At 67.4% G+C, this 53361-nt stretch carries 66 protein-coding genes and 2 tRNA genes (1 of these 68 only partly in view); 26 read left to right on the top strand and 42 right to left on the bottom strand.

Annotation, left to right across the window (positions count from 1 at the left end; all coding sequences use genetic code 11):
* Window positions 1–143: the 3' portion of a pseudaminic acid synthase gene (gene pseI / locus ABD156_RS30820; RefSeq protein ID WP_344281677.1), read on the top strand. 907 nt of this gene lie to the left of the window's left edge; the window shows 143 of its 1050 coding nt (coding positions 908–1050); the start codon falls outside the window, past its left edge; its stop codon occupies window positions 141–143.
* A gap of 10 nt (window positions 144–153) precedes the next feature.
* Window positions 154–600: a DUF4345 domain-containing protein gene (locus tag ABD156_RS30815; protein WP_344281674.1), complete on the top strand. Its 447-nt coding sequence runs from the start codon at window positions 154–156 to the stop codon at window positions 598–600.
* Window positions 601–828: 228 nt separating this feature from the next.
* Here ABD156_RS30815 and ABD156_RS30810 read toward each other — a convergent pair whose 3' ends face one another.
* On the bottom strand, window positions 829–1965 hold the full coding sequence (locus ABD156_RS30810; RefSeq protein ID WP_344281671.1) for a DegT/DnrJ/EryC1/StrS family aminotransferase: 1137 nt from the start codon (window positions 1963–1965) through the stop codon (window positions 829–831).
* Window positions 1958–2941 (bottom strand): UDP-N-acetylglucosamine 4,6-dehydratase (inverting), encoded by a 984-nt coding sequence (pseB, locus tag ABD156_RS30805; RefSeq protein WP_182893700.1) that lies wholly within the window; start codon window positions 2939–2941, stop codon window positions 1958–1960. Before pseB ends, ABD156_RS30810 begins: the two co-directional genes overlap by 8 nt.
* A 63-nt stretch (window positions 2942–3004) precedes the next feature.
* Between pseB and ABD156_RS30800 the strand changes: the two genes are divergently transcribed.
* The 4 genes from ABD156_RS30800 to ABD156_RS30785 are packed head-to-tail and all read left to right on the top strand — an operon-like array spanning window position 3005 to window position 6478.
* Window positions 3005–3742: a cytidylyltransferase domain-containing protein gene (locus ABD156_RS30800; RefSeq protein WP_344281665.1), complete on the top strand. Its 738-nt coding sequence runs from the start codon at window positions 3005–3007 to the stop codon at window positions 3740–3742.
* Window positions 3739–4704 carry a spore coat protein gene (locus ABD156_RS30795; protein ID WP_344281662.1) on the top strand — a complete coding sequence of 322 codons (966 nt, stop codon included), beginning with the start codon at window positions 3739–3741 and terminating at the stop codon, window positions 4702–4704. Before ABD156_RS30800 ends, ABD156_RS30795 begins: the two co-directional genes overlap by 4 nt.
* A 43-nt stretch (window positions 4705–4747) precedes the next feature.
* The gene (locus tag ABD156_RS30790; RefSeq protein WP_344281659.1) at window positions 4748–5899 is read left to right on the top strand and encodes an epoxide hydrolase family protein; all 1152 of its coding nucleotides are present in this window, start codon (window positions 4748–4750) and stop codon (window positions 5897–5899) included.
* A 42-nt stretch (window positions 5900–5941) separates the two neighbouring features.
* Complete coding sequence (locus ABD156_RS30785; RefSeq protein ID WP_344281656.1) at window positions 5942–6478, top strand: SMI1/KNR4 family protein; 537 nt, start codon at window positions 5942–5944, stop codon at window positions 6476–6478.
* A 57-nt stretch (window positions 6479–6535) separates the two neighbouring features.
* Here the strand turns inward: ABD156_RS30785 and ABD156_RS30780 are convergent, their stop codons facing one another.
* On the bottom strand, window positions 6536–7117 hold the full coding sequence (locus tag ABD156_RS30780) for a bacterial proteasome activator family protein (RefSeq protein WP_344281653.1): 582 nt from the start codon (window positions 7115–7117) through the stop codon (window positions 6536–6538).
* 102 nt (window positions 7118–7219) lie between these two features.
* Between ABD156_RS30780 and ABD156_RS30775 the strand changes: the two genes are divergently transcribed.
* Entirely contained in the window at window positions 7220–8419 is a 1200-nt protein-coding gene (locus ABD156_RS30775) for a cysteine desulfurase-like protein (RefSeq protein ID WP_344281650.1), read from the top strand.
* A gap of 51 nt (window positions 8420–8470) precedes the next feature.
* Here ABD156_RS30775 and ABD156_RS30770 read toward each other — a convergent pair whose 3' ends face one another.
* A complete protein-coding gene (locus ABD156_RS30770; RefSeq protein WP_344281646.1) occupies window positions 8471–9448 on the bottom strand; it encodes an NAD(P)H-quinone oxidoreductase in 978 nt (325 codons plus the stop codon).
* A gap of 20 nt (window positions 9449–9468) precedes the next feature.
* Complete coding sequence (ypfJ, locus tag ABD156_RS30765) at window positions 9469–10407, bottom strand: KPN_02809 family neutral zinc metallopeptidase (protein ID WP_344281643.1); 939 nt, start codon at window positions 10405–10407, stop codon at window positions 9469–9471.
* 516 nt (window positions 10408–10923) lie between these two features.
* Here ypfJ and ABD156_RS30760 point away from each other — a divergent pair.
* From ABD156_RS30760 to ABD156_RS30750, 3 genes are all read left to right on the top strand, one after another.
* Window positions 10924–11415, top strand: coding sequence for a MarR family winged helix-turn-helix transcriptional regulator (locus ABD156_RS30760; protein ID WP_344281640.1), 492 nt, complete (start codon window positions 10924–10926; stop codon window positions 11413–11415).
* A gap of 2 nt (window positions 11416–11417) precedes the next feature.
* A tRNA-Ser gene (locus ABD156_RS30755) sits at window positions 11418–11502 on the top strand.
* A 119-nt stretch (window positions 11503–11621) separates the two neighbouring features.
* Window positions 11622–12542: a tyrosine-type recombinase/integrase gene (locus tag ABD156_RS30750; RefSeq protein ID WP_344281637.1), complete on the top strand. Its 921-nt coding sequence runs from the start codon at window positions 11622–11624 to the stop codon at window positions 12540–12542.
* Between the two features lie 320 nt (window positions 12543–12862).
* On the opposite strand, the gene ABD156_RS30745 is transcribed toward ABD156_RS30750, so the two are convergent.
* Window positions 12863–12951 (bottom strand) — tRNA-Ser (locus tag ABD156_RS30745).
* A gap of 301 nt (window positions 12952–13252) precedes the next feature.
* Between ABD156_RS30745 and ABD156_RS30740 the strand changes: the two genes are divergently transcribed.
* From ABD156_RS30740 to tgmC, 5 genes are all read left to right on the top strand, one after another.
* On the top strand, window positions 13253–14488 hold the full coding sequence (locus ABD156_RS30740; protein ID WP_344282866.1) for a helix-turn-helix domain-containing protein: 1236 nt from the start codon (window positions 13253–13255) through the stop codon (window positions 14486–14488).
* A 423-nt stretch (window positions 14489–14911) separates the two neighbouring features.
* The gene (locus ABD156_RS30735) at window positions 14912–15265 is read left to right on the top strand and encodes a hypothetical protein (RefSeq protein ID WP_344281634.1); all 354 of its coding nucleotides are present in this window, start codon (window positions 14912–14914) and stop codon (window positions 15263–15265) included.
* Between the two features lie 524 nt (window positions 15266–15789).
* On the top strand, window positions 15790–16128 hold the full coding sequence (gene tgmA / locus ABD156_RS30730; RefSeq protein ID WP_344281631.1) for a putative ATP-grasp-modified RiPP: 339 nt from the start codon (window positions 15790–15792) through the stop codon (window positions 16126–16128).
* A gap of 3 nt (window positions 16129–16131) precedes the next feature.
* Entirely contained in the window at window positions 16132–17109 is a 978-nt protein-coding gene (gene tgmB, locus ABD156_RS30725; RefSeq protein WP_344281628.1) for an ATP-grasp ribosomal peptide maturase, read from the top strand.
* Window positions 17096–18280 carry an ATP-grasp peptide maturase system methyltransferase gene (gene tgmC / locus ABD156_RS30720; RefSeq protein ID WP_344281625.1) on the top strand — a complete coding sequence of 395 codons (1185 nt, stop codon included), beginning with the start codon at window positions 17096–17098 and terminating at the stop codon, window positions 18278–18280. The genes tgmB and tgmC overlap by 14 nt, the downstream gene beginning before the upstream one ends.
* 79 nt (window positions 18281–18359) lie before the next feature.
* On the opposite strand, the gene ABD156_RS30715 is transcribed toward tgmC, so the two are convergent.
* Genes ABD156_RS30715 through ABD156_RS30700 form a run of 4 tightly spaced genes read right to left on the bottom strand, consistent with a single transcriptional unit; the run spans window position 18360 to window position 20663 of the window.
* The gene (locus ABD156_RS30715) at window positions 18360–18977 is read right to left on the bottom strand and encodes a hypothetical protein (protein WP_344281622.1); all 618 of its coding nucleotides are present in this window, start codon (window positions 18975–18977) and stop codon (window positions 18360–18362) included.
* Entirely contained in the window at window positions 18977–20020 is a 1044-nt protein-coding gene (locus ABD156_RS30710) for a hypothetical protein (RefSeq protein WP_344281619.1), read from the bottom strand. Before ABD156_RS30710 ends, ABD156_RS30715 begins: the two co-directional genes overlap by 1 nt.
* Before the next feature lie 12 nt (window positions 20021–20032).
* The gene (locus ABD156_RS30705; RefSeq protein ID WP_344281617.1) at window positions 20033–20335 is read right to left on the bottom strand and encodes a hypothetical protein; all 303 of its coding nucleotides are present in this window, start codon (window positions 20333–20335) and stop codon (window positions 20033–20035) included.
* Window positions 20322–20663 (bottom strand): hypothetical protein, encoded by a 342-nt coding sequence (locus tag ABD156_RS30700; RefSeq protein WP_344281614.1) that lies wholly within the window; start codon window positions 20661–20663, stop codon window positions 20322–20324. Before ABD156_RS30700 ends, ABD156_RS30705 begins: the two co-directional genes overlap by 14 nt.
* A 68-nt stretch (window positions 20664–20731) precedes the next feature.
* On the opposite strand from ABD156_RS30700, the gene ABD156_RS30695 reads away from it, so the two are divergent.
* The gene (locus ABD156_RS30695; protein WP_344281612.1) at window positions 20732–21277 is read left to right on the top strand and encodes a hypothetical protein; all 546 of its coding nucleotides are present in this window, start codon (window positions 20732–20734) and stop codon (window positions 21275–21277) included.
* Window positions 21278–21353: 76 nt separating this feature from the next.
* On the opposite strand, the gene ABD156_RS30690 is transcribed toward ABD156_RS30695, so the two are convergent.
* From ABD156_RS30690 to ABD156_RS30610, 17 genes are all read right to left on the bottom strand, one after another.
* Window positions 21354–22193, bottom strand: a complete 840-nt coding sequence (locus tag ABD156_RS30690; RefSeq protein ID WP_344281609.1) for a M15 family metallopeptidase — start codon at window positions 22191–22193, stop codon at window positions 21354–21356.
* Between the two features lie 3 nt (window positions 22194–22196).
* Window positions 22197–22592 carry a hypothetical protein gene (locus ABD156_RS30685; RefSeq protein ID WP_344281607.1) on the bottom strand — a complete coding sequence of 132 codons (396 nt, stop codon included), beginning with the start codon at window positions 22590–22592 and terminating at the stop codon, window positions 22197–22199.
* A 36-nt stretch (window positions 22593–22628) separates the two neighbouring features.
* The gene (locus tag ABD156_RS30680; protein WP_344281604.1) at window positions 22629–23378 is read right to left on the bottom strand and encodes a hypothetical protein; all 750 of its coding nucleotides are present in this window, start codon (window positions 23376–23378) and stop codon (window positions 22629–22631) included.
* The gene (locus ABD156_RS30675; protein WP_344281602.1) at window positions 23378–24508 is read right to left on the bottom strand and encodes a hypothetical protein; all 1131 of its coding nucleotides are present in this window, start codon (window positions 24506–24508) and stop codon (window positions 23378–23380) included. The genes ABD156_RS30680 and ABD156_RS30675 overlap by 1 nt, the downstream gene beginning before the upstream one ends.
* Window positions 24508–25707 (bottom strand): hypothetical protein, encoded by a 1200-nt coding sequence (locus tag ABD156_RS30670; RefSeq protein WP_344281599.1) that lies wholly within the window; start codon window positions 25705–25707, stop codon window positions 24508–24510. Before ABD156_RS30670 ends, ABD156_RS30675 begins: the two co-directional genes overlap by 1 nt.
* Window positions 25708–25723: 16 nt before the next feature.
* Window positions 25724–26608, bottom strand: coding sequence for a phage tail family protein (locus tag ABD156_RS30665; RefSeq protein WP_344281596.1), 885 nt, complete (start codon window positions 26606–26608; stop codon window positions 25724–25726).
* Window positions 26608–29013, bottom strand: coding sequence for a phage tail protein (locus ABD156_RS30660; RefSeq protein ID WP_344281593.1), 2406 nt, complete (start codon window positions 29011–29013; stop codon window positions 26608–26610). The genes ABD156_RS30665 and ABD156_RS30660 overlap by 1 nt, the downstream gene beginning before the upstream one ends.
* A gap of 185 nt (window positions 29014–29198) precedes the next feature.
* Window positions 29199–29744 (bottom strand): DUF7426 family protein, encoded by a 546-nt coding sequence (locus ABD156_RS30655; protein WP_344281590.1) that lies wholly within the window; start codon window positions 29742–29744, stop codon window positions 29199–29201.
* Window positions 29744–30253, bottom strand: coding sequence for a phage tail tube protein (locus ABD156_RS30650; protein ID WP_344281587.1), 510 nt, complete (start codon window positions 30251–30253; stop codon window positions 29744–29746). The genes ABD156_RS30655 and ABD156_RS30650 overlap by 1 nt, the downstream gene beginning before the upstream one ends.
* Window positions 30254–30296: 43 nt before the next feature.
* Window positions 30297–30818 (bottom strand): hypothetical protein, encoded by a 522-nt coding sequence (locus tag ABD156_RS30645; protein ID WP_344281584.1) that lies wholly within the window; start codon window positions 30816–30818, stop codon window positions 30297–30299.
* 80 nt (window positions 30819–30898) lie between these two features.
* A complete protein-coding gene (locus tag ABD156_RS30640) occupies window positions 30899–31327 on the bottom strand; it encodes a minor capsid protein (protein ID WP_344281581.1) in 429 nt (142 codons plus the stop codon).
* The gene (locus ABD156_RS30635) at window positions 31324–31668 is read right to left on the bottom strand and encodes a hypothetical protein (protein WP_344281578.1); all 345 of its coding nucleotides are present in this window, start codon (window positions 31666–31668) and stop codon (window positions 31324–31326) included. The genes ABD156_RS30640 and ABD156_RS30635 overlap by 4 nt, the downstream gene beginning before the upstream one ends.
* 13 nt (window positions 31669–31681) lie before the next feature.
* Entirely contained in the window at window positions 31682–32011 is a 330-nt protein-coding gene (locus ABD156_RS30630; protein WP_344281575.1) for a hypothetical protein, read from the bottom strand.
* Window positions 32002–32424, bottom strand: coding sequence for a head-tail connector protein (locus ABD156_RS30625; RefSeq protein WP_344281573.1), 423 nt, complete (start codon window positions 32422–32424; stop codon window positions 32002–32004). Before ABD156_RS30625 ends, ABD156_RS30630 begins: the two co-directional genes overlap by 10 nt.
* 68 nt (window positions 32425–32492) lie before the next feature.
* Entirely contained in the window at window positions 32493–32720 is a 228-nt protein-coding gene (locus ABD156_RS30620; protein ID WP_344281571.1) for a hypothetical protein, read from the bottom strand.
* Window positions 32720–33724: a major capsid protein gene (locus ABD156_RS30615; protein WP_344281569.1), complete on the bottom strand. Its 1005-nt coding sequence runs from the start codon at window positions 33722–33724 to the stop codon at window positions 32720–32722. The genes ABD156_RS30620 and ABD156_RS30615 overlap by 1 nt, the downstream gene beginning before the upstream one ends.
* A 20-nt stretch (window positions 33725–33744) precedes the next feature.
* Window positions 33745–34419 carry a hypothetical protein gene (locus ABD156_RS30610; protein ID WP_344281567.1) on the bottom strand — a complete coding sequence of 225 codons (675 nt, stop codon included), beginning with the start codon at window positions 34417–34419 and terminating at the stop codon, window positions 33745–33747.
* A gap of 134 nt (window positions 34420–34553) precedes the next feature.
* Between ABD156_RS30610 and ABD156_RS30605 the strand changes: the two genes are divergently transcribed.
* Together ABD156_RS30605 and ABD156_RS30600 are read left to right on the top strand one after the other, a co-directional pair.
* A complete protein-coding gene (locus ABD156_RS30605; protein WP_344281565.1) occupies window positions 34554–34748 on the top strand; it encodes a hypothetical protein in 195 nt (64 codons plus the stop codon).
* The gene (locus ABD156_RS30600; protein WP_344281563.1) at window positions 34745–35155 is read left to right on the top strand and encodes a hypothetical protein; all 411 of its coding nucleotides are present in this window, start codon (window positions 34745–34747) and stop codon (window positions 35153–35155) included. Before ABD156_RS30605 ends, ABD156_RS30600 begins: the two co-directional genes overlap by 4 nt.
* A 232-nt stretch (window positions 35156–35387) precedes the next feature.
* Here the strand turns inward: ABD156_RS30600 and ABD156_RS30595 are convergent, their stop codons facing one another.
* Window positions 35388–37253, bottom strand: coding sequence for a phage minor capsid protein (locus ABD156_RS30595; protein WP_344281561.1), 1866 nt, complete (start codon window positions 37251–37253; stop codon window positions 35388–35390).
* A gap of 83 nt (window positions 37254–37336) precedes the next feature.
* Here ABD156_RS30595 and ABD156_RS47885 point away from each other — a divergent pair, with 83 nt between their 5' ends.
* On the top strand, window positions 37337–37945 hold the full coding sequence (locus ABD156_RS47885; RefSeq protein ID WP_377925993.1) for a DUF6932 family protein: 609 nt from the start codon (window positions 37337–37339) through the stop codon (window positions 37943–37945).
* A complete protein-coding gene (locus ABD156_RS30590) occupies window positions 37942–38913 on the top strand; it encodes a hypothetical protein (RefSeq protein WP_344281559.1) in 972 nt (323 codons plus the stop codon). The genes ABD156_RS47885 and ABD156_RS30590 overlap by 4 nt, the downstream gene beginning before the upstream one ends.
* Here ABD156_RS30590 and ABD156_RS30585 read toward each other — a convergent pair.
* The gene (locus ABD156_RS30585) at window positions 38879–40462 is read right to left on the bottom strand and encodes a phage portal protein (protein WP_344281557.1); all 1584 of its coding nucleotides are present in this window, start codon (window positions 40460–40462) and stop codon (window positions 38879–38881) included. The two genes, ABD156_RS30590 and ABD156_RS30585, sit on opposite strands and share 35 nt — an antisense overlap.
* A gap of 104 nt (window positions 40463–40566) precedes the next feature.
* Here ABD156_RS30585 and ABD156_RS30580 point away from each other — a divergent pair, with 104 nt between their 5' ends.
* Window positions 40567–40776 (top strand): hypothetical protein, encoded by a 210-nt coding sequence (locus ABD156_RS30580; RefSeq protein ID WP_344281554.1) that lies wholly within the window; start codon window positions 40567–40569, stop codon window positions 40774–40776.
* Here the strand turns inward: ABD156_RS30580 and ABD156_RS30575 are convergent.
* Entirely contained in the window at window positions 40733–41989 is a 1257-nt protein-coding gene (locus ABD156_RS30575; protein ID WP_344281551.1) for a PBSX family phage terminase large subunit, read from the bottom strand. The genes ABD156_RS30580 and ABD156_RS30575 overlap by 44 nt on opposite strands.
* 29 nt (window positions 41990–42018) lie before the next feature.
* Here ABD156_RS30575 and ABD156_RS30570 point away from each other — a divergent pair, with 29 nt between their 5' ends.
* Window positions 42019–42495, top strand: coding sequence for a hypothetical protein (locus tag ABD156_RS30570; RefSeq protein ID WP_344281548.1), 477 nt, complete (start codon window positions 42019–42021; stop codon window positions 42493–42495).
* Here ABD156_RS30570 and ABD156_RS30565 read toward each other — a convergent pair.
* From ABD156_RS30565 to ABD156_RS30515, 11 genes are all read right to left on the bottom strand, one after another.
* A complete protein-coding gene (locus tag ABD156_RS30565; RefSeq protein ID WP_344281545.1) occupies window positions 42492–43064 on the bottom strand; it encodes a helix-turn-helix domain-containing protein in 573 nt (190 codons plus the stop codon). The two genes, ABD156_RS30570 and ABD156_RS30565, sit on opposite strands and share 4 nt — an antisense overlap.
* Window positions 43065–43087: 23 nt before the next feature.
* The gene (locus tag ABD156_RS30560) at window positions 43088–43864 is read right to left on the bottom strand and encodes a hypothetical protein (protein WP_344281542.1); all 777 of its coding nucleotides are present in this window, start codon (window positions 43862–43864) and stop codon (window positions 43088–43090) included.
* Between the two features lie 1231 nt (window positions 43865–45095).
* Complete coding sequence (locus tag ABD156_RS30555) at window positions 45096–45605, bottom strand: WhiB family transcriptional regulator (RefSeq protein ID WP_344281540.1); 510 nt, start codon at window positions 45603–45605, stop codon at window positions 45096–45098.
* Window positions 45605–45733, bottom strand: a complete 129-nt coding sequence (locus ABD156_RS30550; RefSeq protein WP_344281537.1) for a hypothetical protein — start codon at window positions 45731–45733, stop codon at window positions 45605–45607. Before ABD156_RS30550 ends, ABD156_RS30555 begins: the two co-directional genes overlap by 1 nt.
* Window positions 45734–45750: 17 nt before the next feature.
* Window positions 45751–46266 (bottom strand): zinc finger domain-containing protein, encoded by a 516-nt coding sequence (locus ABD156_RS30545; protein WP_344281534.1) that lies wholly within the window; start codon window positions 46264–46266, stop codon window positions 45751–45753.
* On the bottom strand, window positions 46263–47147 hold the full coding sequence (locus ABD156_RS30540) for a helix-turn-helix domain-containing protein (protein WP_344281531.1): 885 nt from the start codon (window positions 47145–47147) through the stop codon (window positions 46263–46265). Before ABD156_RS30540 ends, ABD156_RS30545 begins: the two co-directional genes overlap by 4 nt.
* Entirely contained in the window at window positions 47147–47383 is a 237-nt protein-coding gene (locus ABD156_RS30535) for a hypothetical protein (protein ID WP_344281528.1), read from the bottom strand. Before ABD156_RS30535 ends, ABD156_RS30540 begins: the two co-directional genes overlap by 1 nt.
* A gap of 181 nt (window positions 47384–47564) precedes the next feature.
* Window positions 47565–47909, bottom strand: a complete 345-nt coding sequence (locus tag ABD156_RS30530) for a hypothetical protein (protein WP_344281525.1) — start codon at window positions 47907–47909, stop codon at window positions 47565–47567.
* Window positions 47910–48096: 187 nt separating this feature from the next.
* Window positions 48097–48906 carry a recombinase RecT gene (locus ABD156_RS30525; RefSeq protein WP_344281523.1) on the bottom strand — a complete coding sequence of 270 codons (810 nt, stop codon included), beginning with the start codon at window positions 48904–48906 and terminating at the stop codon, window positions 48097–48099.
* Window positions 48903–49805, bottom strand: coding sequence for a YqaJ viral recombinase family nuclease (locus ABD156_RS30520; RefSeq protein WP_344281520.1), 903 nt, complete (start codon window positions 49803–49805; stop codon window positions 48903–48905). Before ABD156_RS30520 ends, ABD156_RS30525 begins: the two co-directional genes overlap by 4 nt.
* Window positions 49802–50053 carry a helix-turn-helix domain-containing protein gene (locus ABD156_RS30515; protein WP_344281518.1) on the bottom strand — a complete coding sequence of 84 codons (252 nt, stop codon included), beginning with the start codon at window positions 50051–50053 and terminating at the stop codon, window positions 49802–49804. The genes ABD156_RS30520 and ABD156_RS30515 overlap by 4 nt, the downstream gene beginning before the upstream one ends.
* Before the next feature lie 168 nt (window positions 50054–50221).
* Between ABD156_RS30515 and ABD156_RS30510 the strand changes: the two genes are divergently transcribed.
* The 3 genes from ABD156_RS30510 to ABD156_RS30500 all read left to right on the top strand — a co-directional run bounded on the left by ABD156_RS30510 (window position 50222) and on the right by ABD156_RS30500 (window position 51765).
* Entirely contained in the window at window positions 50222–50686 is a 465-nt protein-coding gene (locus tag ABD156_RS30510; RefSeq protein ID WP_344281515.1) for a helix-turn-helix domain-containing protein, read from the top strand.
* Window positions 50687–50716: 30 nt separating this feature from the next.
* On the top strand, window positions 50717–51211 hold the full coding sequence (locus ABD156_RS30505) for an ImmA/IrrE family metallo-endopeptidase (RefSeq protein ID WP_344281512.1): 495 nt from the start codon (window positions 50717–50719) through the stop codon (window positions 51209–51211).
* Between the two features lie 341 nt (window positions 51212–51552).
* On the top strand, window positions 51553–51765 hold the full coding sequence (locus tag ABD156_RS30500) for a KTSC domain-containing protein (RefSeq protein ID WP_344281509.1): 213 nt from the start codon (window positions 51553–51555) through the stop codon (window positions 51763–51765).
* Window positions 51766–51773: 8 nt separating this feature from the next.
* Here the strand turns inward: ABD156_RS30500 and ABD156_RS30495 are convergent, their stop codons facing one another.
* Window positions 51774–52055: a DUF2277 domain-containing protein gene (locus ABD156_RS30495; protein WP_344281506.1), complete on the bottom strand. Its 282-nt coding sequence runs from the start codon at window positions 52053–52055 to the stop codon at window positions 51774–51776.
* A 92-nt stretch (window positions 52056–52147) separates the two neighbouring features.
* Here ABD156_RS30495 and ABD156_RS30490 point away from each other — a divergent pair, with 92 nt between their 5' ends.
* On the top strand, window positions 52148–53089 hold the full coding sequence (locus tag ABD156_RS30490) for an Ldh family oxidoreductase (protein ID WP_344281500.1): 942 nt from the start codon (window positions 52148–52150) through the stop codon (window positions 53087–53089).
* Window positions 53090–53361 lie beyond the last annotated feature (272 nt).

Raw genomic sequence — 53361 nt, 5'->3', positions numbered from 1 at the left:
CTGGGGATCCGGTCACGGCGCAGAACGTCCGCTCGATCCGTCCGGCCGGCGGGCTCGCTCCGGCGGAAATCGTGAACGTGCTGGGGCGGACGTTCCGAGTGGACGCCGCCAAGGGCACCGCACTGACGTGGGATTTGATCTAGGCTCGCTTGTATGGCAGGCGAGAAGTCCCGCAAGGCGTTGCTGGCCACGCTCGGAGTGCTGGGGGCGATTCCCGTCGGTTCAGGACTCACCGGCATCCTCGGCGGACCGGAACGCGCTCCGGGCGGTGCCGCGACGACGCCCAGCGTGGACAGCGAATACCGGTTCGTGAACACGTTCTGGACAGCGGCGGGCTTCGCGCTGTGGTGGTCGATTCGCCACCCGGAGAAGCGGGCGGCGACTACGCGGCTCGTGCTGGGGACGGCTGCGGTGGGAGGGCTGCCGCGACTTCTGTCGGCGCGGAGGGCCGGGGTGCCGCATCCGGTATTTCGGGCGGCGACGGTGCTGGAGTTGGCTGTGGTGCCGGGGGTGTTGTTGTGGCACGCGAAGGTGATTCGGGACGGTCGGCGCGCGGAAAGCTCGAACGCTGAGCTGGCGGCCGCGCCGGACCGGAGCTAGGCCGCTTCGGCGTTGGGCCGAACGTCACCTGCCTAAACCCGGGTACTGACCCCGAATCGGAGTCAGGCGGCGGTGTCCCGCTGGCGGCGGAGAACTGCGGCAAGCTGTGAAATATTGTGAAACAGCGCAGGGCGGCGGGGGTCATCGCGAGCTAGCGTGAACCCTGCTGACCTGCGCTTACTGTCTTCACTGGGCAAATTTTTCGGCCGCTGGCCTTCTGATCCGTAGTCAGATGCCGAAAAACCCGCGCACCCCGTCGATAACCCGGTCCACGTCAGCGTCACTCAGCGACGGGAACAGCGGCAGCGAAAGCTCCTGCTCGTAATACGCCTCGGCATTCGGGCACAACCCCCGCCGATAGCCGAGATCCTCGAACACCGGATGCCAGTAAGCCGGGATGTAATTCACCTGCACCCCGATTCCCAGCCCCCGCAAGTGCTCGAACAGCGCACGCCGACGGCCGTCCAGTACCCGCAGCGGGTACAGATGCCACACCGGATCGGCGCCCTCGCGGCGAGGCGGCGTCAGGACCCCTTCGACATCCGCGAGCGCCGCGTTGTACCGCGCGTGGATCTCAGCGCGCCGCAGCTTGAACTCCGTCAGCCGCGTGAGCTGGCTGCTTCCCAAGGCGCACAGGACATCCGGCAGCCGGTAGTTCAGGCCGAACTCGTGCACTTCCTGGTGCCAAGCGCCTTCGTCCGGGTACCGCTGGCGGGACTTGTCCCGGACCAAGCCGTGGTTGCGGAACGCTTGGGCGCGCTGCAACAACTCCTCGGACCCGGTGACGACCGCGCCGCCTTCGGCGGTGGTCAGGTTTTTGGTGGGGAAGAAGGAAAATGTGGTCAGGTCCGCGACAGAGCCGACCGGCCGACCCTGCCAGGAACCGCCGACGGAGTGGGCGGCGTCTTCCAGCAACAGAGCGTCGGCGTCGTGCGCGATCTTCGCCAGGGTGTCCAGTTCGGCTGGGTGCCCGGCGTAGTCGACGGCGGCCACCACCTTGGTGCGGCTGGTGATCGCGGCCGCGGCGGCGTCGACGGACAGGTTGCCGGTGTCCGGCTCGACGTCGGCGAACACCACCTTCGCGCCGTGCAAAGCCGCAGTCGCCGCGGTGGCGACGAAGGTCATCGGCGACGCCACGACCTCGTCACCCGCACCAATTCCGGCCGCGGCGTATGCGACGTGCAGGGCCGCGGTGCCGGACGTAACGGCCACGGCGGGCGTGCCGCCGGTGTGCTCCGCGAGGTCTGCTTCGAACTTCGCGACTGCGGGACCCGTCGTGAGCCAGTCACCGCGCAGAACCGAGACAACAGCGTCGATGTCTTCTTCGCTGACGGACTGGCGTCCGTACGGGAGGAACTCAGGCATATTGCTCGACCAGTTCGCGGAGTTCGTCGGCCTCGAGCCAGAGGTCGTTGGTGTCCGAGCGGTACGCGAAGCCTTCGGGCACCTGCTCCCCGGCGGTGGGCGATTCGTAGCCCCAGCCGGCGAGGTGCGGCTGCACGACGTAGCGGTCGGTCAGCCGGAGAGTCCGCCGCGCGTCGTCGGGGGCGATCATTTCCTCGTGCAGCTTCTCGCCCGGCCGCACGCCGACCTCGTGCATCGGCGAACCCGGCGCGATCGCCTGCGCGAGGTCGACCAGCCGCATGCTCGGGATCCGCGGCACGTACAGCTCGCCGCCGGACATCTGGTCGAACGAGTCGACCACGAACTGCACGGCCTGCGGGAGCGTGATCCAGAACCGGGTCATCTCCTTGTGCGTGATCGGCAGCGACTCGCCCTGCTCGGCGAGCTTGCGGAAGAACGGGATGACGCTGCCGCGCGAACCCATCACGTTGCCGTAGCGCACCACGGAGAACCGCGTCGGATGCGCGGCCGCGTAGTGGTTGCCGCTGATGAACATCCGGTCCGCGCACAGCTTCGTCGCGCCGTAGAGATTGATCGGGCTGGACGCCTTGTCGGTCGACAGAGCGACGACCTTCTTCACGCCGGTGTCGATCGCCGCTTCGATCACGTTCTGCGAGCCCGTGACGTTCGTCTGGACGAACTCGAACGGGTTGTACTCACCGGTGTCCACCTGCTTGAGCGCCGCGGCGTGCACCACGTAGTCGACGCCGTGCATGGCGCGCTCCAGGCGGCGTCGGTCGCGCACGTCGCCGATGAACCAGCGCAGCCGCGGGTCGTCGTTGAACAGTTGCCGGGCCTCGTACTGCTTCAGCTCGTCGCGGGAAAGCACCACGAGCCGGCTGGGGTTGAGCTCGGCCAGCGCATAGGCGATGAACGCCTTGCCGAAGGAGCCGGTCCCGCCGGTGAGCAGGATGCTGGAGCCATCCAGCTCGGACATCGATGACCTCCGCGATTGGGGTTCGTGGATCGGCGCGGGGCGCCGCAGGCCATCATGTCACCCATGCGTGCAGGCCCCGGCGTCAACGCCGTGATACAGGCCCGGTCGTCGTCCACCCGGCTGCCGGGGAAGGTGCTGCGGCCGCTCGCCGGGCGGAGCGTGCTGGGCTGGGTCGTCCGGGCCGCCGCGGCCGCTCCGGGCGTCGACCAGGTAGTCGTCGCGACCTCGGACGACGTGTCCGACGACGCGGTCGCCGCCGAAGCGGAGCGGTGTGGCGCGCACGTCGTCCGGGGGCCGCTGGACGACGTCGTCGCCCGCTTCGGGCTCGCGTTGTCGCAGCATCCGGCGGACGCGGTGATCCGTCTCACGGCGGACTGCCCGCTGCTCGATCCGGCCCTGATCGGCAGGCTGGTCGCGGTGTGGCGGGCCGAACCGTCGCTGGACTACGTCTCGACCACGCTCGTCCGCACTCTGCCGCGCGGCTTCGACGCGGAGCTGGTGCGCGCCTCGGTGCTGGCCGAGCAGGTGGCGACCGCGACCGGGGCGGACCGCGAGCACGTGACGTCGGCGATCTACCGGCAGCCCGACCGGTACTCCTGCACCGGCGTCGTGGTCAGCCCGGCGGCCGACGATCTGCGGGTCACTTTGGACACGGTGGAGGACTGGGAGCTGATCTCGGCTCTCGTGGCCGAGCTGGGCGACGCGCCGGGCTCGTGGCGTTCAGTGGTGTCGCTGCTGAGGTCGCGGCCGGAATTGGTGGCGTTGAACGCGCACGTCGAGCAGAAGAAGGTCGGCCAGTGAAGCTGCTGCTCCGGGCAGACTCTTCGCCGACCATCGGGGCTGGGCACATCTCCCGGGTAGTCGCCTACGCCGAGCGCGCGGTCGCGCGGGGCTGGGACGTGCACTTCGCCGGCTCCACGGCCAACGCGGAGTGGCTGGCCACCCGGTTCGACGAGCTGTCGGTGCCGCGGTTGCCGGTTTCTCCCTTGGCTGACTTGGTTTCTGGCTTCGACGCCGTGCTCCTGGACCACTACGGGATCGGCGACGTCCGCGCCGAGGTCAACGCCGCCGGCGCTCGTCTGTTGTCCATTGAGGACGACGTGTTCGGCCGCCGCCCGGCGGATGTGGTGGTGGATTCGGGCTTCGCGCCGGGTCCGCGGCCCGAGGACGGTTCGGGCTTGCTGCTGCGGGGAGTGGAGTACACCCCGCTTCGAGACGTCGTGCTGCGCGCGCGTTCTCGGCGGAGCACTTCGTCGCCGTTGCGGGTGACGGTGGTTTTGGGCGGCGGTGCCCAATGGGCTTCGACAGTTTCGCTGTTGCTCCAGGCGCTTGCCGACACGGGATTGCCGTTCGTGGCAGACGCTTTGGTCCGCGGCACGCCGACCTTGCCGTCCACTGTGGATGGCCAGGCAATTCGGGTCGCCGCGCCGCACGCCGGGTTGCTGGACCTGCTCGCCGGGACGGATGTCGCGATCAGCGCTTCTGGAGTGACGTTCCTGGAACTGTGCTGCCTCGGGGTGCCGACGGCCGCGGTGCGACTGGTGGACAACCAGGCAGCCGGGTACCAGGCGGCGCTGGAACGAGGTCTGGCGCGCGGCTTGGGTTCGGCGGATACCTTGGGCGAGCGGCTGCCGGAGGCGACGGAGACGCTGCGACAGCTGTTGTCGGACGCTTCGCTGCGGTCACGGCTCGCGGCGGCTGGCCGGTCTGCTGTGGACGGTCGGGGAGTGGACCGGGTGCTGGACGTTCTGGCCGGGTTCTGATCGAGGACCGGGTCTGTCCTCAATCCCCCATAGCTTTTTCCCCATGACCGAGACCCCGTTCCGGATCCACATCCCGCAATCCGACCTCGACGACCTCGCCCGTCGTCTCGCCGACACCCGCTGGCCGGACCCCTTCGAAGACCCGGCGTGGGAGCTGGGCATTCCGGTGACCGAAGTCCAGGACCTCGTCGAGTACTGGCGGCTCGGGTTCGACTGGCGCGCCCAGGAAGAACGCATCAACGGTTTCCCCCAGTTCACCACCACCATCGACGGTGCCAACGTCCACTTCCTGCACCTCAAATCCCCCGAACCGGACGCCGTCCCGCTCCTTCTCACGCACGGCTGGCCGGGCTCCATCGTCGAATTCCTTGACCTCATCGGCCCCCTCGCCGACCCCCGTTCGTACGGCGGCGACCCGGCCGTCGCGTTTCACGTCGTCGTTCCGTCCGTACCCGGGTTCGCCTTTTCCGGGCCGACGCCCGACCGCGGCTGGGGACCGGCGCGGACGGCGCGCGCGTGGGCCGAGTTGATGACCCGCCTCGGGTACGAAAGGTTCGGCACGCACGGCGGCGACTGGGGCGCGTTGATCTCCCGCGAACTCGGCCTCCAATTCCCGGACCGGATCATCGGCGCGCACGTGACGATGGTGCCGTCCGCGGTGGCGCGCGACGAGGCTGACCTCGACGGGCTCAGCGGGGACGAGCTGGCGAAAGGGCAGCGGTCGCTGGAGAAATCGCGGGCCTTCCAGCAGACGGGCATCGGCTACGCGATGATCCAGTCCACCAAGCCGCAAACGCTTGCGTACGGCCTCACCGACTCCCCGGCCGGGCAATTGGCCTGGATCGCCGAGAAGTTCCGTGCCTTTTCGAACACCGACCACGACCTGATCGACCGCGACGATCTGCTCGCCAACGTCTCGATCTACTGGTTCACCCGCACCGCCGCGTCGTCCGCGCGGATCTACGCCGACCAGGACGTCCAGTGGGGTGCGGCGCTGCCGTCGTCGACTGTGCCGACCGCGGTCGCGGTGTTTCCGGACGATATCGGGCTTCCGCTGCGGAAACTGGCCGAGCGGACTGACCGGATCGTGCGGTGGACGGAATTCCCGAGCGGTGGGCACTTCCCGGCGCTCGAAGAATCCGACCTGCTGATCGGAGATCTTCGAGCGTTCTTCTCCGCGAAGAACCAGGGTTGAGGTAGAAGTGGCTCCGTCGTAGGACGTGCGGAGTGGGGAGGGGTGGTCAGCGTGCAAGCTGCTGGTCGGCTGGCTGAATTTCTGAACTGGACGGGAAGCGTGGCCGGCGAACTGTCCTGGGCCGAGGTCGAGGAGGCGATGGGGTTTGCCTTTCCCGAAGACTTCAAAGCTGTGGCCGCCACGTTCCCGACCGGCGCCTTCGGCGGGCGCATCTACTTCATCTCGCCGATCCAGAGCGCTGACTCCCTGGGGATGTTCAAGGATCGGCTGGAGATCACGATTTCGTCCTTCCACGAAGGCAGAGAGATTCTGCCGGACTACTTTCCACACCGGTTCCACCCGGAGTACCCCGGTCTTATTCCGTGGGCGGTGGACGACGAGCACGCGTACTTCTGGAATGCCGTCAGCCCGGCTGAACCCGACGGGAAGATCTTCTTCTTGGAGAACACGGGTCCAGACTGGGGTGCTTACGAAGGAAGCATTGAAGACTTCCTCATCGATATCCTCTCCGGCTCCTTCACGCACCCGGGGCTTTACTCGAACCTCAACGAAAAACCGCGAATGTACGACGAGTACTGACGAGAAGAGACGGTCCGTCACCACCGCCAAGGCGATGGTGACGGACCGCAGTCGCCCCTAGAGGTACTGCCCAGTCCCGGTAATCCCGTGCCCGTGCCCCTCACCCGGCTGCCCAACAGACCCGGACGAGCCAGCAGGCAGCCCACGCCGCATCTGCTCCAGCTGCACCCGCGCGGCCATCTGCTGCGCGAACAGCGCGGTCTGGATGCCGTGGAAGAGGCCCTCCAGCCAGCCGACCAGCTGGGCCTGCGCGATCCGCAGTTCGGCGTCCGAAGGAGTCTGGTCCTCGGTGAACGGCCGCACGAGGCGCTCGAGTTCCTCGCGCAGTTCGGGCGCGAGGGCCTGCTCCAGTTCGCGCACCGACGTCTGGTGGATCTCGCGGACCCGGTTGCGGCTGGCGTCGTCCAGCGGCGCGGCGCGGACCTCTTCCAGCAGCTGTTTGATCATGGTGCCGATGCGCATCACCTTGGCCGGTTCCTCGACCAGGTCCCCGACGGTCTCGTTGTCCTCGCCGTCGGGGGCGATCTGCGCGGTGCCGACCGGAACCCCGTCCGGTCCGACGACCACCACGTGCGGCGCGTCCGTTCCGTCCCCGGTCGCGCCCGTTCCCCCGAAGTTCGGCTCGCTCATGTGCTCCATCCCCGTCGCTGTTGGCGGTCCTGACCCGAGCCTAGCGGCCGTTCGGGCAGTTCTGCCCAACCCCGCGGCAACCGCGAAACCGCACGTCCGTACGGTGTCCCCATGGCGTTCGACGTCGCTCGTATCCGTGGGCTGTTCCCCGCGCTTGGCGACGGCTGGATTCACTTCGACGGCGCCGCCGGAATGCTCGTGCCCGAACAGGTCGCTTCGGCCGTTTCGACGGCCATGCGGGCGCCGGTGTCCGGGCCGGGCGGAGCTTTTCCGGCCTCCCAGCGGGCGGAAAGCATCGTCACCGCGGCCCGCCGGGCCGTGGCTGATCTGGTCGGGGCCGACCCGGCCGCCGTCGTGCTCGGGCCGAGCGCGCCGGTGCTGCTGCGCAGGCTTGTCGACGCGCTGGCCGAACGCTGGACGATCGGCGACGAGGTCGTCGTCTCCCGGCTCGACGAAGAGGCCAACATCGCGCCCTGGCGGCGTGCCGCGAAGCGCGTCGGCGCGGTGGTGCGGTGGAGCGAGATCGACATCGAGACCTGCGAACTGCCCGCGTGGCAGTACGAGAACCTGGTGTCCGCGCGGACGAAAGCGGTGTCGGTGACGCTGGCGTCCGGGTCCGTCGGGACCCGGCCGGACGTGCCGACGGTGATCGAATTCGCCAAGCGCGTCGGTGCGCTCGTGGTGGTCGACGCGACCTACGCGGCTCCGTTCGTACCTCTTGACCTGCAAGAACTCGGTGCCGACGTCATGGTCGTGTCCGCTCCGTCGTGGGGCGGTCCGGCCGTCGGCGCGCTCGTGTTCCGCGATCCGGAGCTGCTGGAACGCATCTCGTCGGTGTCGCTCGACCCAACCGCCACCGGGCCCGCGCGGCTCGAACTCGGCCCGCACGCGTACCCGCTGCTGGCCGGCGTCGTCGCGTCCATCGACTACCTCGCCGGCCTCGACGACGCCGCGACCGGCTCGCGCCGCGAACGCCTGGTGACGTCGCTCGGTTCGGCCAAGTCGTACCACGCGGGGCTGCTCGCGCAGCTGTCCACGGAACTGCGCTCGCTGCGCCACATCATGGTGATCGGCGACGCGATGCGCCGGATCCCCGCGCTCGCGTTCGCCGTGGCCGGCGCGAAATCGTCGCAGGTCGCCGAATACCTGGCGTCGCAAGGCTTGTGCGCGTTCGCCGACGACGGCACCAGCGGCGTGTTCGCGTCGCTGGGCGTCGGCGAGGTCGGCGGAGCGGTGCGGATCGGGCTCGCGCACTACTCCAACGTGTTCGAGATCAACCAGCTGGTGCGGGTACTCGAAGAACTCCGCTGAAGCCTCGTGCGTGTTGATGCCGGTTAGAACCGGCATCAACACGCACGAGCGTCAGGACTTCGCGGCCAGCAGAACCTTCCCGAAGATGCTGCCCTCCTCGAGCATCCGGTGCGCGGACGCGGCCTCGGCCATCGGCACCACGTCGCCGACGATCGGCTGCACCGAACCCTGTTCCACCAACGGCCACAAGCGATTCCGGACATCCGCGACGATCGCCGCTTTCTGGTCCAGCGGCCGCGACCGCAGTCCGGCCGCGTACACGCTCGCGCGTTTGCCGAGCAGCTTGCCGATGTTCAGCTCGCCCTTGATCCCGCCCTGCATGCCGATGATGACCAGACGGCCGTCGGCGGCGAGCGCGTCGACGTTGCGGTCCAGGTACTTCGCGCCCATGTTGTCGAGGATGACGTCGGCGCCCTTCGTCTCGGCGCGCAGCACCTCGACGAAATCCTGTTCCTTGTAGTTGATCGTGAGGTCGGCGCCGAGCTGGCGGCAGCGTTCGAGCCGCTCGGGCGAACCAGCGGTGACCGCGACGGTCGCGCCGAGCGCCTTGCCCACCTGGATCGCGTGCGTGCCGATGCCGCCCGCGCCGCCGTGCACCAGCAGCACCTGGCCTTCGCCGAGACCGGCGTGCATCACGACGTTCGCCCACACCGTGCAGGCCACCTCGGGCAGCCCGGCCGCGGCGACCGTGTCGACCTCGGCGGGCACCGGCAGCAGCTGTCCGGTCGGGACCGCGACGCGTTCGGCGTACCCGCCGCCGGCGAGCAGCGCGCACACCTCGTCGCCGACCTGCCAGCCCTCGACGCCCTCGCCGAGTTCGGCGATCGTGCCGGAGCATTCCAGGCCGAGGATGTCGCTCGCCCCGGGCGGCGGCGGATAGTTTCCCTGGCGCTGCAGCAGGTCGGCGCGGTTGACCGCGCTGGCCGTGACGTCCAGCAGCACCTCGCCGGGACCGGGTTCCGGATCGGGGACCTCGGTCCATTCGAGCACGTCAGGGGCACCGGGTTCGCGGATCGTGATCGCGTGCATGCGCCTGACTGTATCCCGGGTCAGCCGAGATCGTTGGTGCTGAAGGTGTTGCAACGCGCGGGCTGGCCGGTCTGGTAGCCGGTGGTGAACCACTTCTCGCGCTGCGCCGAGGTGCCGTGCGAGAAGCTCGACTTGTCGACGTGGCCGTTGCCGAGGTTCTTCTGGATGTAGTCGTCGCCGATCCGGGACGCGGTGTCCAGCGCGCGCGAGATGTCGTCCTTCGTGACGTCCTGGACCAGCGGTTTCCCGGAACTGGTCGGCGTCGTGCTGGCGTGATTGGCCCAGACGCCCGCGTAGCAGTCGGCCTGCAGTTCCAGCCGTACCGAGCCGGACGTCGGCCCGGTGCCGGTGCCGCGTTTGGACGTGCCGGTGAGGTTCTGCACGTGGTGGCCGTATTCGTGGGCCAGCACGTACGCCTCGGTGAACAGCCCGCCCTGCGCGCCGAAGCGGGTCTTCAGCTCGTTGAAGAACGACAGGTCGATGTACACGTACGAGTCGGCCGGGCAGTAGAACGGCCCGGTGTCCGACGTCGCGCCGCCGCAGCCGGTGCGCACGCCGCCGGTGAAGAAGCGGGTGGTCGCCTTGCGGTAGGTCTGGCCGGAACGGGAGAACTCCTGCGTCCAGTAGTCCTGGATGGAGTTGACGATCGCGACGATCGAGCAGTCGTGGTCGCGGTTCGCGTCGGCTCCGGTCTTGCACTTCTTCGCGAGCGTGCCGGAATCCAGTTGCTGCCCGGACTGGACGTCGCCGAGCCCGACCCCGCCCACCGCGGGCGAGGTGCCGGTGCTGGGACCGCCGCCGAACTGGGAGAACAGGAAGTAGATGACCAGGCCGACGATGCCGAGCCCGCCGCCGCCGATGGCCACGCGGCCGCCGATGCCGCCGCCTCCGCCACCGCCGCTGCCGCGCATGTCCTGGATCTCGGAGGAGTCCAGATCCGCGTTGTCGTCGAATCGCACGCGGAAAGGGTAGCCGCAAAGCCGGGAACGAGGCTGGGTGCGGCCCCTGCGCTGGGGGCCGCACCCAGGTACTACCGAGGTTTCGTTGACAGCGGTTGGCCACCGGCCGGGCTGGCGTCCGGCGCTGCCTTCGCGGTGCCGAGGCCGCGAAGAGAAGCAGCGACATGACGACGCCGGGTGCGCGTGGCCGATGCCGGAGCGCACGGGGTGCTCGTGCTGTTCGCAATCGCGACCGAACCGGAACGGGGCCGTGCCGATCGCGGGGTCACAGCGGGCGGTCAACCGCGGGAACTACCTGCCATGCCACCACCTGGCCTTTCCCGGTGGGAAACGGGGCCCGGCGTGCCCTTCGGCGCGCTCCGCGGATCCTCGTCGTCCCTCCGCTGTCCATCGAGGATGCGCTTCTTCGCGCCGAGTCTCAACCTTTTCGTAACCCTCCATTGGGGGAAGTTCGCCCGGAAATTTCACGCCGGGCCGGAACACCAGGGGCAAAACCGGCCTTCTACGCTTCCGGACATGAGCGATGACCAGGACGTCCGCTGGCTGGACCCGGCCGAGCAGCGCGCCTGGCGGGCCTACATCGTCGCGTCGCTGCGGCTGCGCCAGCGGCTGCACCGCGAACTGACCGAAAGCCACGGCATCTCGCTCGCCGACTACGAGGTCCTGGTCTGCCTGAACCTGGCTCCGGACCGGTGCACGCGGATGACGGAACTGGCGGCGCTGCTCGGCTCGACGAAGAGCAGGCTGTCGCACCAGATCGGCAAACTGGAGGCGGCCGGGCTGGTCACGCGCCGCCCGGACCCGGAAGACAAGCGAGGCGTGCTGACCGAGCTGACCGACGCCGGCCAGCACGTACTGGACAAAGCCGCGCCGACGCACGTGCGCGGCGCCCGCGAGCACCTGATCGACCTGCTGACGCCGGACGAGCAGACCGCGGTGGCCACGGCGTTCACCCGGGTCCTCGAACACCTGGACGACGTCGAAGGACGGCGCGATACCCTGACCTAGAAGGAAGCGTGGCAGAGCGGCCGAATGCAGACGCCTTGAAAGCGAGCGTAGAGAGATCTACGTGAGCCGAGAGCCCCGCCGCTTCCGATTTGGGTCTCTGACCAGCGCAGACCTGGTCTAGAAGATCGCCAGTCAGTACGGCAAAGAGCGAGCACAGCGCTTCCAGTGCAGTCGCCTGGTGACACTTCAAGACCAGGTTGGAGCGCATGAAAGACCCGATCAAGTACGCGCCCGGGGAATGGGGCGAGCTGGCCCGGGAGTGGCGTCGGTCCCTTGAGTCGGACAACAAGTCCGAGCGCACGGTGGTGATCTACCTCGGTGTCGTCTATCAGGCCGGCACCTTTGCGATGGCGCAAGACGAGGAGTTCGGTCCGACCGAGATCCCTACGTCGGTCCTGCGCCTCTACATGAAGAAAGTCCTCGACACGACCAGCGCGGGCAACGCACACAACCACTTTCGGACGCTGCGGACCTTCTTTAACTGGCTGGTGAACGAGGAAGAGATCGACCGCTCGCCAATGGATCGGATGAAGGCACCGGAGTACGAGCCGCCGCCGGTGCCGATCTTGCACGCCGAGCAGATGGGCGAGTTGCTGGCGACGTGTTCGGGGAAAGACTTCGTTGACCGCCGAGACGAAGCGATCTTGCGTCTTCTCTGGGCGTCGGCCGGACGTCGGGCCGAGGTCGCGGCCCTCCAACTCGATTCGGTCGACCAGGACTACGACGAAGTTGAAGTGCTCGGCAAGGGACGAAGGCTGCGCACGATCCCGTACGGGGCAAAGACTGGCAGAGCGATCGGCCGCTATCTGCGTGTTCGTCGGCGGCATCCTCAAGCGGCGTTACCGGCGTTGTGGCTGGGGTCGACTGGCCAAGGCGGTCTCACCGATGAGGGCATTCGGGCGATTGTCGAGCGGAGGGCGAAGCAAGCGGGAATCGGTCACGTTCATCCGCACATGTTCCGGCACGCGTTCGCGCACTACTGGCAGTTGGAAGGCGGAAACGAGAACGACCTCATGCGCATCATGGGTTGGAAGTCGCGCGAGATGCTCGGCCGGTACGGCGCCAGTGCCGCGGTCGAGCGTGCGCACAAGTCCGCGCGAACGCTCGCGTTGGGCGACCGCGTCTAGCCGGTGACACGGGGTGCGCTGTGCTTGGTGGCATGGAATCGGAGGGGATGACGCCAGCGCAGCGCACCACGCGCGCGAAAATCGCGGCTCATACATCGTGGGCGAACACCACGGACCGTGCGGCACGGACGGCATCGGCTCGAAAGGCTGCGCAGGACCGTTTCGAGAAGCAGGTTGATCCGGATGGTGTGCTGTCGCCGCGTCAGCGGGCGATCCAGGCCGAGTCCGCTCGTAAGGCGTACTTCTCCGCACTAGCGTTGCGCAGTGCGCGCGCTCGACGGAACCGCGGGACCAGCTAGTTTCCGCTGATCGGGAAAGTTTGGCGGTAGCGGCGGGATTCGAACCCGCGGAGGGCAGAACCCTCGCATGTTTTCAAGACATGTTCCTTCGGCCGCTCGGACACGCTACCGCGTACGAGGGTAGCCGATCCCCGCTCGACGGTAAGCAACCGGCGAGCTGATGACCTCTGTCGACCACGTGCTGCACTCGACCCCGAGCCCGACAGTCCGCGGGTCTGCCGGCCAGGTGGTCAACGACCGGCCCGGCGGTGCAAACGGCGTATGAATTTCGAGTCGGCGCTACTGGGGGCTCCGTGTCGAGGCCGGTACGCTCGGCCTGTATCTCTGCGAGGTAGACGCCCTGATCTGACGACTAGGGGCGCGTGGAGGGCCTGACTCTGCCGAGAGGGTGATCACGCCGTGTCCTCACGAATGGACAAGCCTGCACCGACACCGAGTGAGATCGGGAAGCGGATGCGCACGATCCGAGAACGGCGCCGTTGGAGTCTTCAACTCGTCGCCGATCGGCTCGGTATGACCCGACAGAACCTCTCGAAAATCGAGCTTGGCGAACGTCGTATAGACCGGCGAGGCCAGCTCGACGACATCGCCGAGGCGTACGAGTGCCATGTGCTCGACCTGACGGGCGAGCCGTACGCACCTACCGACGCGCACTCTGCGGCTGCGCTGGCGACCATCCCGCAGATTCAGCTTGCGCTGATGGACTGCGACTTCGAGGACGTTCCCGACCTGGTCGCGCGCCCTCTCGACGAGTTGGCGCACGGTGTACGAGACGCAAACCTCTACCGAGACCGGACTCGATACGAGATCGCCGGCCGTGACCTTGGTCAGTTGCTGATTGAACTCCAAGTCACGGCTAAGACCGCAGACGAGGCAGGGCAGCGGCAAGCGCTGAGACTGTTCATCGAGGCGTGCCTCGTCGCGTATGAGCTGAGCAAGAACCTCGGGCATCCGACACTCGGTGTCGAGGCGGCGCGGCGCGGGCTCGAAGGTGCGCGACGTCTTGGTGAGCCTGCGCTACTCGGCTTTGCCCGTTGGTACTACGCACTGAGTTTGATGCGTGTCGGAGCGCGCCGCCGTGCCGCCCGGTCGCTCGATACAGCCTTAAACGAATTGGCCAGCTCGGCGGACCCCACGACCACCGACACGCTTAGCGCCGAAATGTACGGCTTGCTGCAACTGACAACAGCCTTGGAGGCTGCTCGATCCGGCCGAACCGAGGATGCGCATTCCCACCTCGCCGAGGCTCGACGTCTCGCCCAGCGGACAGGCGAGCGCAACGGGCTCATGCAGCACTTCGGGCCTGCCAACGTGTCAGCGTGGACGTTGGCAATCGGCGTCGAACTTGGCGAAGGCCCCGCAGTTGTCGAACGGGTTCAACGCGATTCAGTAGACCTAGGCGTTTTCGACAGTCCGAACCGTGTTGCCGCCTGGCACTACGACCTCGCTCGCGCGCTGGCGCAGGATGAAGGACCACGAGACCTCGATGCCGTCCGGCATCTGGACATCGCGGCGCGTACAGCTCCGCAACGGCTGTACCACGACCCAATTGCCCGCGAACTTGTCATGCAACTAGACGGACGTGCCCGTACGACCGTTTGGGAGCTGGGGAGCTTGAGGAACAGGTTTGGCCTGTCTGCCAACTAGCCTGAATGAGTGAATGCGCCAGTTTGTCAACAGTCAGTTGACAAATAGGTCTTGATCAAACTTAGCGTCACTTTCCGGTCTACGGGAGGTGGCGTCAGTGAGTGTGAGCCAAGCGCTGATTCTCGCGCTGCTCGGTGGCGTAGCGCTGAGCAGCGCGGTGTGGTGTGTTGTCGAGTGCGTGCATGAGGCTCGACAACGTGGGCGGCACGGCAGACGCTCGGACTCGAAGTCTGGCGCGCGCGAGCGAGACCAACTCCCGCAGCACGCCGTTGTGCGTGCTGTTGGTCCGCGTCGGTTCGTGGCGGGCGCAGGGGTGAAGCCCCTTGGTGACTCTGTGCCCGCTGCGGCCCGATCTCGCGCACTTCGGGGAATGCAGACGTCTAGCCGTATCGATCTGTCTTCCACTTTGATCGAGGTTTCGTCGTGACTGCTCTCGATGAGGTATTCGACAAGCTGGCAGGCAAATTTCGCGCGATCAGTCTTATGGACTTGCCTCATATTCCCCCGGCGATGCTCTATACCCGTGCGCTAGATGACCTGTACATGGAATCGGTTCTCGTGCGCGCCGAGGATGATTCAACGGCGTATCGAATTCGGGTGGATGAAAGCGACGCGAGTGTTTACGGCACTGGCGGGCTCGTGTGGGCAAGCGAAGGAAGTCTGGTCGACGTCTTCGGTGAACTTATGTCTTTGCCGCATCCAAGTTCTCCTAATGCGCCGCGGCTAGTAATTCCGAAACCTTCTAGTCTGTGGCTTCCGGAGAGTGCCAGGCAATGAGCTGTGATTCGGCAAGTTAATATGATTGCAGGGTGATCAGATGCTCGTTTATTTGTCCGGAACTGTTGGCGTGCTTGCACTGCTGGTTGGCGTCTTAGTTCTATATTACATAACGCCGTCAACGGGGCGTCATGCTTCAAGGCGTGGGCGAACTAGCGGTGTTGATCCGACGGTAAAGGATAGACCCGACCCCGATGACGGCGAATTTCCTGTCGCTCGAGGGGATCTTTACGAGGGTATGTCCGAGGTAGCGAGCCGACTCGGAACGCGCCCTTACGTTTTGGATGTGTGGCGCAAGGTTGCCAACGACCCTGAGCAGACAGCCGAGCTTGCGCCGTTTGATTGGGGTGATGAACCAAACGATGACGAAAAACCTTGCCCGGCCCCTGCCTTGGTGGCCGCGTGACGGTCCGTTGGGCCTACCTCGACGCGCCAAAGAGACGGCGCGCGGTGGCGGGGGCTGGACTTGTGGGCCCTGAACACGGAACGTACTTGACTGAACACAATCAGAGGAGGAGGCAGGTATGCCGACTGAGTTGCACGGCACCCGTGCTGGAGCTGTGGGAGCTTTCCCGGCGTCGGATCACTTCCCGCTCGGGCGACCGTTTGGAGCACTGGATGCGAGCGACGAGCGCCCGTCTCGTGTTCAGCCGTTCGGGCTCACCTTGGCCGTGCGCCCCCGGGTGAGCACAAGCCTTGACCCGGACCAGCTCGGCTACGACTCCGAGCGGCAGATCGGTTTGATTCGCGAGGGCGGCGGCATGGTGCCGTTGGCCAGGCACACTGACGGGACGACGAACACGCAGACGAACGCGGATGGACAGAACGGTCCGGACTCCGACACCGACGCTCGGGAGGACTGAGCCGTGACTGCTGCGCGGTCTGTGCTTGTCCTGACGCACACGTTCGATCCGACGGCGGACTACGTGGTCGCCGAGTTGAACCGTCGCGAGGTTCCGGTGTTTCGGTGCGACGTCGCGGACTTCCCCGAAAGTCTGTCGGCGGGTGCCGAGCTGTCCGGCGCGACTTGGTCGGGGCAGCTACGGACCGCGCAGCGCACGCTCGACCTCGACGACGTCGCCGGCATCTACTACCGGCGCCCGACGGCGTTCGAGCTTCACCCGGAGATGAGCGAGCCCGAGCGTATCTGGGCGGCGTCGCAGGCTCGGCTCGGCTTCGGTGGTCTGCTCGCCGCAGTCGAGCCCTGGCTCAACCACCCTCATCAGATCGGCTTAGCCGAGTACAAGCCGGTTCAACTCCGAGCCGCTGCGCGGTGCGGGCTGCACGTACCGCGAACCCTCGTCACCAACGATCCGAAGCAGGCGCGACGGTTCGTCGAAGAACTCGGCGAGGTGGTGAGTAAGCCGTTCACCAGCCGCGGAGTATCCGACGCCGAGGGGTACCGGATTCCTTACGCGCGCAAGGTCACCGCCGAACAATGCGATGACGAGAACATCGCCCGGACCATGCACATGTTCCAACAATGGGCACCGAAGCAATACGAGGTGCGCTTAACTGTCGTCGACGACGAATTTTTCGCCGCGCGAATCGACGCGGCAACGGCCGGGGCCGTCGAGGATTGGCGTACCGACTACGCTGCCTTGAGTTACTCGGTGATCGAGACGCCGAATTTCGTGCGTAGTCGCGTGCGGTCGCTGCTTGACTTGCTCGGACTGCGGTTTGGTGCACTGGATTTCGTGGTCGCACCAGACGGCGAGTGGTCTTTTTTGGAATGTAACCCAAATGGTCAATGGGCATGGATTGAAGACGAGACAGGAATGCCCATTGCTGCCGCGCTCGCGGATGCCCTGGAAGGGAAGAGGAAAACTCTTGACCGACAGTAAAGAACATCGGGTGCGCTTTGTGGAGCAACTCGTCGAGTCGGGCGCGCTCGAAGATCCGGCGTGGCGAAGCGTGTTCGCGCAGGTACCGCGACACGAGTTCGTGCCGTACTACTTCGAGGCGCGCCGAGACCGGCCAGGCTGGGCGCTGGTCGAGAAACCGGCCGACGAGTGGCTCACCGGGGTTTACAGCATCGATCACCTGGTCACGCAGGTGGGCGGCGACGACAAGAATGTCGATGCGGCCAGACGCGGCGACCGGGTCGAGGGGCCGCCTACCTCGTCGAGCAGCGCCCCCGGCCTGATGGCTCGGATGTTGCGGGCGCTCGACTTGAACGGCCGCGAGCAGGTCCTCGAGATCGGCACCGGAACGGGATACAACGCGGCGTTGCTCTGCGAGCGCTTGGGCTCGGACCGGGTAACGACAGTCGACGTCGACGAGGGCCTCGTCGACCACGCACGGGACCGGCTTTCATCTCTCGGCTACACGCCGCGGGTTGTCGCCGCCGATGGCGCGAAGGGAGTGCCCGACGGAGCGCCCTACGACCGAGTGATCGCCACCGTTGGGCTCCGCTCGGTTCCGCAAGCGTGGATCGAACAAACTCGAACCGATGGCATGATCGTCGTTCCCCTCGACCGACTCGGCCGCGGTGGGTTGCTCGCACGGCTGATCGTGCACTCGACCCACAGCGCGGAAGGCAGTTTCTTACCGAACTACGGCGGTTTCATGCCGGTTCGCGTAAACCAAACATCGCCGGTGCAGCAGGTTCTCCGTGAGGTCGGGGGGGATGAGGGCGAGAGCAGGCCGAGCCCGTTGCCGGTCGACCTGGTCACCAACTCCGCCAACCCCTTCGAGTTCTTCGGTGCACTCACGATTCCTGGTGATGGCTGGGAATCCGTCGGATTCACCCCGAACGGCGGCGGCCTGCCGGAAACGTGGCTCGCTCAGAACGATGGTTCGTGGGCCTGCCACGTGACCACCGATGACGGTGTGCACCTGGTGCGGCAAGGCGGGCCGCGGCGGTTGTGGGACGAAGTCGAAAAAGCTCACGCTGAATGGACGGATCTAGGGCAGCCGGAACGCGAACGGTTCGGCCTCACTGTCTCCCGCGGGCAGCACGTGGCGTGGCTCGACGAGCCACACGGGCCGCACAACTGGACTCTTGACACGTAAACGGCGAGCAGGGAGGCGGCCAACGCCTGTCGTCGGCCGCCTCCCGTTGGCAGGGACTCGCGGCCGCGGTGCTGCCAGCTCAGCGCAGCGAACCCCAAAACTTCTGATTCGCCCGGGTCCAGACGGCATCGTTCAGATTGAGCGTGGTCGGCAACGGCGCGGCCTGACCGGCGCGGTACACGCTGTACGGGGTTTCGTTGAGCAACGCGGACGCGCCGGCACCGGTGGCTGGCGTGGTCGAGGCGAGCCTCGGCGCGGTGCCGCTGCCCGTCGTGAGACCGGCGAACGCGACCGCGTCGCTGCGGTTGACGGTGAGCGTGCCGAGGTTGACCGACTTTATGCCGGCGGTGGCTATCCAGCTCAGCCCGGACGCCGTGATCTTGCGGTCGAGGCTGGACACGTTCGGGCCGGCGTAGATGCCGAAGTCGAACCCGGTGAGCCCGGTGTGCGCGGCGTAGACGCAGAACTTCGCCAGGGTCGCGGCGAGCGAGCGCGGCGCGATGGTCGCCCACACGGTGAGGTAGCCGGGCGAGAGGGTTTCGCCCCAGATGGCATCGGTGCGCCGGAGCGTCGAGACTTGGTCGCCGTAGAGCGTGGTGTCGGTCGCTTGCGCTTCGGCGGTGGGTAGTTGGCCCATCGTGGCGATGTCGGCCCCGTCGACCGGTGCCGGTCCGCGGTACTCGAGTGCGCCGGCCACTACCCGATCACCACCACGCGGTAGGTGCCGGCGCCGCCGAACGAAAGCGCGACGTTGTTGGTGTCGGTGAGGTCTGCACCGGTGAGAACGAGCGCCGGGGTGGTGGTGCTGATGTCGTAGACCGAGACGTCGACGAACTGATTTCCGAGCCCGTGCCGGATGGTGACCGGGCCGGCCGCGGTGGGCGTGACGTTGGCGATGACCTTGCGGGCGACGACGGCGGTGTCGACGGCGACGGCGTCCGCGGTGACCACGATGCCGGGGCCGGCGCCGACGGCGATCGTGTCCGCGCCGACGGCGAGCAGACCGGCACCAGCGAGGGTGAAGCCGTCCGAGCCGGTGCCGTAGACGGCCCACGTCTGCCCGGTTTCGCCCGGGGTGATGCTGCCGTTCGTGGTGAGCAGGTAGAGCCGGTCGCCGTTGGTGTCGCCTTCCTCGACGGCGACGACGGCGCCGCCGCGCAGGTCGCCGGGGCTGTCAGCGTCCGCGGCGCGCGTCCACGCGCCCGCCTTGGCGAGGTAGATGCCGTTCTCGACCGGGTCGGCCTGCGCCTTGACGAGCACCCGGTCGTCGGCGTTGGGGGTGATGCCGTCGACGGCGGCGAGTCCGGTGCGGGTGACGGGGCCGGTGGTGGCCAGGCGCACGGCGGCTTTGAACGAGACGCCGGCGGCCGCGGCGGCTACGGCGTCTTGGAGCTGGCCGTACGTGGCGAGGTCGCCGGCGGCCGAGCCCGGGGCGGCGTTGGTGATGCGCTGGGCACCGGCGTTGACGGGCGCGGTGGGGGCGGCGAACTCGTCGAGCCGGTAGCCGGTGACGGTCGCGCGCAGGTCGGACACGGTCGAGGCCAGCTGGCTTCCGGTGTGGTTGGCGCGCGCGGTCGGGTCGATCCAGTTGCCGGCGGCGTCGCGGATCTTCAACCGCCCGTTGTGGTAGATGACCTGCGCCTCGGCACCGGCGGGCAGGCTGGCGACCTTGTGCGCGACCAGGTTGCGGGCTTCGTTGAGCCCGTGGTCGGTGTGGGTGCCGAACTTCAAGTCGGCCATGTTCGAGGGCTCCTAGCTCAGGTAGGCCACGCCGGAGCACGGCGCGGAAAACTCGATGCGGACGTGTCCGGCGGCCGGGTAGGTGACCACGCCGAGCAGCGGCTCGCCGGTGGACTCGATGACGTGCACGCCGGCGGGGGTGAACGAGAGCGGATGGAAGACGTTCCAGACCGCGGCCGCGATGGTCTGCTCGTGGCGGTGGCCGAACTCGAGGACGTCGCCCGGCTCGCCGGGCGGTGCGGTGTCGACGGGTGCGCCGATGGCGAGCCAGTCGAGCGCGACCGGCGGGCCGGCTTCGGGCTCAAGGACTGTCACGGGTCACCCCCCGAGACACGCGCACCGTGCCCTCGACGATCCGGGCGACGCGGCCGACGGGGTCGACGAGCAGCACGTCGAAGACGCCGGCGAGCCACGGCCAGGCGCGCGAGGTCGCCGCGGTCACGGTGAGCGTGACCCGCGAGTCCGCGGTGCCGGCGTTGCCGGCCTCGGTCGACCACTCGTGCAGCACGTCGCCGGCGTCGATGCGTTCGCGGACCTGCGCGCGCACCGTCCACCCGGAAAGGTCGAGCGGCCGGCCACCGGAGGTGACCGGCCACGCTCGACCCCACTCGGCGCCCTTATTAATCACAAGATTGTCGCGCACGAGTAAAGGCTCACTCTCATTGCGGTGAGGTTGCTTTAAAAGCGTATCCATCGCTGTATGGTTGCCGGATGATTTCGGACTCCGTTCCATGGAAAGAAGAGTTGATTAAAGTTGCGGGTCGGTTGGAGAAAAAAGGGGATCAAAAGAGTTGGACTGAGCGAAGTAGTTTTTTGGTCGAACGCGACATAATGGTCAGTGCCTATGCGCTCCGAAAGCTCAAGGAATCGCGGAAGCTCTCCGATGCGATGGACGTCAAGCGGGTAACAGTGCTTCGTCATGAGTTAACCGGGCGTGTTCCGGACGTCTGGGACCGCCATCAAATATGGGAGAGCTACAACTTGGAGGGGGGTACTGAGGTTGTCATCGGGTTGTCGGAACTCTGTAATCAGATCGTGCATAGCTGGGTGTGGGTGCTATCTGCCGATGAACTAACGGGTCTATTCGATGGCGTATTTGTTTCATCGGATAGGGAGAGGAAGAAATACTTGTACTTCATTCCCTTGGGGGTGCTGATATCCCTCTTTCGAGATGCGGGAGAAGAGGATGTTCATACAATAATAATGGAGCGCGATAAAAATGGAAACATGCACTTCATTGAAAAGATAGCGGACTAGGTCGTGATGCCGTTCGAGCGAAGCTATGCACCGAATCTCTCTCCGAGCTGGTGCTGCGGGGTGGGTTCGTCTATGGTCACTTGCCCTTCTGCGGGAACGAGTAACCGATGCGGCCGTTGGTGGCCTCGCCCTTGGCGTTGCGCGCCCGGTACCGGAGCGCGATGCCCTCGAGGCCGCTCGGCACCTGCCAGAAATTCCGCTGCCGGTCGGCGAGTCGGCCGGCTGTCGGGGCAGTTCCGATCAGGCCAACGAGCTTGAGGTCGCCGCCGATGGTGACGACTTCGTACTCGACGTCACCCCAGGCAGCGAAGACGGTAAACCACGCATCGCCTACGACCGTCGAGTTTCCGTTGCTCTCGAAGGGAAGTGCGACGTAGTTCCAGTCGGCGGAGTAGGGCAGGGACAGGGGGATTGCGCTCATCTCGACCTCTTTCGGTGGTGTTGGGTTGACGGGTGCGTCGGCCGCCAGTCGGCCGGCGACGGCGGCGATGCGCGCGTAGGGCGCGTTGATCTCGAAGTGCATTTCGTCGACGCGGCCGGAGTAGTCCCCGCCCCAGCGCACGACGTTGTCGACTTCGGCGAGAATGCGGTGGATTTCGGCACGCTGGGCTGCGGAGAAGGTGTTGCGCACGCCCATCGGGTGCCGGGTGGCGTTGAAGTCGACGGCGGTCGCCGACGCGTGGTTCGAGGTGCTTGTGCTGCCTCGGATCGGGCGGTTGGCATAGCCCCAGTCGTCGAACTCGCCGAGGCTCGAGCGAAGGTCGATGTCCTCTACGCGCTTGTCGAATTGGCTCGCGACGTGCATCAGGACGTCGCCGGCGGGTCCGTCGGCGACGGTGAGCCGGACCGAACTGCCCGGGATCGTGCGTGCTCGGCGGGCCGGATCGACCGGCCAGCCGTTTTGTGAAACGGCCATGATCTACCCCGTTTTCTTCTGTGGGTTGGGTTTTGCGGTGTCGGTGCCGTCGGCGACGGCGTTCTCGACGCGGTCGATCGCGTCGCGCAGGCTCGTGCCGGAGTTGGGGCGCAGCTCGTGCTCGACCCGTTCGACGCGCTCGACGAGGTCGCGGACGTCGTCGCGGGTGGCAGCGGCGGCGGTTTCGATGGCGGCCATGCGTTCGATGACGCCGGGCCGGGCGGTGACGCCGTTGCGTTCGGGCTCGCCGAACCAGTCGTCGGCGAAGTGGCCGAGTCGGCGCAGGCCGCGGGCGGCGTTGCGTGCGGCTGTCCACACGCGACGGATGACGAGGTATGCGGCGATGGCGACACCCGCCGTCCCGGCGATGTCGAGCGCGCCGGGATCGGCGAGGTTCACGGGTTCGGTTTTCCTTGCGGGGTGGGGTGTTTCGGGCTACATGCAGTAGCAGCCGAGGATTTGGCAGGCGATCGCGCCGGCACCGGACGTCGAGGCGGTCAAGGTGACTTCGACCCAGTCGCGGCCGACGAACTCGGCCACGCTGAATCGGCCTTGCCGGCTGACAACGGGTCCGACGTTCGCTTCCCACGAACCGACTTCTTTGCCGTCGAACTTGAGCCGGTAGGTGACGTTCGGCTTGCCGAAGGACTGGCCCCAGACGCCATCGATCGTGACCCAGGGGTGCGAGACGGACGCGCGCCCTTCCCACAACGCGGTTTCACCGCTGAGCTTCCCGGTGTCGATGTCCATGTAGCCGAAGGTCTCGCCGAGCCCGGGGTCGGGACTGTAGGTGTGCGTGATGAACATCGGGTACATGACGATGGGAAGCCACGGGCGTGCGAGACCGGCGCCTACCTCGGCGTTGTCGGACACGACGATGCGGCCGGTTGAGTCGTTCATCGCCCAGAAGTCGCGGCCGTACTGCGCCGAGCCCGCCGTGTACATGAGGGTTGCGCCGCCTTCGCGGCGGAGCACAAACCGTTGCTTGCCTTGGGAATCCGGTCCTATGTAGAGGATTTCGACGCCGTCGGAATCGGTCACCTTGATGTAGCTGTCGTCGACGAGCGTCAAGCCGCCGCGGGCGATGACGGCCGAGGACAGCCCGACTTTCTTGCGCACAGAGGCCAACTCCCGTTCAAGGGCGATGACGCGGTCGATGATGTTGGACGGCTGGTTGACCTGCATTAGGCGGCATCCTCGATTAGCGGGCTCATGGTGATGGTGACGGTTTCGACGGATTCGGCGGGCGCGTACTGCGCGTCGACGATCCGCATTGCCGTGTCCAGTCCGCGGCGCATGAACTCGTCGCGGATGACGACGCGGACGTCGTCGCCGGTGTCCCACTCGCCGACGTAGGGCGCGGTGTCGCCGCGCACGGTGAGCGTCGGGAGCACGACGGGCAGCCGGGCGACGATCTGGTCGGCGTCGGCGTGGCCTTGCAGGGTGTCGACGTCGCTCACGCTCGAGTAGCCCTGTTCGGATTCGAGCAACGGCCAGTGCGCCGGGTATTTCGCGGTGTCCTCGGCGACGGCGATGGGTGTTCCCTCGGCCATGCCGTCGCCGGTGGCGAACGTGCGCGTTGCCATCCGCGTGGCGTCCGACGGCCAGACGTAGGAGAGGATGTTGCCGCCCGTCTCCCACACGTGCGCGGTGCCGGTCTGGCCGAGCTGCGGCGTGCCCACGCGCATGATGCGACGGACGCGGCCGCGGGCGCCCGGGGCGACGCCGAACATGATGTCGGGGCCGTTGATGACGCGCGAGAGCTGGCGCAGGGCCTCGCCGGTGTCGGTGAGCGCGTGCCCGAGGTATTCGCGGTCGCGGTAGATGAACGACTGCGAGTCGTCGACCTCGACCCGGATGTCGCCGCCAGCGTGCGATTGGGCGAGCTGCACCAGACGCCGCGCGATGTCGTTTTGCTCGGTGTCGTTGTAGCGGGTGGCGAGCTTCGCGACGCGGTCGACGGCGACCGGGCCGGGCAGCAGCGGCAACACCTTGCGGTGGTCGAAGTAGCTCCACCAGTCCGCGCCCTGGATCTCGACGGCGCCGGTGCTGCTGTCGTATTTGCGGGTCCAGATGAGCCCGCCCCACATCGGCCGGTCATCGCGCAGGACGTAGAGCGCGCGCCGGGCCGGCATGGTCAGCTCGTACGGGTCGCGCCGGCGCGTCGACGGGTGCCGGGAAAGGTCCCACGTGCCGGAGAACTTCCCCGCGTCGTTCAACGGCCGGTTGTACTTGATTCCGGACAGCGGCAGCTCGTCGAGCACGTTGCCGCTGCGCAGGTCGGCGACGAGGAACGTGTACGCGGGCAGCGCCATCACGGACCCCGCCACACTGCGGTAAAGCCGCTGATCAGGTCGCCCGATGATTCCTTGGTGACTGCGTTCGCCGCGCCCGAGTAGCCGTAGCACCGGAACGTTGCGCCCTTGTCGAGCCACCTCGAGGTGGACGCCGAGACGTTGTTGCCGCCGCCGGCTGTGCTGTCCTTCGCCCACAGGTTTCCCGCGGACGAGCCGCCGATCATGGCGTATTTGTCGGTGTTGCCGCCCCCGTAGCGCAGGTTCAGCGAGAGGTCCCACCAGCCGGGTTCTTCGACGGTGAACACCCCGCCGGCGAGCGTGATGCCGCCCGGCGGCCGGTTGATCTGGGGGAAGGTGAGCAGAGCCGGCGTGTTCGAGGTCGGCTGGTTGGTGGTGATCGTCCAGTCGCCGCCGGGGGTCGCGCCGCTGAGCATCGCGGCGTAGAGCCACTTCTCGCCGTTCCAGCGGTACAGCCGGCCGGTGCTGGCGAGCGCGGCGAGCTGGCTGGGGTACGGGTCGGTGATGTCGGCCAGGGAGCCCGCGGTCACCTGTCCGTGGACACGCCATGCGGTGCCGTCGTAGACCTCGCTCCATCCCTTGTCGATGCGGTAGACCGACTGCCCGGGATACGCGGCGATGGTGTTGCGCTCGGCGACGCTGCCGACGGGCAGCAGGCCGCCGAGGGCGACCGTCCACCCGGGCGATAGCTGGTCGATCATGGCGTCGGTGATCTTGTCCGCGCCTGCGGTCACGCGGACGCGGCCGAGGGTGAACCAGTCGCGGGAGCCGTCGACGACGGGGTCGCTCGGGGTCGCCGACGCCGCGCCGCGCGCGAGGCGAACCTCGAACTTGGTCGCGGTGTCGAGGTAGAACTCGTCGGACTGCTGAGCGATCACCAGGTCGTGGCGGTCGTTCGCCGGATCGGCGGGGACGGCGAGCACGTCGAGGGTCTTCGCGGTGTCCAGCGACACCAGGTAGGACCCGATGCCGCGGGACGCGCGTACAGCGCCTTGGAACGGCTCGACCACGATCGAGCCGCTTGCCGTGCCGGCGGCGTGGACGCGCCCGGGGGTTCCCGGGGCGGGACGGATGCCGTTGCGCGTGGTGACTGCGTTCGCCCCGGGAATGAGCAGCGCGGACACGGCGAGGCGGGCGTCTTCGGTGCTGATGAGGGGCTTGTCGGTAGAGCCGACGGCCCACGAGTTGCGTTCGGGCATATGGGAAACCTCCGTCTCACATGGCGGTGCTGTGCACGGTCACCGACAGGCGAGAGTCGGAACTCGGTGCGGCAGAAGCGAAAACGGCCTGTGTCTCTCGGCCGGGCGGGAAGCTGAACCACCCCCGGGTGAACAGGCGGTCGGACGCCGAGACGTTGCTGCCGACGAACAGCACGGTTCGGGCGAGCGTGTCGACCTCGACGACCTGACCCGCGGGAATGAACCAATCCGGGTCGAACTCGAGCGCCTGTCCCGTATCGCGCCGGGTGATGGACGGGCCGCGGACCGGGCCGGCGATGCGCCAGACCGGCCACGCCTCGGCCGTGCCGGTGTTCGTCCACGTGATCACCCCGCCGCGGGCAGCGGTGCCGAACGGCATCGGGAACCTGATCGGGAAGCCGAGCCCGCCGGAATCCGTCGCGCCGAGCATTGTCGACGCGGTGTAGCCGGGCAGCTCGAGCAATCGGGGATCGGTGGCGACCCATTGCAGCGCGCCGGCGACGTAGCCGACGTCGTACTCGAGCCCGGTCGGCACCGACCGGCGCGTGCACCGGGCGAGCGCCTGCCAGCGCCGACCGTCGAGCCGGATCACGAGCGGTTCCTCGTCGGGGTTCTCGCTCGGTGCGGTGATGGCGCGCAACCGGGCGACTGCGGCCGCGTACTGCTCGCGGGTGGCTCGCCGAGCCGAGATCACATACGAGTAGGTGACGGTGCGGGACTGCGCGAGCAACTGTCCCGGGAACGCGCCGTGTTGGCCGGGCCGGTCGATGTCGCCGCCGCGCATCTGCGGCAGGTCGAGCCAGCCCTCGAGAGCGCGCCACCCGTAGGCTGTGCCAGCGCCGAGCAGTTCGCCGCGCCACTCGAGTTGTCCGTCGCGGGTGATGAGGTCACCGGCAGCCACTACCCACCCCCGCGGCTCAGCCAGTCCAGTTCTCCGGCGATGTCGGCCGGCGACTGCGCCGGGGTCGCGTGGAACTGGTCAATGTGGACAGTCGCACGGCTTCCGGCCGCCGCGTACATGCCGGCGGCCGCACCGGACCCCGTTCCAGTCGCGCCCGCGAACGCGAGCGCGGGCGTGCTCAGACCGTCCGCCATCGTGGCGGACACCCGCGAGGCCAGATCGGACGCCGAGCGCGTCGCGACGCCGGCGGCCTTGTCGATACCGCCGGCGAGGCCGGGCGGTATCCAACGGCCGATGTCGGCGAACACCTTCGACGGGCTCGAGATGCCGAGCATGTCCTTGACCCACCCGGGAAGCAGCGAGCCGAAGAAGCTCTTGACCTTGGACCACAGCCAGTCGGCGGCACCGGAAATGCCTCGCCAGAGCCCGCGCAGCAGATCGCCGCCCACCGAGATCAGCAGCGAGCCGAAGTTGCCCAGCATCGACAGCGCACGACCGGGTAGGCTGCCGACGAACGACAGCACGGACGACACTCCGTTTGAGACGGCGCCGGACACATTCGACCAAATATTGCGGAAAAATCCCAGAACCGCATTTAGTCCATTTTGGACAGTCGAGCGAACGAAGTTCAGCGCTCCGGAGACGATCCCGGTGATGAAGTCCCAGGCGGCCGAGACGGCGCCGGTGATCGTGGACCAGATTCCGGAGAAAAAGTCAGCTATAGCGCCAAAAACAGCCGACGCTGTGCTCTTGATCCACTCCCAGGCGGCCGCTAGGGCGGCCTTGATCGTGTCCCAATTCGAGATGATCAAGACGGCCAGGGCGACTACGGCGGCGATGATGGCGACAAAGGGATTCGCCATCATCGCGAGCTGAAGAATCGTCCAAACATCTTTGGCTACGCGAAAAGCGGACGACAGAGCACCCACAATGGACACTAGCGGACCGATCGCGACGGCGACAGTGCCAAAGGCCAGAGCCAGCGGGCCGAGCCACGTCATGTTGTCGGACAGGAAACCGGCGAGCAGCGCGAGCAGGGGAGCGGCCAGCTGGAGCGCGGTGGCCAGAACGGTGCCGATCTGGCCGGCCAGCGTCGCGAGCCCGGGGGCGAGCGCGACGACGGCCGGTTCGAGTGCCACGATCGCCGAGGCCAGCCCGCCGGCCAAGGACTGCGCGACCGCGCCGACCGCCGGGGCCAGGGCCGCGAGCACCCGACCGAGCGGGGCGACCGCCGGGGCCAGGGAGGCGAGCGCGGCCCCGAGCTGCGGACCGAGCACGGCAATCGCCGGTCCGACATCGGACACCAGCACGCGGCCGATCTCGGCGAACACGGGGGCCAGACCCCGACCGGCTGCGGCGATGCCGCCGAAGATCTGCTGTAGCAGCGTGGCGCCCTGTGCGGAGTTGAGGAAGTCCCGCACGGCTCCGGTCGCCTGCAACAGCACGTCGAGCGTCGACGTGCCGTTCGTCGACATCGCACGGAAGACGGCGGCGACGATGCCGCCGACGTTGCCGGCGAGCTGGCCGAGCTGCTGTAGCGCGTTGAGCCCGTTGCGCATCCACGCTTCGAGCTGTCCGGACTGCCGGGCCTGCGCGATGAACGCGGCGAACCGTTCGGCGGCCGAGCCTGCGCCGGTGGTGAGGTCGGCGAACACGGTCGAGCCGACGGTCGCCACGTCGCGGAACACCTGCGCGAGCGGCTGCGTGACCTCGGCCAGGTTCGACACCGCGGTCGAGCTGTTGTCGAAGATCGTCGTGACGTCGCGCCCGGTCTGCGCCTCGCGCAGGAACGCGGCCAGGCCGGCGGCGCCGACACCGAAGCTCGAGGCGACGTCGGTCATGCCGCGCTTGAGAATCGGCATGTACTGTCCGCCGAGCTGGCGAACAACCGAGCCCATCTCGGGGAAAAGCTCTTGCTGTACAGAGCTTTTCACCGCGTCCCACGCAGGTTTGATCTCGCGCACGGCGTTCGCGGCGTCCCGTGCCGCGGGGGCGAGTTTCGCGGTGGCCTCGGCGAACTTCTTCGGGTCGTCGATGTTCTTCATCGCGTCGCCGAAGCCGGACATGCCGACCTTGAGCGAGACCAGCGCGGCACCGCCGGCGACCGCGGCGCCCGGCAGGATCAGCAGCGCGCCCGAGGCGGTGACGAGCCCGCCGCCGAGCGCGCCGAGCGCCCCGCCCGCGAGGTTCGCGGCACCGGCAAGGGCGCCGATCTTGAGCGCGCTCGCGCCGGCCGACATCGCCATGTCGCGCGCGGACTTGCCCGCGCGCACGAGCGCGTTGTCGTAGACGTCGGTGTCGCGTGCCGCGGCCGCGAACCTCGCGCGGGCCTGCGCGAGCTTGCCGGCGACGCCCTTGTCGTCGATGCGGAGGTAACCGACAAGCTCGCCGATGGTGAGCGCCACAGGGGATCACCCCCGCCCGCTGCTCAGTCAGGGGCGGGGGCGATCAGCCTCGGGGTAGAGCGCTCGACGTAGTCGGCTCGCGTCGGTGGAGAACAGGCCAGCGATACGGATGCGAAGCCAGCGCCACGAACGGGCGTGCAGCAGGCCGGGCGCCTCGAGGTCGACGCCGTAGATTTCGTGCAGGTCTAGCTCGACGAGCGACCAGCGCTCGAGGATTTGCCGCCACTGCGGGCCGTCGCCGGCACCGCCTTCCGTGTCCGGCTCGTACCACTCCCGGACGCCCGTTGCGGGGTCGATCGGGCCGCCGCGCGACGGCTCGCCAGATTCCCCGCCGAGGCTTCCGGGCGGCCACCGGTATTCCAATACGCCTCGGCAGCCTCGGCGCTCTGCGTATGGTGCAGAAACGCCGTCATGCCAGCGACTTTGAACCGCGGCCACGCGACGCCGTCGGCGAGCAGCTCGTCGTAGGCGGTACCGAGCGACTTGCGGTACATGTCGATTTCCTGCGCGTCCGACAGCAGTTCGCCGCCGGGTTCGGGCACCGACAGCTCGCCGGCCTCGGGGTCGTCCTCGTGCGCCTTGACCGCGGCGGCAACGCCGAACATCCAGTCGTGCAGCCGTTGCAGCCGCAGACCGGTCTCGGCGTCGACCGGCGGCACGACGTAGACCTTGCCGCCGATGGGCAGTTCGAGCCCGCCGTCGAGCAGCTCGTCGAGATCCCGATACGCCATCACTTGCTCCCGCTCGCGGTCGAGGCGGCCGCAGCGGCACCAGCCGGCGGAACGGTCGCGGGATTGGCGATCTCGAGCGGTGCGCCCTGTCCCAGCAACGTGAAGTTGAACGGCTCGAGATCGGTCGTCTCGCCGCCCTTCTCGAACTCGGACACCTGCGCGTATCCCTCGGACGCATCCGGTGAACCGTCGCGCCGGTACCAGCGCACATGCACGTCAGCCTCGAAACCGACCTTGCGCGCGGCCCTGCGGATGAACTCCTGCCCTGCGTCGGGGGTGTAGGTGCTGGCCTTGGTGTCGCGCTTGCGCTTGCCCTCGGCCTCGATCTTCCATTTCCGCTGCGTGATGACGTCCGAACCCCACCCGGGCGCGTCGTTCGTCGCGTCATCCTCGGTGTTGTCGTCGCTGGACTCGGAAAAGCTCGACAGCCCGTGAACTCGGGTCCACTGCGGGGCGGTCGCACCGCTCGCGGCGGTGTCGACCTCGAGTGCCCAATCGGATGCGAGCATGGAACGCAAAGACATCTAGTATCCAATCGCTTTTATGTCGGTATCATCCGACCTGGAGTTCTGTCTTGACTGCGTCAATAAAACTCGATTGTGCGCTGTTAAAGTAACGGAAAGTGCGATCTGTGATATCTTCGTCTGTTACGCCGGTTGCGTTGCGCTCCATGCGCATTAGGCTGTGGGAAGTGGCATCCACGGTTTCCTTGTACAAAGTTGCCGCGTGACTAATTTCATCCGTGCTGATGATAGAAATCTTTGCAAGCAGCTGCGAGACGTTGTCAATCAATAATGCATTCTCTTGATGTAGTCGCGAAAGCTCTCCTGCTTTTCCCTGCTGGCAAGTTATATTTGCTAGAAGGTTGGATTCGACCTTGGACATCGTGGCGACAAATTCGCTGTATGTTTGGAGCTGCAATTCCCTCGTCTTTTGCTGCTGATCGTGGCTGTATTGCTCGCGATTTTTCGTCAGCTCCCTTTGCCAACGAAGGTCCTCCCGCGCTACTTCACGTTGCCAGCGGCGGTCCTCGCGCCACGCGTTGACAAGTTGTCCGGAAACAACGCCGATCATGCCGATAACCCCAACTAGGATGGGAACCCAAACTGAGACTTGACCTGTCTGCATAAGCGCAAGGTAACGGCTGCGGGCTCTTACGCGCGGTATCTAGTTGGGTGGTGTGCATCGATTTGGTATGTGTCAGTGTGTAGGTACCGGCCGTTCTGGTCAGTGCCGCTGGCGTTCGAGGTTGCGCGAGTGAGCAGGTGAACGGCGAGGCCGAGCTGGCGCTCGCCGGCGTATGCGAGAGCGTCGAAAGTGGCGTCGACCGCATCGAGCGTGTCCCGTGGGTCGGCACCGGATGAGCGGTACCGGATGCGCAGGCCGTACTTGGCGTCGGCGTCGGCGTCCGCAGTGAGTGGGTAGAGCAGCAGTGCGACGACGCGTGCTGGCTCGGCTGGTACGGCGCCAAACACGATGCCCGTCTCGTCGGGCGCGTAGACGCCGTCGGGTCGGAAGATGCCGACGCCGTTCTCAGCGAGGTGACGGGCGATGATGTCGCCGAGTTCGGCGAGGAAGCTCACGAGCGGGTCGCCTTGCGGATCTGCGCGGCGATGATCTGCCGGGCGACGTCGGTCTCGTCGTCGAGCGCGGTCTCGAGGTACTTCGCTTGGCCGTCTTCGTGGTGCCAGGTGGTCTCTTCGTGCTGGCGCACGGCGTACTCGGTGTCGAACGAGACAGCGCCGTCGAGTCCGTCGGTGGTCGCTGTGCCGGTGTTGCGGAGCGCGCTGGTGTCCTTCGGCGCTCGGTTCACGGCGACGCTGCGGACGTGCTCGGCGGCGAGCTTGACGCCCTTCTCCGCGCCGCGGGTGAAGTCCTCGAGGATGAGGTCGCCTTTCCAGTGAAACTCGGTCTTGAGCCGCATGGCGGATACCTCCTTACGTGAGCGTGATCTCGAGGTGCGCGGGGGCGCTGGGATGGTCGAACGTGCTCGAGGTGATGACGGTCGCCGTGCGGGCGGCCGGCGTGCCGGACCACACGGTCACCTCGGAACCGACCGGGATCGCCGGGCCGGGGCGAACGACGACGGTCGTTTCGCTGATGGTCTCGGCCCCGTCAGACGCGCGAACCCGGCGGCGCCGGTCCTCGACGTAGGCGCGGCGGATGGTGAACGGCCGACCAAAGCTCGGACCGTACGAGCCGGTGCCGGCGTAGGGCTTCACGGTCACGGTGTGCGGGAGCAGGAACGCCGGCATGGTCACCGCCACCGGGCGACCTCCTGCTCGACCGGGCCGTCGCCGAGGCCGGCGTCGGCGAGTAGCTGCATAGCCTCGGGCGCGAGCCGGGCGGCCTGCGCGCCGGCGGGGGTTGCCGCGGCCGGCGTGTTCGCGCGGGACAAGGTGACGGACCCGATGCCGGTGGAGGTGTAGCGTGCCGCGGCACCGGTGTCGTCGCCGGTGTCCTCCCACCATGCGACGGTCGCGCACGTGGCATCGCGGACCGCGGCGCGCTTGTCCGGGTCGGTCGGGTACCCGGCGGGGTCGGTCGCGTAGACGGCGGTCACGAGCAGCCAGTCGACGAGCTGCGACGCGCGCGCGAGCGACCGGGCGATGCCGTCGGGCGGAGTGGTGAGGTCGAGCCAGTTCGCGTAGTCCTCGGCGGTTGCATAGACGCGCGCCATTGCCGCCCCCTTCCTGCGTTGGAACCGCGGCCGGTGCCCGGTCGGGGCACGGGCACCAGCCGCGGCGGCTACTTCGCCGGCGTCCGTCGGGGGCTGCGTTTCGTGTCGTCCGGGTCGGCGACTGGCGGCTCGGCGGTCTCGCCGTCGTCCTCTGCCGGGGTGACGGTGTAGCCGTGCCGCTGGAAGTAGGCGACCGCGTTCTCGTCGCTGGTCTCGCCGCGGCCCTCGAGGAAGTCGACGCCGGCGACGTGGCCGGTGTAGCCGTCGACGGGGGTTTCAATCGTGTGTCGTGGCATCACTGCACCTTGATGTTGCGGAAGACGGCGGCCGCCTTCGTGGCTTTGAGCGCGATGGCGACCGGGCCGAGTTCGACCTCGCCCTTTTTCACCGCGCCCGGGATGGTGAAGTCGGGCAGCCAGGTCTCGACGAGCTGCGTGCCGACGGTGGCGACCCCGTGGAAACCGTCGAGCCCGACGCGGTAGGCGTACAGGTCGGTGAGCCCGGTCGCCGCGGTCCCGCCAACGGTCCGGCCGAGGATCGGCACAATCGGGTTGTTCGTGCCTGCCTTGGCTCCGGCGTCGACGAGCAGCACCCCGCCGTAGGTCTCCCGGACCACCGGGCGCCCGTTGACGCCGAGCAGCCCCTCGACGGGGTCGCGGGTGTACATGCTCGCGCGCCGAGCTGCTGCTCGAACCCGGGCGAGCGACTTCGCGTTGCCGATGATCACCGACGGGGTGCCGTCGAGCAGCGAGAGGAACTCGTCGATGGCGTCGAGGGCTTTGTGTTCGGCGCGCGCGTTGGTGTCGAAGTCGGTCCAGTCGGTGATCTGGCCGGCACGAAACTCCGTCGTCGAGCCCACGAGCGCCTTGTCGAGCCCGTCGAAACCATTGGTGTCGACGGCGGTGTCGCCGTTGATCACGGCATCCTGAAACCGGGTGTTGGCGGCCTTGATCTTCTGCGACATGTTCAGCGACACTGCGGCGGACGCGGCCGGGCCGATCTTGGCGATAACCCGGTCGACCTCGAACGCGCCACCGAGCACGGCCAGGTTGACCGAAAACGGTGCGGTGGTCACGTTCTGCGGCGCGTACTCGGAGTTGAGCGCGCGGAAATCCGCGGTCGGCTGCGTGATCAGCCGCCGGTATCCGTAGGTGAGGGTCGCGCCGCCGCCGGAGGGGTTGACGACGTCGTCAAAGATCAGCGAGTCGAGGATCGCCGACTCTTTCCGGAACTCGTCGATCACGGCCGGGTCATAGTCGGTCTGTGCGTTGTTTTTCGCTTCGGCCAGGGTGACGGCCATGGGGTGACTCTCCTATGTGGTCAGTTGCCGTAGTGGCGGGTAATGGCGTCGGTGAGGGACTTCGCGGCCGGTTTGTCGCCGGTCCCGCCGGAGTGCTGGCCGCTGCTGCGCGGCGGCGCGTGGCCGGCGGCGCGCAACTTCGGGTTGTCGGTCACGGCCTTGGTGATCGCTGCGCCGACCTTGTCGGCGAAGTCGGCCGCGGCGTGGTCGAGCTTCTCGACTGCGGAGAGGAACGCGCGCGAGTCGGTGAGCGCGGTCGGGTCGGCGCCGAGTGGGCCGGCGGACTTGAACACGGCCAGCTCGACCGCGGCGGCACGGGCGCGCTGCTGCTCGGCGGTGACCTGCTCGGCGAGCTTCGCCGGGTCCGCCTTGTCGTCGTCGCCGGCGACTAGGCCAAGGGCCTTGCCGATGTCCTGCGCGAACTGCTGCCGTGCCTCGTCGGCTGCCTTGGTCTTCGCGCTCGTGCGGTCCGATGCGTTCTCGGCGCGCAGATCGCGCACCATCTTCGCCAGCGTGGCCGGATCGAGCGCGGCGAGTTCGTCCGCGGCCGCGGACGGATCGGGGGGCGTCAGGGCGCTCGGCTGGCGGGTCGCCGGTGCCTGCTCGATTGTGGCTGGCTGACCCGTCGCATTCGGCTCGCCGACTGTGCCAGACGGCTCGCCGGCGGGAGCAGGCGGGATGACGGGTGTGGACACGGTTGCCTCCTGGGCGGTCGTGGGATGGGAAAACTCGGCGCCTGACCGAGCAAGCTGAGTTTGTCGCCGATGTTGACAAATATTGGAGGAGTTCGTTAGATTGTCAACAGTGGTGACAAACTGAAAGGTGTGGAATGCAGGGGCTTTTTGAGGTCGGACCGTTGATCGAGGCCGAGGCAATGCGCAGGCATGTCGCCGGGCAGATCCCGGGACAGGTCGACATTTGGGAGGCGTGCGCCGAGGCCCAACCGGCGCCGTTCGCTTGGCCGGAACCTGTCGGCGCGCTTTATGCACGTGACGACGTGACCGGCGTGGCGGTGCTCGCATGAGCGCACCGCAGCAAAAAACGGTCGTACGTCAATTCATTGGCGCGAGTGGCCTCGCGGAGAGGCTCGGCGTGAGCCGTTCAGCGGTCAACAAGTGGCGCGAGCGGTTCCCCTTTGACTCGGCACATCCGTTCCCGGCGCCAGACGTCGAGATTGACGGCGTGCCGGGATGGCTGCCAGAGAGGGTCTCCGAGGTGGAGTACTGGCGAGCAGGATTGCCGGGACGCGGCAACCGCGACGAACAGGCCGCCTCGCAGCGCGAATACCTCGCCGAGGCGCGAGCGCGCGGACTGAGCGTCGAGGAGGCGTTGCGGACGGTCGACGCTTTTGCGGACGAGTACCCCGAACGAGATCGGGAACAGATCTACGCCTGGCTGGTGTCTCGATTCAAAGAAGATCAGCCAAACTAGCTATGGTGTTCGCGCGCGTAAGCGGCCTGCCCGTCCTGATATGCCAGTCGCCACACACGCGCGAGCGCAAGAGGCCCACGCTCGGCGTTCTCTTGGTGGGCGCGCTCGGCCGGCGTTCGCGGGCCGAGCCATTCGGGCGTATGCCTTGGCGCGTAAGGGTTCGGCGTCGGTGGTGCGAGTCCGTAACCGGCGGCGTAACCCTGTTCCCGGGCGGCGCGGACTTGCTCGGCGGTCACTGTAGCCACGACTCACCCCCGGTGCGGAACCGTTCTCCGTTGCCGCCGTCGAGCAACTCGGCGGCGAACTGGTCGAACGTGACCCTACCGTTTTTGTCCCACCACTGTTTCAGCTCGTCGGATGCCCAGCGGCGGGCGTAGTTCTCGTTCTGGCGCAACAGGTTCCGCGGGTCGAGTCCGTTGCGCTGGCCTTCCTGCGTGAGCAGGAACCCGTTTGTAGCGGCCTCGGCGGCGAAGTAGTCGCGTTCGAGCCGCTCGGCGTACGCGGCGCGCGCGAGTTCGTCGAACCCGCGGCCGGTGTAGCCCTCGCGTCGAAGTCGGGCGATGGCGTCCTCGCGGCGCATCTTCTCGACGTCTTTGTCGAACACTTCGGCGTACGCCTGTTCGTAGTCGAGGCCGGTCTCGACGAGACGGTCGACCTCGGCCCACTTCTCGGCGTCCGGGTCGTCGGCGTACTGCTGGTCGGCTTCGCGCCGGTCTAGCTCGGCGAGCACTGCGGCGACAGCGTCCTCGTCGTCGCCGACTTCGGCGAGCCGTTCGGCGAGTTGCTCGTCGGACAGCTCCCGCACGTCGACGGCTGCGGCCTTCTCTGCGGCGAGCCGCTCGGCCTCGCGTCGGCGCGCTTGTTCGGCGGCGATGGCGTCGAGCCGGTTCCGCTCGGTGTTTCCGTCGGAAACAGTCTCGGCGAGCTGGTCGCGCCGGCGTTCGGCGGCCCGGAGGTCGCCGTGTCCGAGGTTGACTTGCTCGCGGTAGCGCTTGCGGTTGAGCCCGGTCCGCTTCACGTGCTCGCGGATCTCGGCTTGCGTCTCGCGCACCCGGCGCTCGGCGGCCTGGCGCTCGTCGTCGGTAAGCGCGGCCGCGGCCTTGCGCTTGTTCCGGCGCACTTTGCGCTCGAGCGCGCGCAGGTCTTCGCGGTCCTGCTCGGCCTTGGCGTCGTGCTCGCGGACCTCGTCGAGCTTGGTCACCCCAGGCAGGAACGGCACGAACTGATGCCGGCAGTTCGGGTGCATGAGCCCATCGAGCCGCGCCTGCTCGACGGTGGCGACGACGTCGACGGTGACCGTCTCGTCGGTGAGAGTGTGCTCGACCTGGCGCTCGCTGGCAGGGCCGGACAGCGCCAACACCCGCCCTTCCCAGCGGGTACAGAGCTGGCAGGCATGGCGCGAGCGGGTGATCGTGACCAGCTCGACGCCGGCGGAAGCCATACGGGCGAGATGCCCGTCGTTCCACGCGCGCCCGGTCGCGGTGCGCACGGCCATCTCGACGTAGCTCGCGAGATTCCAGTCGCGGCCGGCGCGGTCAACGAACCCGGTCACGCCTTGGGCGGCGAGCCGGTCCCACGCGGCCCGCTGCGCCGAGTGGATCGTGCCGGTACCGAGCAACTGATCGGGCGCCGCGGCGGCGACTGCCGTTTGATAGGCGTCCTGCTGCCAGCGCAAGACGCGCAGCGGCAGCGCCTCGAGCCGGCTGGTGAGGTCCGCGGCGAGGATGGCGGCCGCCTGCATTCCGGGCACCACGCCGGCGAGCTGCTCGAGCTGCTCGGACGACAGCGCGCCGAGTTCGGCGAGCTGCGCGAGCCCCTGCTCGGCGCCGGCCTGCCACGCGGCGAACACGGAATCGGCAGCCGCCTGGCCTGCCCGCCCGGTGACCTGCGTCGCGATCCGTTCGGCGGCGAGCCGAAGCTCACGCGCCGCGGCGGCCTTCTGCGCAGCCCACTCGGGCACGTCCTGATCGGCGCGGACGCGGCGGACGATGTCGCCGAGCAACCGCGCCTCGGCCTGCGTGTACAGGGCGAGGATGTCTGCGGCGAGCTGCTCGACGACTTCGGCCTGGTCAACTCCGGGCGGGGCTTCCCACGGCATCGACGGCCCCCTCGCCAAGTTCCCGATGAGGGGTGACCGAATCTGGTCCCGTGACCACGGCGTGATGAACCGCTAGTAACACCGTGCAACCAAGTCACGATCACCAAAAGTCAGGCGACGACTGGAAGGGGGACTGTGCGGTGCTTCCGCCCCTCGAACCCTCGTCGTTAGACCCGGATCAGCTTGTCCTGCCCTGGTCAGATACGGGGCATCCGGCGACCTGGGACGAAGTTGAGAAGGTTTTTGGTGGCTCGGCCCACCGGCGCTCACGTCTGCTGCTCGCTCGCTCACGCCTTGAAGGAATCCACGCGGAGGGCATCCCGCTGCTTGCTGTCTGGATCAACGGCTCGTTCGTTACGGATTGTGATGACCCTCGGGACATCGACCTTCTGGTGCTTATCGATGGCCTTGCTCTACGGTCCGCTTGGAACTCGCTTGGAGGCTCGAGCAGGGCCGCAGAGCGGATTCACACTCTGCGTAACGAGCGATGGGAGCCGGGAGGCACGAAACAGCGTCACCTAACCGACTTCAACTACGTCATCTACTACCCGCGCGATCCAGTGACCGAGGACGAGGTCGACTTGTGGCACGGGAACTGGTCCCGGCTGCGGCTCCCCTCGCCAAAGCCTGGTGAACAGGGGAGACTGGTGGAGGACGCGAAGGGCTTCGTGGAAGTGAGGTGGTCACCATGAGCACGCCCGAGCCCTTGCACCGTCGCCGGTCGCCTCGACGGGCCGGGGCCGAAGTTAACTGGAACGACGACCTCAATCAATACAGCGACCTGCTTGAACGTGTCGCGACCGACGATCTTCGGCGGCCTCTGATGACCGCGCACTTGGATCGATTGCTCGATCGGGTGCACGGACCGACGTCCGTGCTTGATCTTCATGTGGAAGGGCCGGGGGTTGAGGGGCACACGACTGACGTAGGTCCCTTGGCTACGTTCCTGAAAGCCCTTGATGAAGTTGTGAAGAACGTCACCAAGAGCATCGGCCGAATCGGGCGCCTTTCGAGTTCGCTGCGCGTCACCCCCGCGCTTGGAAGTGTCCGTTTGATCGTTGAACCTCCGGATGCTGCTGTTGCGGCGGGCGCGCTTGCCACTAAGCGAGCTGAGCATGTCGAGGCTATGGGGCTCAATCGACTTGTGACCCTTATGAACCTTGCGCAAGATGGTGAAGATCCCACCTCGGTCGACTTGAGCGCGGCTATGCACGATCTCTCGCCTGCTGCCCGCGATGCTCTCGCTCGCTTCGCGAAGGTGACTCGCGAAGCGACTTACGAACTGCGCGGTTCGTGGACGGACGCCCGAAGTGGAGAACGATCCGTTCGACTGTCATTGCCAGCTGCGGGCAGGCTTGAGCGTGCGGCCGGCGACGCGGTTCGCACTGTTGACCATGAGACCATCGCCGGAACAGTTGATGGCTGGGAATGGTCGTCGAGTACGGTCCGTTTTGCTCCGCACGTCGGCCGTTCATTTAGGGCAAACGTGCCCGAACAACTAGCTTCTGAGGTGGCGCATCTCGTGTCGTCGCCCGATCTTGAAGTCGAAGGCCGCTTCGCTGTTGTCACCACATATAAGCGAGGAAGCAATCAGCCGGGACGTAAGGGCTACTCGCTGGAAGCGATCAACGAACTGCCGCCTTCGCAAACCGGGAGCTAGGTGTGGTTCCCGCGACATCGACTTCCGGGTCTTCCAGCCCAGAGAACGTCGCCGGATCGGGCACGGTCCGGCCGGACTCGGCGAGGATGGCGACGACCTCGTCGCGCACCTGGTCGTCGTCCCAATCGGGGTGAACCATCCGCACCCGCACGTCGGTCGAGGCTGCCTCGGCCGCGCCGAGCGCCTGCACCGTGCGCGCGAGCGCTTCGGGGTCCGGTTGCGTCCGGTCGGGAAACTCGACCTTCGGCAGCTCGGACACGATCGCCGAGCCGCCGAAGACGGCTCGGTCGATTTCGACCAGCGCGGCGGAGACGCGCGCTAGCCCGGAGGCCCAGTACCGCGTCTTCTTGTCGCGCGTCCGGTTCGACAGTTTTTCGCGGGCAGTGACCTCGGTCGCGGTGATCGAGGCGTCGCCGTCGTTGTCGCCGAGAGTGGCAAGCGAGTAGCCGGCGGTCCGGAGCGCTGTCCGGGTGATGTCCTCGGCGGTGTCGCGGTGTTCGGCTACCCGGATCGCGAATTGGTGCGCGGAGACGGTGAGGGTGTCCGAGCCGCCGCGCGACAGCGCGTTCAACTCGGTATAGACCTCGCGGTCTTCGTCAAAGCTCGCCCCACGGCCGACACCGTTGTCCTGCAAGTACCCGGTGGGCACCAGTAGCCGAGCCTTGGCGATCCGGACGTCGCGCATCCAACTCGTGTAGACCTCGTCGAGTGCGTCGAAGAGACCTTCGACGCCGTCGAAGTCCGACCGGCCTAACGGCGCGAGCTGCGGCGTGCCGCGCCACACCCGGTTAGGGCGGACGTTGGGCACGTACGCGGCGGCCAGCCGGTCAGTGCCGGTGGCAATGCTGCCCTCGGCGTCGACCAGCGACGCAGCCCATGCGGTCGCCGGGTCCTCGGTAAGTGGCACTGCTCGACCAAGTTCGGTGTCGGTGCCGACATGCAGCGCATGCACGATCCGGCCCGGTTCGTAGCGCTCGAGGTGACGCCACACGGCCGGGCCGTCGACGCGTACCCGCGTGTAGAAGGTGACTGCGGCCAGCTCGCCCCACCGCCATTCGGGCACCGCGGCGTCGGCGTGGACGGCGTCGAGCATGGCGTGTTTCGCCACGTCGGTATCCCAGACCACACGCAGATAGGCGCCGCCGAGCGCCGACGCGATCTCGGCCGCCTCGAGCAACCGCGAGTGCATCGCCGGAGAGTTGAGTGCGAGGTCAAGCCGAGCCTGCGCCGCAGGGTCGTCGACAACGATGCGGGGCGGTTCGGAGAATAGGAGGTCGGCCGACGCGGTCGCGATGTCCGCGGCGAGCGGCACGTGCAACCGCTGTCGCGTCTGGCCCGCCGGGATCGGGCGGCCCCAGAAGAACCGAGCGAGCCCGCCCACTAGGCCGCCGCGGTACGTCGACGGCCGAAGCCGAGGTGTAACAGCGCGTCGGCGTTCACCGGTGTAGACCTCGACGAGCCGCTCGGGATCACCGGTGTACCAGGCATCCCACTCGCGCATACGCGCGAGCGCGTCGTCGAACGGCGGGGGAGGCCACGAAGGCGGCATGACGCACCTCCTTTCACCAGGGCAGGGAGAAGTGTGGGATTCATCAAGCAGGTCAAGGCGGACAACATCGCCACCGAGGCGCGGCGCGCCACGAAGAGGGCCAGATGGTGTTCATACCGCGGCTGAACACGTCGATGACGCAACACGGCATGTCCGGCTCCATCGCCGGGCGGGCCGAGATGATCGAGGCCGTCGAGGCACAGGGGTGGCAGATGGTCGAGTGGACGGTCACGCAGGACGAGAACGGACGGCCGGAGGCGTACCCGTTGTTCAGGCGGCGCCAGCCAGCGCCGGCCGCCAGAGCGCCTCGGTAGTAGTCACGGCGTAGCGGCCGCCGTCGAGCGAGTGATCAGCGATCTTGATTGGCTTGTCTTCGCCGACGGCGGTCGCTTTGTCGTCCCACGAGTAGCCGGGTATCTCGGCGATGAAGCCGCGGCACCGGTCGGCCACGCGCAATCGATCCTCGGCGAGCAGGCTCGAAACGGTCCGGATGCCGTAGGCGACGTCGTTGTCGGCGGCTTGAGTGAGCACGCCGTCGGACTGGAGTTGCACCCGGAAAGACGCGGCGGCCGGGTCGACGACAACGAATTCGGGGCGGCCCTGCTGGCGCGGGTGGTGGTCGAGGTCGAGCCACTCACGCAGGCCGGTGGCGAGCTGGGAGTCGGTGAGCCGGGTCCGCGCGTGGGCGGGGTCGTGGCGCCACTCGTCGACCAGGTAGAGACGGTCGTCGACGCCGAGACCTAGTAGCAGCGCCGCGGTTGCGTTGGTGGTGCCGTAGTCGACGCCGGCGGCGAGCAGTCGTCGCAGGTCGGGCAGCTCGGCCCACGGAACGACGTGCCGGTCGGGGTCCCACATGTCGAACACAGCGCCTTCGGCGGCGACCCATTCGCCGAGGATGAACCGGCGGAACCACAAGCCGGTGTATTCGCGGCGGATGCTCGCGCGGTATTCGCTTGTCAACGAAGGGTTGTCGTCGAGGGTGAACGCGAACGAGCGCCAGTCGGGCAGCTCGGCGAGCCGGTCGAGGTAGTCGTGTTTCAGCCAGTGCGCCGGGTTGTCCGGGTTGGTCGTGCCGAACAACTGTGCGCCCGGAACCGACATTCGGCCGAGTAGCTGCTTGAAGAAGTCGCGGGCCACGACGGTGACCTCGTCGACGTACGCGCCGGCGCAGGTCAACCCGCGCAACACCTTCTCGGCTTTGCTGTCCGAGGCACCGAGCACGAACACTTGCCGACCGAGAATCCACCCGGACGGCGCGCCTGCGGTGTAGCGGACGTGGTCGGCGACCGCACCGAAGAGGGTTGGGTCTTGCAGCGGCGCGAACACGTTGCGCGCGACCGAATCACGGGTGCGGCCGACAATGACGAGTTGCCCGCCACGGGGCGCGTGGGCGACGTAGATCAACCAGCGCAACAGGCTCGCGATGGTCTTGCCGGACCGGATGGCACCTGACCAGATGTTCACTCGGGCGTCTGCTCTGCGCATTGACTCCACTTGCGCGGCCGAAAGCGGGAGGTAAGCGGCCATCGACTCACCCCGCCGTAGCATCCAGTGTCATGGCGGTAGCGAGTTTCGTCCTGGCGTGCCTTGCCTTGGTCATCTCCGGCGCGTCACTTGCGTGGCAAGTGACCGTTTGGAGGAAGGCGGTTGCACAGGTTGTCGTCCGCCTCGACGAGGCGGACGACTATTGCGGTGACGACGAAGAACACCGTGTCATCGTGGTAGCGATCAACGTCGGCCGAGTCGCGACCACCATCAACGAAGTCGGTCTCGAGTTTCACGATGTCAGCGATCCGGCCAACGAAACCATGATTTCAGGATTTGCAAGACTTGCCGAATCAGGCGCGAAGGACTTCCCTAAGCGACTCGAGCCAGGAGAGGAATTTCAAACCTCGTTCACGACAGGGCAGGATTGGCGCAACCTGATCACAGGTCAAGTCGCCAAGAAGGTGACGGCTCGGGGCTACGTCAGGGCGGGCCTCGAAATCGTCCAGTCGCCGTACTCGATCAAGCTGCGCACCCCATTCGACTAAATCGTGCCGGTCGTGATGCCGAGCGCGACCGCGAGCCCGCCGAGCATCGACCGAGCGCCCTCGGTGCCGGTGTCGGCGTCGACCTGCTCGAGCTTGGCCGCGGTGCCGAGGTGAGTCGACATCGCGCTCGCGAGCGCCTTCTCGTCTGGTGCCGGCACATGGTCGAGCACCTTGGACTCGATGCCGTTGATCGTGGTCGCGGTGAACGTGTACCGATCGGACTCGAGGCGGCCGAGGATGCTCTCAGCGCGACCGTAGAGACGGCCGACGATGTCCGTGCGTCGGGCGCGGTTGTCGACCTGGCGGGCGTGCGTCGCGGCGGCAGTGGCCGAGCGGTCAAAGGACAGACCAAGCGCGCGGGCGATGCCGGTCACCGTGGATGGCGAGCGGCTGATCTCCCGCGCGATGTCGTTGCGTGTCTTGCCCTCGGCGTGCAGCTCGCGGACGCGCTCCCGGTCGGCGTCGGTGATCAGATTGCGCGGCGAGGTGATCACCTCGCCCCGGGCAGCAGACAGCCCCGGACCGAGAAGAAGGTAGTCCGGGGCTGTCGGATCGTGGTGCGGGTACATCTCACCCGCTGCTAGTCGCCAGTTTAAGCACAACCGACCGGTTCGCGGGTTACACGCTTTCGTGCGGGGGTGACGAGCGCAAGGTCGATGACGTCGCCGACGCGGTACCGCGGTCGGCCGCGTTCGTCGGGCTCGCGCTTATGGAGCTTGCCGGCGCGCGCCCACGTGCGCAGCGTGTTCGCCGACAGTTCGCGGCCGAGCAGTTTCGGCAACGCGCGGGCGATCTCCGCCGCGGTCGCCTCGACGTCGCGGGCGGCGTCGAGCAGCTTCTCGCGTTGCGCGTTGACGTCGTGGTGTGTTCCGCATTCGCGGCAAGCGACGACAGCCCGATCGGGCCGGGCGTAGAGGTCGGCCGAGCAGTCCGGGCACGGCCCGCAGTACACACGCGCCGGCGGGAGGTCGACGGCCCGGCGGACTTGCTCGACGGCGTCACCGATCTCGTCGACCAGCTCGCCGCCTGCAGGGTGGTGCTCGACCCACGACGGGTGTCGACGCAGCCACGCCGCCATCTCGGGCACGGTGTCGTCAAGGTCGAGCGGTTCTAACTCGGCGACGGTTAGCGCCGTGCCGTCCGGCGCAGTTTCGCCGGTGGGCACTTGCCGGCGTAGGCCGTGTGTCTCCCACAGGTCCCGCACCCACGTCGAGAGCACGTTGCGCACGACGTCGCGGACCTCAGCCGCGCCGACATTGAACGGAAGCCCGGTCTCGGCCGGACGTGAGCCAACCCGCGGTGGCCCGATATTGGCGAGCCTGGCGACGTTGTCCTCGAGGTCGTTGATCAGATCGGCGACCTCGACCAAGTCGGCCCGGAGTCGGCCGAGGCACGGTAGGCACACGGTGCCGCCAGCAGTTGTGTTGCTGCATGACGATGCGTTGGTGCATGTGCTGAGCATGTTGGTGAGCTTCGGGTGTCGGTGTCACCGACTGGCGGGACGAAGTAATAACTAACACGTTGCGGAACACCTGTATGTTGCCTATCCCCCGATGGGCCGCGCGCGCGTGCGCGCGCGAGGCTTGTCGGTGTAAACGACGACCGATGTGTTTGCATTCTGCTGGCGTTGACGATTTAATCGTCGTGTCGAATCAAGTGTGATTCTCCTTGATGTGTGGGTGCTGAACTTCCGCGTCAGAGTTGTTCCTTCGGAATCGAGGGCTCTGCGTGGGGATGGGAGAATCGCGTCAATGTTTCGACGACGAGGGTTGCCTTCGGGTGAGCCTCGACGGGTTGCCTCTGAGCTGCTGGAAGGCTGCGCACTGGGACTTGATGTGGTCGGCATGGCCGCAGATGTTCTCGGTGCGAGTGGTCTCGCCAGTTGGACGAGACCACTCGCCGGGGCGCTCCGCCTAGCAGCTCGTATTAAGCGCGACGAAAAGTAGCCCTCTTGGCGGCGGCCTTACTGCGCAGTGTTAACGGCACTGGCGCAGTTCGGTCGCCGCCTTTTTTGTGCTCCTCGTAGAGGTGCACTACGTCATTAATGCATATTTTCTGCTTTGCTGGCAAGGTCGCGAAACATCAAAGCAGGTAACTCGATCAGTGTCACATTGAGTCGTGCTGTGCGCATGGAGTCAATCGGTGCCCCAGGTGCGCACCTAAACTGACCGTTACATGCACACCTAAACTGACCCTTACACTCACGCCCAAGGACTGGCCCAAGGACTGGCCCAAGGACTGGCCCAAGGACTGGCCCAAGGACTGGCCCAAGGACTGGCCCAAGGACTGGCCCAAGGACTGGCCCAAGGACTGATCCAAGGACTGATCCAAGGACTGACTCAAGGACTGACTCAAGTGAACGGGCACGTGTAGGTCCAAGTGGTGATGCAGGCAGTCCGGCGTACGAACGCCCAGGCAGGGACGCACGCCACGCCTCATGACAAGTGCGATGCGAATTGTCGTGACAAGTGCCAGGCAAGGGGTCAGGCAGCGTCGTGGGTGAAGCGTCAGGCAGACCGGCAGGCAGGTCGCCCCGCGTCCTACTGCGCGTTTCACCGTGACACGCTGCCGTGACACGGCAGCGTGTCACGGCGTGCCGATCAAGCCACCGAGACGAACCGTCCCGTCTCGGTGGCTTGCTCCCCTGGGGTGGGGACGCCGAGCAGCGGCAAGACGTACTGACCCGCACTGGCCCACCTTCCGCCCGTCCGCACTGGCTTACTAAGCACGATCGGCCGTGCCCACGGCCCTTGGGCACGTGCTCGTACCCGCGCCCGCCGTTCCCGCTCGTACTCGGCGTGCGCGTGGGTGCACGAGGTGCAGCGGCATCCGTGTTTCGCGTAGCGCGCGTTGGTTCCGTGCGTGGGCCGGATGGCGGGTGCCGGGTGCCCGGCTTGCGCAGCGATTGCCGCGCGCTCGTCGGCGTCGAGCCCGCCCCAGATGCCCCACGCTTCCCCGGTCGTGAGTGCCTCGGCGAGGCATAGCTCGCGCACGGTGCACTCCGTGCAGATGACGCGGCACTGGTCGATCTGTTCGTCGGCTGGGTCGATGAAATCAAGGTCGAGTCTGCCTCGACAGGCTGCGCGCGTGCGCCACTCCGGCAGGCGCATCACACGGCCCCGTCGGGCGCGACGCCTAGCACGTCGAGCAGCCAGGGCAGCGCCGAGACGGTGACGACGCGCGCGTGCGCGCGGCAGCGCTGGCGACCGGTCGCGCGCGTAGTCTCATCGTTGTTCATCGAATCCCCCGAGGCGTTCAGCGTGCGGACGTGAGCGCGGCGGCGAGCCGGGCATCGTGTGTGGTTTGCTTGGTGAGCGGCTTGCCGCCGGGGCCGGTGCACGGTGCGCCTGGTTGGGCTTTGCACCAGGTGCACGGCACAGCGAGGAACGCGCGGCGGGTTTCGACTTCGGCCTCGGCGTGCTTGGGGTCGACTCCGCGGGTGAGAGCGAGTGCCGCTGTGACGCGGGCGATGCCGTCGCGGATGGCGCGTAGATCGGGCCGACGATCGGCGGCACGGGCTCGCAACTCGGCGGTGTGCCGACGCTCGGCGACATCGCGACGAACCGTTCGCCAGTACTCGACGATGTCGGCTGGCATGACGGTCTCGCAGTTGTGCCGGTAGTGCTCGCGCACCGCCGCGCCGGCGACGTCGGCCGGGACGTCGTCGAGGATGCCGGCCCACATGGTGAGCACGTCCGGATCGGGTTGCGGCACCTTCGGGTCGACGGCGGAGGCCGCGCCGAGCAGCGCAGCGACCTCTGTGCGGTTCACGAGTTGCCCCCGCTGGCGACGAGCAGCTCGACGGGCTCGCCATCGGTCGGCGCGGACTCGGCGGCGAGCGCGAGCCACCCGCGGACCTTCTCGCCCCGGGCGCTACGTGGTGTCGGCGAACGGGTCGACGGCTGCCCGGCGTGCCGGGCGGCCTTGACCGCGTCGTCGTACAGGTGCGGCAGCAGACCGGGCCGAGCGTCCGGCCGACGATCCCACTCATCGAGCGCGGCTCGCAACGGAACGAGCGCGCCACCGTCGCGCAAAATGCCGTCGACCTGCTTGGCGAGTGCACGAATCGTCGCCGGCTGATAGGCGGTGCCGGTCTGGTCGCGCCAGGACGTCACCAGCCGGTAGGCGTCGGGCCGGGACGCGGTCGCCGAGAGTTCCGTCGCGGTGGTGGTGCCTCGCGTATGCGGGCGCGCGTGACGGCCTGGTTCCGTAGTTCGGTTCAGTAGTTCCGGTTCACCTTGGGCTGTCGCTGTGACACCCGCGTGGGGTGTCTGTCCGGCACTCTCGGGGTGTCGCTCTGGCACGGGGGGAGCGTCGCTCTGACGCTCGGGGGTGTCAGTGTGTCCCTCCCTCCGGGGTGTCGGTGTGGCACCGTCGCCGGGGCGGTTGAGCATGAGCCGGTACTCGCTGGAGGTGTCGGCGCCGGTGCCGCGCTGGCGTCGGGTGCGGGCGATGAGCCCTTGTTCGACGAGCGTGTCGAGCCCGCGCTGCACGGTTCGGCGCGACGCCTCGGTTTCGCGCGCGAGAGTGGCAAGTGACGTTGTGGTGTAGCCGTCGCGGTTGGCGTGCTCGGCCAGGGCGTAGAGCACGAGTTTGGGCATGGGGCCGCCGACCTCTTGCTCGGCGGCCCAACGCAGGGCTTGAACGCTCATCAGGCCCCCGCAGCGGCGTACTCGTCGGAGATCATGAAGAAATCGACGTCGAGTAGCTCGGCGACCTGGTCGAGGGTGTCGCCGCGCCGACGGGCGATCCGGACGACCTCGAACACCTCGCGGTGGTGCAGCTCGTTGTACGCGCGCCGGCCGTTGAGCGCCGCCTCGACGGCGAGCGCGTCGAGCTTGCGTACCGGCGCTGCCGCAGTTCTGGTGCCGGGAAATTGGATGATCACGGGTCCCCCTGGGGTGGTGCAGTGGCGGACGTGGGCGCGCTTCACCGCGCCCGCCACTGGTCAGTGACGCGCCCGACTTACTTGGTGCGCTTAGGCTTTGTGTGCGCTTTGACGCTAAGGGCTATGCCGCAGCGAATGGGTACGATTCGTGCCCCCACTCGAATGGGTACGGTCTGTACCCTTAATCGAATCGAGCAACGGTGGTCGCGCGAGCTATCCACACTCGGTTACGGCTTGCGCGGCGGCTTCGCCGACGGCTGCGGTACTCGCCGCACGGAACGATCAGCCGACGTGCGGCCCACGTGCCGAGCACGGACGGAAGGATGTTCGGCGAATGCGGCTTGACGTCCCCAGGAACCGCCTTGCGGACGTCTTCGGCCGTAAACGGACGGCCTTCGCGCACCAGCTCGGCGAGCGCGGCCTCGGCGGCGGCCCGGTAGTCGCGGTTTACGGCGACCGCTGCGCCGAGATTGGCCTCTTGTCCGGCGTGCCGGTCCGCAAACCCTAGGGCGAGCTGATCGGCCACGGCTTGGACCCCCTCCAGGGATGCGAGCGAATTTCGCGTGCCCACTCCGCAAGGTCGGCGAGTAGCTCACGATGCCCGGACAAGTCGTAAACGCGCTGACCCGGTTGCCGTCCGACGGCCAGGGGGCGCGGCGAGCCGTCAGTCGGCTCGTCGGAGGTCAACTCGAGACCCTTCGCGCTGGTCACGGTCATCGCTCACCGTCCGCGATGTCCGCCGGCATAACCGGCCAATCCTCGACGACTTCGGCGTCGACAACGTCCTCGGCGGTCGGCAGGGCGATCGGCGTGGCTGGCGGTGCCCCGGGTGGCGGGCCGTCGGGCTGCCAGACCCGCTCGGCGCTGGTCGGTACCCACTTCGCGAGCTGGTGTGCGGCCGACTTGAGCCACATCGCTTTCGGGTTCCACTGCCACGGTGAGTACGGCGAGTCGGCACCCTCGGCCTTGGACAGAATCACAGCGATGTCCTCGGCGGAGAGCACCGAGACGTTGCTCGTCGCGCCGTCACGCATCTTCGCGTAGGCATAGACGAGGACCAGGTTGCCGCGGTCGGCGCGCCATTTGATCTCGTGCACCGGCCGGTCATGCTCGCCCGGGTTGTAGGCGAACGTGTCTTGTTCGCGCACCACCTCGACCTTGACCGACGACACCGCGCCGGCCCGGTACATGAGTTCGACCTCGCCTTGATAGCCGGTGACGCCGAGAACCTCGGGACCGCGTTTGCTCTTGCGCGGAACGAGGTAGTACTGCTCCGTTCCGGGCTCGAGCCCCTTGCGTGCGGCGTCGAGCAGCGCGACGAGCAGCGACGTCGGGTTCTTCTCCGCGGCGTGCGCGAGCTGGGGGCTTCGGCGCAGGGCGCCGGTAGCGATGCGCAGCCAGGTCTCAGGCTTGATGTGGCTGGGCAGCACGGTCGCGAAGTCGGTGCGGTACTTGCGCACCAGCGCGGCCGGCGAGCTGTCACGCTGCTGCGCGACGGCGGACGTGACGGTCTGGGTGGTCATGCGGCAACGCTCACCTTCGGCGGTGTCGAACGGATGGGGGACGGGCGCAGCGACGGCGGCGAGTCGCCGGTGCCCGGTACGCGGATGGCGATCGACTCGCCGGCCACCACGGCGCGCCGGCCAGAACCGAGCGCGTCGAGCACCTCGGCAGCCGCCCGCCGCTTCATGTCTTCGGCGGCCTTGTGCTCGGCGACCGCGGCCCGGTACCGCTCGGCCAGCGTTGGGGCGATCTCGACCTCGACGTCTTCAATGAGCGGGTGCAGCGCGCGCACCGTGCGGTAGGTCGCGGTGTGCTCGTCGATGTCGGGGCGCTGGTCGCGTTCGAGGGTGTCGAGGAACTCGCGGGCGGCTTCGCGCAGCACGGAAACCTCGGAGATGTTCCAGTCGACGGCGTACTCGCGGTAGTCCGCCCCGGAGATCAACACGGCGATGTGCGCGCGGGACAGGCGGAGCGTGTCGAGCTGCCACAGGGCTTGCGTGCGGTAGTAGATCGGCACCTCGTCGGTACCGGGCTCGCCCCACTCGTCGGCGCTATGCGCAGTCTTGACCTCGAGCAGTGCACGCTCGGTGAGACTGGACAGCAGCCGGTCGGGGGTGGCGATCTGCCACGGTCGAGCCCTGCTGGCCCATGTTCCGGTACGACGCACCCGGTACTCAGGGTGCAACTCGGCGAACGCACGGGCGATCGGTTCCTCGAGCCAACGACCCCACCGCATGACCTCGGTGTCCTCGGCCTGAGCGGCGTAACCCTTCTTGCGGTGCCACAGCGAAAACCGGGACTCCCACGGCGAGAGGCCGAGCACCGCGGCGACCTCGGACCCTCCGAGCGCGGACACGCGTGCGGCGAGCCATACCGACGACCCGGGCTCGAATGTGCCGACACGCTTCGCTGCGCTCACGCGGCGGCCTGGTCGGGCGTGGGCTGTTCGCTGTTTTCGACCTCGAACACGGCGTCGAACGAGACGTCGAGGCCGGTGAGCGTGGCGGCGATAAACGGGTTACCCGGCAGCTGCTCGCCGTCGAGCACCCTGCCGACCGTGGACTGTGAGACGCCGAGCCGCTTCGCGATGGCGTACCGCGTTCTCAGACCTTGGCCGGTCGCGATCTTGTCGAGCGCGTCCACTCGGATGCGCACGCGGACTGACATTGGCCTCCCCTGCCTTGCTTCCGTTGGCGGAATTATCCCCTTCCGGAAGATCGACCTTACGGGCGAAAGCGAGTAACTTTCAACGGTTGCGTACGCGGTAGTACTGGTCAGAGAGGGTGTGTCGCGGCGATTGGTTGTGCTTCCGTAGGTGGAAGTAATATGACGCGCATGGCTGAAACCTGGTGGCGCTACCTCGACGCGCACCTCGAGGCGCGGGGTTGGAAAGCGGCCGACCTCTCGCGTGCGTCCGGCGTCGCCGAGAGCCGGCTTTCGGACTGGCGAAAACGGGGCTCACCACCCGCGATACCTAACGCGCGCGCGGTCGCCGAGGCGCTCGATATCCCGCTCGTGCCGCTGCTCGTCGCTGCTGGCGTGCTCGCCGTCGACGAGGCTCGTCAATCCCTTGCCGGATACACCGTCGACGAGCTTCTAGACGAGGTCCGAGCCAGGTTTAATGCGGCTCATTCGGCGGTATCCGCAGGCGGGGTGATCCATCCCACCTTGGACGACGGTAACCGCTTGCACCTGGTCGCCGACAATCCAGGCGTGGAGCCGTTGAGGGTTCAACAAGAGCGCGCGTGGATCGGTGACGCGGAGTTGCCCGACCCGCCCGGTCCCGAGGACGGCGCTTAAGCGGTTTCCGCGCGCCCTGGGGAGGGACGTGTGAAGTGGGGAAGGGGCTATGACCCGTACGTGCACGCCGAGTCGCTCGGCGTCGAGGTGGTCCGATCGAACAATGTCCACGGCTGGGGTGACTACCGTGCTGGCGTGATCCGCGTGCACGGGACTCTCACGCAGGACGAGGCGCGTTGCACCGTGACGCACGAACTCGTCCATCACGAACACCGCGACGACACCCTCGGATACTGCGGCGTTGGCTGGCTCGACACCCGGCTCGAGCGCCAGGTGCACGCGACCGCGGCGCGCCGGCTGATTGTCATGCCCGAACTCGCCGACGCGCTCCGATGGTCCGATCACCCGAACGAGATCGCCGAACAACTCGGCGTCGACGTTCGCACGCTCTATGCCCGCGTGCTCGATCTCGAGCGCGCGGAGTACGACGACCTGCATAAGCGGCTCGGCGGCCGCGAGCGCCGAACCCTCGACGACCTGCACGCTTATGCGGCGCGACGTCTGCCGACGCCGTACGCGGGCTGAGCGGCGAAGATCAAACCCAGTGCAGTCGCCTAGGCGGCTTGCGCTCGCTGCTAAAGTGCGTTTGTCCAGGCAAAAGCCAGGCATGCACAGCGCTAACCCCCGTTCAGCTTGAAAGCGTCCGTAGGGAAACCTACCGGGGGTTCAAATCCCTCCGCTTCCGCTTGAGGTCTGTTCCGGCCCCGGGTTCCGCGTTCGTGCGGGCCGGGGCCGTTTTCTTCGGCGGGTCGCGGGTGCCGATCAGCGACCGTCAAGGGGCGGGTGCCGCGTCGCCGTTTCCCTCGTCCGCCGGGACAGATTCGGGAACCTGCGTCCGGCGGGCGCGCGGGTACGCTGGCCGTGCTGTGCGCCGGGTTCCCGTGGAGTCTTCCGTTATTCGCGACGTCGGCTACGACGCCGCGAAGTCGGTGCTGGAGATCGGGTTCCGCAACGGCAGCGTCTATCGCTACCACCTCGTGCCCGCGCGGGTGCATCGCGCGCTGATGGCCGCCGAGAGCCCGGGGCGTTACCTCAACCGGGAGATCAAGCCGAAGTTTCCGGGGCAAGCCGTGGAGTGATTGCGGCGTCAGGCTTTCTTGGCCTCGCGCAGGGCGATCCTCGCCTGGACCTCCGGGCGGCGCAGCGGCGGCACGGTCGTCGGCGGCTGGCGGCGTTGCGGGAGTTCTTCCAGCAGCCGCGCGGTGATCTCGGCGATTTCGGCGACCGCCGCTTCGAACGGTTCGCGCGTCGCGTCCGAAAGGGACTGCACCCCGGTCACTTTGCGCACGTACTGGCGTGCCGCGGCTTCGATCTCGTCCGTGGTGGCGGCGGGCTGCAGGCCGCGGAGCGTGGTGATGTTTCGGCACATGTGCTTCAGGGTACGTCTCTGCGGCTGACCGCATCACACTCTAGGGCCAACCTCGTTGACGGGGTCCGAGATCGCCCGGCAACCTTGATGAAGTGCCCCTCAGACCGCGTGCCCCCCGGCTCAGCCGCCCCGTCCCGGAAGTTCCCGCCGACACCCCGATTCCCGAACAGGCCTGGCATCGCGTTCCCGCCGACGAACTGGTCACGCTCGTATCCGTTGTCCTGATGGCACAAGGCTTTCCCGAAGACCGTGCGCGTCCGGCGGCGGAAGCGTTGTGCCACGGCGATCTCACTGGAGCGCCCGAGACCGGCGTCGGGGAGTTGACCCGGGTCCATTTGCCCGCGATCGAAAGCGGATTCGTCAGTCCTGGTGCGCAGCCGTTGCTGATCGCGGATCGCGGGGCTGCGGCGCTTGTCGATTATCGGCGTGCGTCCGGGCTGTGGGCGGTTGGCGATGCGATGGACCGGGCTGTGCAGCGGGCTGGGCGGTTTGGGGTCGGGCTGCTGTCGTTGCGCGGGGTCGGGCCGTTTGGGCGGGTCGGGCATCATGCGGCGCGGGCGTTGCCGCATGGGATGATCGGGATCGTCATGGCTGCTGGGGGGTATGCCGATCAGCCGGTTCATCCGTTGGGGATGGCTGCTCCTGCTGGGGCTTATCCGGAGTTCGTTTTTGACGTCGACCTTGCTGATGCCGCTCGTGATCCGCGGTTTGCCGGGTTTGCGTTGATGGTCGATGTGCTGGCCGGGGTGTTGTCCGGGGTTGCTGATCATGAGCATGACACTGGGTTGCTGGTGCTTGCGATTGCTCCTACGACGTTGCGTAGTGCTGATGGGTTTTATCGGGCTGCTAGTGCGGTGTTCGGGAGCATGCTGGGGTGGGAGGGCGGGGCGCCGGTTCGGTATCCGGGGTGGCGGGAGGCTCAGTATTTGGAGCAGTGCCGGGCGTTGGGGGTGCCGTTGCCTGGGGCGGTGCGGCGGGAGTTGGATTCTTTGGCGTTGAAGGTGGGGTTGCCGCCGTTGACTACGGTGGGGTGAGTTTCGGCTCGTCGCCTGGCGGCGACCTTGCCGTGGGGGTTGCGTGGGGCACCCCGAAGCCCGAGTGTGCTGACGGTTCGGGGGTGCTTGTCAAGGCGGGAAAGATGCCTTGACAAGCACCCCCGAACCGCAGGGAGGCTTCGTATCGGGGTTGGGGGAGGGGCTGGGTGCCTCGATAGTTGGGTGCACCGGTGCGGTTTGTTGGTGGGTGGGGCTTGCGCCCCAATGGGGATTTTTCATCCTGTTGGTGCTGGTCAGGTGGGATTGACGGT

Origin of the sequence: Amycolatopsis albidoflavus (assembly GCF_039525725.1) — a bacterium.
Taxonomy (GTDB): Bacteria; Actinomycetota; Actinomycetes; order Mycobacteriales; family Pseudonocardiaceae; genus Amycolatopsis; species Amycolatopsis albidoflava.
The sequence above is the reverse complement of the archived record's forward strand: the minus strand, read 5'-3'. Positions and strand labels throughout refer to the sequence as shown.

Bases quoted from the DNA above. Each gene is read 5' to 3' on its own strand.
- ABD156_RS30750 (WP_344281637.1), top strand. From the start codon at position 11,622: ATGAAAGACCCGATCAAGTACGCGCCCGGGGAATGGGGCGAGCTGGCC.
- ABD156_RS30690 (WP_344281609.1), bottom strand. From the start codon at position 22,193: ATGGCCGTTTCACAAAACGGCTGGCCGGTCGATCCGGCCCGCCGAGCA.
- ABD156_RS30605 (WP_344281565.1), top strand. From the start codon at position 34,554: ATGCAGGGGCTTTTTGAGGTCGGACCGTTGATCGAGGCCGAGGCAATG.
- ABD156_RS30620 (WP_344281571.1), bottom strand. From the start codon at position 32,720: ATGCCACGACACACGATTGAAACCCCCGTCGACGGCTACACCGGCCAC.
- ABD156_RS30495 (WP_344281506.1), bottom strand. From the start codon at position 52,055: ATGTGCCGAAACATCACCACGCTCCGCGGCCTGCAGCCCGCCGCCACC.
- ABD156_RS30680 (WP_344281604.1), bottom strand. From the start codon at position 23,378: ATGCAGGTCAACCAGCCGTCCAACATCATCGACCGCGTCATCGCCCTT.
- ABD156_RS30790 (WP_344281659.1), top strand. From the start codon at position 4,748: ATGACCGAGACCCCGTTCCGGATCCACATCCCGCAATCCGACCTCGAC.
- ABD156_RS30565 (WP_344281545.1), bottom strand. From the start codon at position 43,064: ATGTACCCGCACCACGATCCGACAGCCCCGGACTACCTTCTTCTCGGT.
- tgmA (WP_344281631.1), top strand. From the start codon at position 15,790: ATGCCGACTGAGTTGCACGGCACCCGTGCTGGAGCTGTGGGAGCTTTC.
- ABD156_RS30655 (WP_344281590.1), bottom strand. From the start codon at position 29,744: ATGGCGTATCGGGATCTCGACGAGCTGCTCGACGGCGGGCTCGAACTG.
- ABD156_RS30740 (WP_344282866.1), top strand. From the start codon at position 13,253: ATGGACAAGCCTGCACCGACACCGAGTGAGATCGGGAAGCGGATGCGC.
- ABD156_RS30550 (WP_344281537.1), bottom strand. From the start codon at position 45,733: ATGAACAACGATGAGACTACGCGCGCGACCGGTCGCCAGCGCTGCCGC.
- ABD156_RS30525 (WP_344281523.1), bottom strand. From the start codon at position 48,906: ATGACCACCCAGACCGTCACGTCCGCCGTCGCGCAGCAGCGTGACAGC.
- ABD156_RS30710 (WP_344281619.1), bottom strand. From the start codon at position 20,020: ATGGCCGACTTGAAGTTCGGCACCCACACCGACCACGGGCTCAACGAA.
- ABD156_RS30650 (WP_344281587.1), bottom strand. From the start codon at position 30,253: ATGCTCGCATCCGATTGGGCACTCGAGGTCGACACCGCCGCGAGCGGT.
- ABD156_RS30775 (WP_344281650.1), top strand. From the start codon at position 7,220: ATGGCGTTCGACGTCGCTCGTATCCGTGGGCTGTTCCCCGCGCTTGGC.
- ABD156_RS30590 (WP_344281559.1), top strand. From the start codon at position 37,942: ATGAGCACGCCCGAGCCCTTGCACCGTCGCCGGTCGCCTCGACGGGCC.
- ABD156_RS30635 (WP_344281578.1), bottom strand. From the start codon at position 31,668: ATGCGGCTCAAGACCGAGTTTCACTGGAAAGGCGACCTCATCCTCGAG.
- ABD156_RS30675 (WP_344281602.1), bottom strand. From the start codon at position 24,508: ATGGCGCTGCCCGCGTACACGTTCCTCGTCGCCGACCTGCGCAGCGGC.
- ABD156_RS30810 (WP_344281671.1), bottom strand. From the start codon at position 1,965: ATGCCTGAGTTCCTCCCGTACGGACGCCAGTCCGTCAGCGAAGAAGAC.
- pseB (WP_182893700.1), bottom strand. From the start codon at position 2,941: ATGTCCGAGCTGGATGGCTCCAGCATCCTGCTCACCGGCGGGACCGGC.
- ABD156_RS30575 (WP_344281551.1), bottom strand. From the start codon at position 41,989: ATGGCCGCTTACCTCCCGCTTTCGGCCGCGCAAGTGGAGTCAATGCGC.
- ABD156_RS30570 (WP_344281548.1), top strand. From the start codon at position 42,019: ATGGCGGTAGCGAGTTTCGTCCTGGCGTGCCTTGCCTTGGTCATCTCC.
- ABD156_RS30815 (WP_344281674.1), top strand. From the start codon at position 154: ATGGCAGGCGAGAAGTCCCGCAAGGCGTTGCTGGCCACGCTCGGAGTG.
- ABD156_RS30695 (WP_344281612.1), top strand. From the start codon at position 20,732: ATGATTTCGGACTCCGTTCCATGGAAAGAAGAGTTGATTAAAGTTGCG.
- ABD156_RS30615 (WP_344281569.1), bottom strand. From the start codon at position 33,724: ATGGCCGTCACCCTGGCCGAAGCGAAAAACAACGCACAGACCGACTAT.
- ABD156_RS30780 (WP_344281653.1), bottom strand. From the start codon at position 7,117: ATGGAGCACATGAGCGAGCCGAACTTCGGGGGAACGGGCGCGACCGGG.
- ABD156_RS30760 (WP_344281640.1), top strand. From the start codon at position 10,924: ATGAGCGATGACCAGGACGTCCGCTGGCTGGACCCGGCCGAGCAGCGC.
- ABD156_RS30580 (WP_344281554.1), top strand. From the start codon at position 40,567: ATGGTGTTCATACCGCGGCTGAACACGTCGATGACGCAACACGGCATG.
- ABD156_RS30540 (WP_344281531.1), bottom strand. From the start codon at position 47,147: ATGAGCGTTCAAGCCCTGCGTTGGGCCGCCGAGCAAGAGGTCGGCGGC.
- ABD156_RS30515 (WP_344281518.1), bottom strand. From the start codon at position 50,053: ATGTCAGTCCGCGTGCGCATCCGAGTGGACGCGCTCGACAAGATCGCG.
- ABD156_RS30555 (WP_344281540.1), bottom strand. From the start codon at position 45,605: ATGCGCCTGCCGGAGTGGCGCACGCGCGCAGCCTGTCGAGGCAGACTC.
- ABD156_RS30600 (WP_344281563.1), top strand. From the start codon at position 34,745: ATGAGCGCACCGCAGCAAAAAACGGTCGTACGTCAATTCATTGGCGCG.
- ABD156_RS30645 (WP_344281584.1), bottom strand. From the start codon at position 30,818: ATGATCGGCGTTGTTTCCGGACAACTTGTCAACGCGTGGCGCGAGGAC.
- ABD156_RS30625 (WP_344281573.1), bottom strand. From the start codon at position 32,424: ATGGCGCGCGTCTATGCAACCGCCGAGGACTACGCGAACTGGCTCGAC.
- ABD156_RS30800 (WP_344281665.1), top strand. From the start codon at position 3,005: ATGCGTGCAGGCCCCGGCGTCAACGCCGTGATACAGGCCCGGTCGTCG.
- ABD156_RS30595 (WP_344281561.1), bottom strand. From the start codon at position 37,253: ATGCCGTGGGAAGCCCCGCCCGGAGTTGACCAGGCCGAAGTCGTCGAG.
- ABD156_RS30770 (WP_344281646.1), bottom strand. From the start codon at position 9,448: ATGCACGCGATCACGATCCGCGAACCCGGTGCCCCTGACGTGCTCGAA.
- ABD156_RS30585 (WP_344281557.1), bottom strand. From the start codon at position 40,462: ATGCCGCCTTCGTGGCCTCCCCCGCCGTTCGACGACGCGCTCGCGCGT.
- ABD156_RS30510 (WP_344281515.1), top strand. From the start codon at position 50,222: ATGGCTGAAACCTGGTGGCGCTACCTCGACGCGCACCTCGAGGCGCGG.
- ABD156_RS30670 (WP_344281599.1), bottom strand. From the start codon at position 25,707: ATGCCCGAACGCAACTCGTGGGCCGTCGGCTCTACCGACAAGCCCCTC.